This window comes from Streptomyces flavochromogenes (genome assembly GCF_000717595.1).
GTDB lineage: Bacteria > Actinomycetota > Actinomycetes > Streptomycetales > Streptomycetaceae > Streptomyces > Streptomyces flavochromogenes.
In genome coordinates this window covers 1-56,506 of sequence record NZ_JNZO01000018.1, presented here as the reverse complement: position 1 = coordinate 56,506, position 56,506 = coordinate 1, and the positions used below count along the sequence as shown (strand labels likewise).

52 protein-coding genes and 1 pseudogene (1 of these 53 cut by a window edge) are annotated in these 56,506 nt (G+C 71.5%); 22 read left to right on the top strand and 31 right to left on the bottom strand.

Annotated features, from left to right (window positions below):
- The 3 genes from IF00_RS0122000 to IF00_RS0121990 all read right to left on the bottom strand — a co-directional run.
- On the bottom strand, positions 1–1,052 hold the start of the coding sequence (locus IF00_RS0122000) for an AfsR/SARP family transcriptional regulator (protein WP_037638824.1). It extends 1,591 nt beyond the left edge of the window; only the first 1,052 of its 2,643 coding nucleotides appear in the window; its start codon is at positions 1,050–1,052; its stop codon lies beyond the left edge, outside the window.
- 291 nt (positions 1,053–1,343) lie between these two features.
- On the bottom strand, positions 1,344–1,814 hold the full coding sequence (locus tag IF00_RS0121995; protein ID WP_030320610.1) for a DIP1984 family protein: 471 nt from the start codon (positions 1,812–1,814) through the stop codon (positions 1,344–1,346).
- Positions 1,815–1,948: 134 nt separating this feature from the next.
- Entirely contained in the window at positions 1,949–2,440 is a 492-nt protein-coding gene (locus tag IF00_RS0121990; protein ID WP_030320608.1) for a cupin domain-containing protein, read from the bottom strand.
- 206 nt (positions 2,441–2,646) lie between these two features.
- Here IF00_RS0121990 and IF00_RS0121985 point away from each other — a divergent pair, with 206 nt between their 5' ends.
- Positions 2,647–6,165: an ATP-binding protein gene (locus tag IF00_RS0121985; RefSeq protein WP_106975858.1), complete on the top strand. Its 3,519-nt coding sequence runs from the start codon at positions 2,647–2,649 to the stop codon at positions 6,163–6,165.
- A gap of 126 nt (positions 6,166–6,291) precedes the next feature.
- On the opposite strand, the gene ychF is transcribed toward IF00_RS0121985, so the two are convergent.
- Positions 6,292–7,380, bottom strand: a complete 1,089-nt coding sequence (gene ychF / locus IF00_RS0121980) for a redox-regulated ATPase YchF (protein ID WP_030320605.1) — start codon at positions 7,378–7,380, stop codon at positions 6,292–6,294.
- Between the two features lie 365 nt (positions 7,381–7,745).
- Between ychF and IF00_RS0121975 the strand changes: the two genes are divergently transcribed.
- The gene (locus IF00_RS0121975) at positions 7,746–8,282 is read left to right on the top strand and encodes a DUF6542 domain-containing protein (RefSeq protein ID WP_051820570.1); all 537 of its coding nucleotides are present in this window, start codon (positions 7,746–7,748) and stop codon (positions 8,280–8,282) included.
- Positions 8,283–8,467: 185 nt separating this feature from the next.
- On the opposite strand, the gene ppgK is transcribed toward IF00_RS0121975, so the two are convergent.
- The gene (ppgK, locus tag IF00_RS0121970; RefSeq protein WP_030320601.1) at positions 8,468–9,211 is read right to left on the bottom strand and encodes a polyphosphate--glucose phosphotransferase; all 744 of its coding nucleotides are present in this window, start codon (positions 9,209–9,211) and stop codon (positions 8,468–8,470) included.
- Positions 9,212–9,241: 30 nt separating this feature from the next.
- Positions 9,242–10,294, bottom strand: coding sequence for a 4-hydroxy-3-methylbut-2-enyl diphosphate reductase (locus tag IF00_RS0121965; protein WP_030320600.1), 1,053 nt, complete (start codon positions 10,292–10,294; stop codon positions 9,242–9,244).
- Between the two features lie 54 nt (positions 10,295–10,348).
- Between IF00_RS0121965 and IF00_RS0121960 the strand changes: the two genes are divergently transcribed.
- The 4 genes from IF00_RS0121960 to IF00_RS0121945 all read left to right on the top strand — a co-directional run bounded on the left by IF00_RS0121960 (position 10,349) and on the right by IF00_RS0121945 (position 14,404).
- The gene (locus tag IF00_RS0121960; RefSeq protein WP_051820549.1) at positions 10,349–11,719 is read left to right on the top strand and encodes an APC family permease; all 1,371 of its coding nucleotides are present in this window, start codon (positions 10,349–10,351) and stop codon (positions 11,717–11,719) included.
- 321 nt (positions 11,720–12,040) lie between these two features.
- Positions 12,041–13,258, top strand: coding sequence for an exodeoxyribonuclease VII large subunit (xseA, locus tag IF00_RS0121955; protein WP_030320596.1), 1,218 nt, complete (start codon positions 12,041–12,043; stop codon positions 13,256–13,258).
- A gap of 71 nt (positions 13,259–13,329) precedes the next feature.
- Positions 13,330–13,605 (top strand): exodeoxyribonuclease VII small subunit, encoded by a 276-nt coding sequence (locus tag IF00_RS0121950; RefSeq protein ID WP_030320594.1) that lies wholly within the window; start codon positions 13,330–13,332, stop codon positions 13,603–13,605.
- A gap of 208 nt (positions 13,606–13,813) precedes the next feature.
- Entirely contained in the window at positions 13,814–14,404 is a 591-nt protein-coding gene (locus IF00_RS0121945) for a malonic semialdehyde reductase (protein WP_030320592.1), read from the top strand.
- Positions 14,405–14,479: 75 nt separating this feature from the next.
- Here the strand turns inward: IF00_RS0121945 and IF00_RS0121940 are convergent, their stop codons facing one another.
- Positions 14,480–15,013 carry a DUF4245 domain-containing protein gene (locus IF00_RS0121940; RefSeq protein WP_209439787.1) on the bottom strand — a complete coding sequence of 178 codons (534 nt, stop codon included), beginning with the start codon at positions 15,011–15,013 and terminating at the stop codon, positions 14,480–14,482.
- Between the two features lie 117 nt (positions 15,014–15,130).
- Between IF00_RS0121940 and glpX the strand changes: the two genes are divergently transcribed.
- Positions 15,131–16,165 (top strand): class II fructose-bisphosphatase, encoded by a 1,035-nt coding sequence (gene glpX, locus IF00_RS0121935; protein WP_030320583.1) that lies wholly within the window; start codon positions 15,131–15,133, stop codon positions 16,163–16,165.
- A gap of 143 nt (positions 16,166–16,308) precedes the next feature.
- On the opposite strand, the gene IF00_RS0121930 is transcribed toward glpX, so the two are convergent.
- Complete coding sequence (locus IF00_RS0121930; protein WP_030320581.1) at positions 16,309–16,680, bottom strand: WhiB family transcriptional regulator; 372 nt, start codon at positions 16,678–16,680, stop codon at positions 16,309–16,311.
- Positions 16,681–16,905: 225 nt separating this feature from the next.
- Entirely contained in the window at positions 16,906–17,625 is a 720-nt protein-coding gene (locus IF00_RS0121925) for a DUF1707 SHOCT-like domain-containing protein (protein WP_030320579.1), read from the bottom strand.
- A 424-nt stretch (positions 17,626–18,049) separates the two neighbouring features.
- On the opposite strand from IF00_RS0121925, the gene IF00_RS0121920 reads away from it, so the two are divergent.
- The 3 genes from IF00_RS0121920 (at position 18,050) to IF00_RS0121910 (ending at position 21,301) form a co-directional block, all read left to right on the top strand.
- A complete protein-coding gene (locus tag IF00_RS0121920) occupies positions 18,050–19,720 on the top strand; it encodes a fumarate hydratase (RefSeq protein ID WP_030320575.1) in 1,671 nt (556 codons plus the stop codon).
- A gap of 160 nt (positions 19,721–19,880) precedes the next feature.
- The gene (locus tag IF00_RS0121915; RefSeq protein ID WP_030320573.1) at positions 19,881–20,522 is read left to right on the top strand and encodes an HAD family acid phosphatase; all 642 of its coding nucleotides are present in this window, start codon (positions 19,881–19,883) and stop codon (positions 20,520–20,522) included.
- Positions 20,523–20,641: 119 nt separating this feature from the next.
- Entirely contained in the window at positions 20,642–21,301 is a 660-nt protein-coding gene (locus IF00_RS0121910; RefSeq protein WP_030320571.1) for a lipoprotein, read from the top strand.
- 91 nt (positions 21,302–21,392) lie between these two features.
- On the opposite strand, the gene IF00_RS0121905 is transcribed toward IF00_RS0121910, so the two are convergent.
- Positions 21,393–22,931, bottom strand: a complete 1,539-nt coding sequence (locus IF00_RS0121905) for a ricin-type beta-trefoil lectin domain protein (RefSeq protein ID WP_030320570.1) — start codon at positions 22,929–22,931, stop codon at positions 21,393–21,395.
- Between the two features lie 106 nt (positions 22,932–23,037).
- Here IF00_RS0121905 and IF00_RS0121900 point away from each other — a divergent pair, with 106 nt between their 5' ends.
- The 3 genes from IF00_RS0121900 (at position 23,038) to IF00_RS0121890 (ending at position 27,461) form a co-directional block, all read left to right on the top strand.
- On the top strand, positions 23,038–24,447 hold the full coding sequence (locus IF00_RS0121900; RefSeq protein ID WP_030320568.1) for a class II fumarate hydratase: 1,410 nt from the start codon (positions 23,038–23,040) through the stop codon (positions 24,445–24,447).
- Between the two features lie 72 nt (positions 24,448–24,519).
- A complete protein-coding gene (gene fomD, locus IF00_RS0121895) occupies positions 24,520–25,185 on the top strand; it encodes a cytidylyl-2-hydroxypropylphosphonate hydrolase (protein WP_030320566.1) in 666 nt (221 codons plus the stop codon).
- A 311-nt stretch (positions 25,186–25,496) separates the two neighbouring features.
- Positions 25,497–27,461, top strand: coding sequence for an ATP-binding SpoIIE family protein phosphatase (locus IF00_RS0121890; protein WP_030320564.1), 1,965 nt, complete (start codon positions 25,497–25,499; stop codon positions 27,459–27,461).
- Positions 27,462–27,626: 165 nt separating this feature from the next.
- Here the strand turns inward: IF00_RS0121890 and IF00_RS0121885 are convergent, their stop codons facing one another.
- Complete coding sequence (locus IF00_RS0121885) at positions 27,627–29,846, bottom strand: transglycosylase domain-containing protein (protein ID WP_030320562.1); 2,220 nt, start codon at positions 29,844–29,846, stop codon at positions 27,627–27,629.
- A gap of 280 nt (positions 29,847–30,126) precedes the next feature.
- Between IF00_RS0121885 and IF00_RS0121880 the strand changes: the two genes are divergently transcribed.
- The 3 genes from IF00_RS0121880 to IF00_RS0121870 are packed head-to-tail and all read left to right on the top strand — an operon-like array spanning position 30,127 to position 33,700.
- On the top strand, positions 30,127–30,651 hold the full coding sequence (locus IF00_RS0121880) for a PadR family transcriptional regulator (protein ID WP_030320560.1): 525 nt from the start codon (positions 30,127–30,129) through the stop codon (positions 30,649–30,651).
- Positions 30,648–31,331 carry an ABC transporter ATP-binding protein gene (locus IF00_RS0121875; protein WP_030320551.1) on the top strand — a complete coding sequence of 228 codons (684 nt, stop codon included), beginning with the start codon at positions 30,648–30,650 and terminating at the stop codon, positions 31,329–31,331. The genes IF00_RS0121880 and IF00_RS0121875 overlap by 4 nt, the downstream gene beginning before the upstream one ends.
- Positions 31,328–33,700: an FtsX-like permease family protein gene (locus IF00_RS0121870; RefSeq protein WP_030320549.1), complete on the top strand. Its 2,373-nt coding sequence runs from the start codon at positions 31,328–31,330 to the stop codon at positions 33,698–33,700. Before IF00_RS0121875 ends, IF00_RS0121870 begins: the two co-directional genes overlap by 4 nt.
- A 160-nt stretch (positions 33,701–33,860) precedes the next feature.
- On the opposite strand, the gene IF00_RS0121865 is transcribed toward IF00_RS0121870, so the two are convergent.
- Positions 33,861–34,796, bottom strand: a complete 936-nt coding sequence (locus IF00_RS0121865) for a LysR substrate-binding domain-containing protein (RefSeq protein WP_245234605.1) — start codon at positions 34,794–34,796, stop codon at positions 33,861–33,863.
- 150 nt (positions 34,797–34,946) lie between these two features.
- Here IF00_RS0121865 and IF00_RS0121860 point away from each other — a divergent pair, with 150 nt between their 5' ends.
- Together IF00_RS0121860 and IF00_RS0121855 are read left to right on the top strand one after the other, a co-directional pair.
- Positions 34,947–35,501, top strand: a complete 555-nt coding sequence (locus IF00_RS0121860) for a peroxiredoxin (RefSeq protein WP_024758658.1) — start codon at positions 34,947–34,949, stop codon at positions 35,499–35,501.
- A 6-nt stretch (positions 35,502–35,507) separates the two neighbouring features.
- Positions 35,508–36,041: an alkyl hydroperoxide reductase gene (locus IF00_RS0121855; protein WP_030320545.1), complete on the top strand. Its 534-nt coding sequence runs from the start codon at positions 35,508–35,510 to the stop codon at positions 36,039–36,041.
- Positions 36,042–36,095: 54 nt separating this feature from the next.
- Here the strand turns inward: IF00_RS0121855 and IF00_RS0121850 are convergent, their stop codons facing one another.
- The 5 genes from IF00_RS0121850 to IF00_RS0121830 form a co-directional block, all read right to left on the bottom strand.
- The gene (locus IF00_RS0121850) at positions 36,096–36,767 is read right to left on the bottom strand and encodes a hypothetical protein (protein WP_030320544.1); all 672 of its coding nucleotides are present in this window, start codon (positions 36,765–36,767) and stop codon (positions 36,096–36,098) included.
- A complete protein-coding gene (locus IF00_RS0121845; protein WP_030320541.1) occupies positions 36,764–38,266 on the bottom strand; it encodes an AI-2E family transporter in 1,503 nt (500 codons plus the stop codon). The genes IF00_RS0121850 and IF00_RS0121845 overlap by 4 nt, the downstream gene beginning before the upstream one ends.
- Positions 38,267–38,404: 138 nt before the next feature.
- Positions 38,405–39,115, bottom strand: coding sequence for an aggregation-promoting factor C-terminal-like domain-containing protein (locus IF00_RS0121840; RefSeq protein WP_030320539.1), 711 nt, complete (start codon positions 39,113–39,115; stop codon positions 38,405–38,407).
- A gap of 376 nt (positions 39,116–39,491) precedes the next feature.
- Positions 39,492–40,817: an RNA 5'-3' helicase PhoH2 gene (gene phoH2 / locus IF00_RS0121835; RefSeq protein WP_030320537.1), complete on the bottom strand. Its 1,326-nt coding sequence runs from the start codon at positions 40,815–40,817 to the stop codon at positions 39,492–39,494.
- 319 nt (positions 40,818–41,136) lie between these two features.
- Positions 41,137–41,898, bottom strand: a complete 762-nt coding sequence (locus tag IF00_RS0121830) for an isoprenyl transferase (RefSeq protein WP_030320536.1) — start codon at positions 41,896–41,898, stop codon at positions 41,137–41,139.
- Positions 41,899–42,026: 128 nt separating this feature from the next.
- On the opposite strand from IF00_RS0121830, the gene mgrA reads away from it, so the two are divergent.
- Positions 42,027–43,064, top strand: a complete 1,038-nt coding sequence (mgrA, locus tag IF00_RS0121825) for an L-glyceraldehyde 3-phosphate reductase (RefSeq protein WP_030320534.1) — start codon at positions 42,027–42,029, stop codon at positions 43,062–43,064.
- A gap of 408 nt (positions 43,065–43,472) precedes the next feature.
- On the opposite strand, the gene IF00_RS0121820 is transcribed toward mgrA, so the two are convergent.
- Positions 43,473–44,210, bottom strand: coding sequence for a prepilin peptidase (locus IF00_RS0121820; RefSeq protein ID WP_030320533.1), 738 nt, complete (start codon positions 44,208–44,210; stop codon positions 43,473–43,475).
- A 41-nt stretch (positions 44,211–44,251) separates the two neighbouring features.
- Between IF00_RS0121820 and IF00_RS0121815 the strand changes: the two genes are divergently transcribed.
- Positions 44,252–44,659, top strand: a complete 408-nt coding sequence (locus tag IF00_RS0121815) for a DUF192 domain-containing protein (protein WP_051820547.1) — start codon at positions 44,252–44,254, stop codon at positions 44,657–44,659.
- On the opposite strand, the gene IF00_RS0121810 is transcribed toward IF00_RS0121815, so the two are convergent.
- On the bottom strand, positions 44,631–45,785 hold the full coding sequence (locus tag IF00_RS0121810) for a glycosyltransferase family 39 protein (protein WP_030320530.1): 1,155 nt from the start codon (positions 45,783–45,785) through the stop codon (positions 44,631–44,633). The two genes, IF00_RS0121815 and IF00_RS0121810, sit on opposite strands and share 29 nt — an antisense overlap.
- Positions 45,786–45,815: 30 nt before the next feature.
- Complete coding sequence (locus tag IF00_RS0121805; RefSeq protein WP_030320528.1) at positions 45,816–46,217, bottom strand: hypothetical protein; 402 nt, start codon at positions 46,215–46,217, stop codon at positions 45,816–45,818.
- 122 nt (positions 46,218–46,339) lie between these two features.
- Here IF00_RS0121805 and IF00_RS0121800 point away from each other — a divergent pair, with 122 nt between their 5' ends.
- Positions 46,340–47,266 carry a hypothetical protein gene (locus IF00_RS0121800; RefSeq protein WP_030320527.1) on the top strand — a complete coding sequence of 309 codons (927 nt, stop codon included), beginning with the start codon at positions 46,340–46,342 and terminating at the stop codon, positions 47,264–47,266.
- Positions 47,267–47,328: 62 nt separating this feature from the next.
- Positions 47,329–47,634 (top strand): hypothetical protein, encoded by a 306-nt coding sequence (locus IF00_RS45745; RefSeq protein WP_158710512.1) that lies wholly within the window; start codon positions 47,329–47,331, stop codon positions 47,632–47,634.
- 148 nt (positions 47,635–47,782) lie between these two features.
- Here IF00_RS45745 and IF00_RS0121785 read toward each other — a convergent pair whose 3' ends face one another.
- The 11 genes and pseudogenes from IF00_RS0121785 to cpaB form a co-directional block, all read right to left on the bottom strand.
- Positions 47,783–48,403, bottom strand: a complete 621-nt coding sequence (locus IF00_RS0121785; protein WP_030320526.1) for an OmpA family protein — start codon at positions 48,401–48,403, stop codon at positions 47,783–47,785.
- 9 nt (positions 48,404–48,412) lie between these two features.
- A complete protein-coding gene (locus IF00_RS0121780; RefSeq protein ID WP_030320525.1) occupies positions 48,413–48,985 on the bottom strand; it encodes a hypothetical protein in 573 nt (190 codons plus the stop codon).
- 14 nt (positions 48,986–48,999) lie between these two features.
- Positions 49,000–49,617, bottom strand: a pseudogene (locus IF00_RS0121775) (pilus assembly protein TadG-related protein); the annotation flags it as partial.
- A 41-nt stretch (positions 49,618–49,658) separates the two neighbouring features.
- Positions 49,659–49,868: a hypothetical protein gene (locus IF00_RS0121770; protein WP_078944822.1), complete on the bottom strand. Its 210-nt coding sequence runs from the start codon at positions 49,866–49,868 to the stop codon at positions 49,659–49,661.
- A 343-nt stretch (positions 49,869–50,211) separates the two neighbouring features.
- A complete protein-coding gene (locus IF00_RS0121765; RefSeq protein ID WP_030320523.1) occupies positions 50,212–51,099 on the bottom strand; it encodes a DUF5936 domain-containing protein in 888 nt (295 codons plus the stop codon).
- 16 nt (positions 51,100–51,115) lie between these two features.
- Positions 51,116–52,057 (bottom strand): type II secretion system F family protein, encoded by a 942-nt coding sequence (locus tag IF00_RS0121760; protein WP_030320522.1) that lies wholly within the window; start codon positions 52,055–52,057, stop codon positions 51,116–51,118.
- Between the two features lie 31 nt (positions 52,058–52,088).
- Positions 52,089–53,435: a TadA family conjugal transfer-associated ATPase gene (locus IF00_RS0121755; RefSeq protein ID WP_030320521.1), complete on the bottom strand. Its 1,347-nt coding sequence runs from the start codon at positions 53,433–53,435 to the stop codon at positions 52,089–52,091.
- 16 nt (positions 53,436–53,451) lie between these two features.
- Positions 53,452–54,027, bottom strand: a complete 576-nt coding sequence (locus IF00_RS43945) for a TadE/TadG family type IV pilus assembly protein (RefSeq protein WP_078944801.1) — start codon at positions 54,025–54,027, stop codon at positions 53,452–53,454.
- On the bottom strand, positions 54,024–54,398 hold the full coding sequence (locus IF00_RS0121745; protein ID WP_030320517.1) for a TadE/TadG family type IV pilus assembly protein: 375 nt from the start codon (positions 54,396–54,398) through the stop codon (positions 54,024–54,026). Before IF00_RS0121745 ends, IF00_RS43945 begins: the two co-directional genes overlap by 4 nt.
- A 3-nt stretch (positions 54,399–54,401) precedes the next feature.
- On the bottom strand, positions 54,402–55,670 hold the full coding sequence (locus IF00_RS0121740) for a CpaE/TadZ family protein (RefSeq protein ID WP_030320516.1): 1,269 nt from the start codon (positions 55,668–55,670) through the stop codon (positions 54,402–54,404).
- Positions 55,671–55,677: 7 nt separating this feature from the next.
- Positions 55,678–56,385 carry a Flp pilus assembly protein CpaB gene (cpaB, locus tag IF00_RS0121735; RefSeq protein ID WP_030320514.1) on the bottom strand — a complete coding sequence of 236 codons (708 nt, stop codon included), beginning with the start codon at positions 56,383–56,385 and terminating at the stop codon, positions 55,678–55,680.
- Positions 56,386–56,506 lie beyond the last annotated feature (121 nt).

Sequence of the window (56,506 nt, the reverse complement as noted above, 5' to 3'; positions counted from 1 at the left end):
AGCGCGAGGAGGAACTCGCGGAGGACGCCGGCGGTCTCGGGCGCCGGGGTGCTGCTGAAGCCGCGCAGGTCGGCGAAGAGCCGCCCGTCGGGGAAGTCGGCGCGGCGCTCGTACGCCCAGTGCACGGCGAAAGCCGTCTTGCCGACGCCGGCGGGCCCGGTGACCAGGCAGACGGGTCCTTCGCCGCCCCGTACGGCCCGGTCGAGGGCGGCGAGTTCGGTGCCGCGCCCGGTGAATCCGCGCGGTGCGCGCGGCAGCCCCTCCGGCGCCGGGACCGTGACGGGAGCGACGGGCCGGGACACGGTCACGGGCTCGGCGGAGCGGAGCAGCGTCGCGTACGCCTCGCTGAGGGTCTCGCCGGGGTCGACGCCCAGCTCCTCGGCGAGCAGCCGCCGGGTGCGGTGGTACCAGTCGATCGCGTCCGACTGCCGGCCCGAACGGCCCAGGGCCAGCATCAGCGCGGCCGCGAGGGACTCCCGCAGCGGGTGCGCGACGGCCTCGGTACGCAGGACGGCGGCGGCCCTGGCATGCTCGCCGAGCGCCCCGTACGCCTCCGCGAGGGACTCGACGGAGGCGAGCCGCAGCTCCTCGAGACCCCCGGCGGCGGCCTCGAGCGGCCGGCTGTGCACGGTCCCGGTGAGCGCGGGCCCCTGCCAGTACGACAGGGCCTCCCGCAGCATCCGTACCGCGTCGGCGGGGCGCCGCTGCACCCCGGCGAGCGCCACGAGCTCCTCGAAGCGGTGCGCGTCCACCAGGGACTCCGGCATCCGCAGCACGTACGCCGAACCCTGCGTGGCCAGCTCGACCCCGTAGGCCTCCGCCCCGTGCTCGGCGAGCAGCGCCCGCAGCCGCGAGACGTGCCCCTGCAGCACGGTCTTGGCGTGGGTGGGCGGCTCCTCCTCCCAGAGCGCGTCGATCAGCTGACCGACGTTCACCGCGCTGTTGGGCCGCAGCAGCAGCATGACGAGAAGACTGGACCGTTTGGCGGGCCCCAGGGCTACGTCCCCGTCCTCCGTCACCAGCGCAACGGAGCCGAGCAGCCGGAACTCCACCAGTACACCTCCGCGATCCGTCTCCCCCATTTCCCCAGCAGTCGAGGATACGTGCAGTGGAGGAGTCGAAAACGACGTGGAGATCCCCGATCCCGCCCTCGTCGTCCGAATCTGCACATGGTGATGAACTGTGCGTTGTGCACCGTTACCTGTGCGCTGTGCTGAGCGGCTGTGTGAAAGGGGAATCGAACCCCGCGCTGCTCCCCACGCACCAAGATGACCGGATCGACCGCCGGTCACGGCTTGTGCACGCCTTCGGGACGACTACCTGCTCCACGTCGAGCGACTGACTCAGTCCAGCAGATCGACCTCCCAGTTCGACCGCTGGATCAGCACGTCGACCTCACGGATATCCCGCGCCAGCACATCGGCCTGCGCCCGCAGCGACGCCACGGGAAGCGCCGACACCATCTTCAGCTCGGACCGCAGCTTCCGCACCATGCCCTGCTGGTCCCGCCCGGCAGCGGCATCGGCGGCCGACGTGACGACGGCGTGCCGCAGCCGCAGCACATCGCGCCGCGCCAGCGCGTCGGTGAGCGTGCCCCCGCCCTCGACGACGGCCTGGGCGTTGGTGCGGTTGATCCGCCGGATCAGGCCCTCGAGCTCCGCCAGGACCTCGCCGGTCTCGGCCAGCAGGGCGGCGGCGTCCTCGGCGGGCTCCTCCCCCTCCTGATACCGAGCGCTGCCGACCACCCGCGCCCGCAACTGCTCGACCCGCCGCGCGGCATCCGCCCGCAACACCAGCGCCTCGGCAAGCTTCAAGACCCCGCACCTCCACCACGACGATTCCGGCTGAGATTATGCCCGTCGGCGGACACCCCGGCCGGCCGGTGCCGACGCGGCGGCTCCGCCCCCGCTCCACGAAAGAGGAGTCGTGGCCGACAGCGGCTCCGTATCTACTCCACGAAGTAGGAGTCGTGGCGGACGAAGAACTCCGCCCGCTCCTCGTCGGTCGCGTCCGCCATCGCCGCCAGGCCCTCGAAGTACTCCTCGCGCGGGGCGCCCGGGGCGAAGATCATCAGCATCTCGGCGGGTGCGTCCGAGTCGTTGCGGAAGGCGTGCAGCCCGCCCTGCGGCACGTACAGGAAATCGCCCTTCCTCGCGTCGACCCAGTCCTCGCCGTCGAACAGCCGCACCGTCCCGTCGAGCACGAAGAACGACTCCGAGATCGTCTTGTGGAAATGCGTCCTGGGCCCGCCCGCCCCGGCACTCATCTCCACCCGGTAGAGCCCGAACTCCCCTTGTGTGGAGGCCTTGGTGGCCAGGTAGTGAATCGCGTCCCCGCCCGCGACCCCGAACTCGGGCGGGGCGTCCACGGTCCGGAGGACCGCACTGACCTCGCCCTCCTCACGGTGGTAGACCTGCTCCGGATACTCCGGGTACGACATCGGATCCCCCTTGGTCGACGGCCTGCCTGGCGTGACAGTGCCCGTCTTGGTCAACCACGCCCCGACCGGCGTATTCCGGCCCCGGCCGCGAAGCCCTCGGCCGCTTCGAGCAACGGACGGGTGACTGTCAGTGGCATCCGGCATGCTGGAACAGCTCGGTCACGGAGGGGGTCAGGACATTGGGTGGAGTCGACACGGCGCGGGGTATGGGCTTCCAGACCGCGTGCGCCATTCTGCAGTTGATCCGTACCCCGGATCAGTACCCGGAGGCGGAGACCTTCCGCGTGGAGGGCGCCGACGAGGCCATCGACTTCGAGGTGCGAGACAGCCGGGGGCGGCCGCTCCTGCTCGCCCAGGCGAAGACCCGCGTCGAGCCCCGCTCGTGGTCGGGGCCGGAGCTGGTGCGGCTCGCCCGCCGGTGGGGCAAGGCCGACCCCGACGGTACGGCGGTGCTGCGGTTCCTCTCGGACGGCCCCGTGCACACCTCGGGGCAGGCCGTCCGCGACGCGGCGGAACGGGCCCGCGCCGTGACGGACCCGGAGCAGTGGCTCACCGAGTGCGAGGCCCTGGGGACCTCGATCACGCTGACGGCCGAGGACCACCCGCTCATGCGCCGGCTGGAGATCAACACCCGCACCGGCCCGTGGGAACAGATCCTGAACGAAGCCCGGTTGGAGCTGCTGCGGCTCTCTCCCACCGCCCTGGCCGCGGCCGAGATCGACGGCACCGTCGACGCGTTGTTCGTGAAGATGTTCCAGTGGTCCGGGGAGCGCCGACTCGATCGGCGGACGGTACGGCTCGACGAGCTCCCGGGGCTCCTGGGCGGGCACCGCACCGCACCCGGAACCGGAGCGGGCGTCCCGCCGGGGCCGAGGCGCGCCCTCTTCCGTGACGTCCCCTCGGCCACGGGTCTGCGCGGCCGGGAGAAGGAACTGGACGCGCTGCGGGAGCGGTTCGCCGGAGAACCCGACACGGGGACCGTCCGCGTGGTGGTGTCAGGACTCGGCGGCATCGGCAAGTCGAGCATCGCCAGGCTGTACGCCCACCGGAACCGGGGCGCGTACGAGTTCGCCTGGTGGATCCCCTCCGACACCCGGGAGAACGTGATCGCCGCGTACCGGCGGCTGGTCACCGAGGAGCGCCAGGAGGCGGCCGAGCCGGCCACCGAGGCGGAGATCATCGCCCAGGTCGGCCGCCGACTCGCGCCCCTGGGCACCCGCCTCCTGCTCGTCTTCGACAACGTCGCGGACCGGGAACAGCTGCAAGGCCTCCTCCCGGCCTGCGAAGGCGCCCATGTGCTGGTCACCACCCGCGACTCGGCCTGGGCGGCGGCGGACGGCGGACTGGTCGTGGACCGGATGACGGAGGACGAGGCCACCGCCTGGGCGGTGGAGAGACTGCCACGCGTCGCCGAGACCGAGGTGTCCGCCCTGGTCGAAGCGGTGGAGCGGATCCCGCTCGGCATCGCCCAGGCCATCGGCTACATCGCGGCGACCCAGTGCCCGGTCGACGTCTATCTGACGGAACTCGCCGACTGCCGGGCCCGGTTGCTCGACAACCCCGGCTTCGTACCGCTCGACTACGGGGAGGGTGTCACGCTGACGGCGGCGGTGACCCTCAGCGTGGGCAGGGTGATCGCGCAGGCGCTGGACTCGCCCGACGCCTCGGAACAGCAGCTCGCCGCCGAGTTGCTCGCTCGCTGCGCCCTGCTCGCACCCGACTTCATCCCGCTGCATCTCGTCGCCCTCGACCTCCCGGCCGGCTCCGCCGTCTACGGAGCCGTGGCGGAACTGCGCCGCTTCTCCCTGGTCGCTCCCCAGGACGGCATGCTGACGATCCACCGCCTCGTCCAGGAGGTCGTCCGAGCCCTGATGGACAGCGACGCCGCCACCCTGATGCGCGGGCGCTTCCAGTACGAGCTGGTGGAGCAGCTGGTCGACTGCCAGAAGCGGAGCCGGTGGGCCGAGGCGGCGACACTGATCGAGCACGCGGTGCACGTCGCGCACCACCTGCGCGACAGCGGTCACGCGGACGGCAACACCGTCGCCCTGCTCGCCAACGTCGCGGGAGCCATCTCGAACGTCCACGGTGACCTGGCGCGGAGCGAGGCCTTGCTGCGGGCGGCGTTGGCGGTCGTGGAGGAAGCCGACGGGGAATCCATGGACGATCCGGTGTACCGGCGGGCGGCGACGACGACCTCGCTCGCCCAGTGCCTGCAGAATCAGCTGCGGTTCGACGAGGCCGCGGAGGCGGCACGGACGGCCCGGACCCTGCTGGAAGGCATGGACGCGCTCGACGCGGAGGGCGTGGAGCATCTGCTGCTGGCGCACGCCGCCGAGATGAGGGCGGCCGTGGCGACGGACCGCTTCGCCGACATCGCCCGCGCCTCCATGAGGGTCGAGGCGGTGCTGCGGCGTGAGGAGGTGGCTCCGCCGGTCGCCCTGAAGATCCGGCTGGAGCAGGCGCAGACACTCGTGTGGATCAAGAACTGGGACGACGCGGCCCTGGTGATCGATCTGGCCAAGGGTCTCGTGGACACCGAGGAGGAGCCACACGCGGAGCTGCTTTTCCTGGACGCCATCGTGAAGGCGTCCACGGGCCTGCTGGAGGAGGCGCTCGCCGTCACCGCGAGCATCCCCGAGCCCGCCGCTCAGGCAGCCGTGACGATCATGCGCCACCACGCGGACCAGATGGTGGACGCGGCCCACGGCCTCATGGTCGGCAGCCTCCACAGGCTGGAGAAGGGGCTGCCCACCGACGCCTGGATCCTGCACGCCGCGGAGTCCTTGCTCGACCGGGCCGAGATCCTGCTGAAGGCACACACCGAAGCGGGGCCGGATGTCCTGGCCCACGTCCGGCAGCGGCAGGCGGTACTGGCCTGGACCCGGCATCGGCTGGGGCATCCGGGCGGGGACCCCGACCTGTGCCGCGCCCTCATGCGCGAGAGCCTGGACATGTTCGAGGCGGCGGGGCAGGGCCACGTTCCGCTCGCGTTCACCGCTCGCTCGTTCCTCGCGACGGAGGGGCAGGAGTCCGAGGACGACCCCACCGACCGGGCGGACGCGGACGGCCCTGCGCGCACTCCGACGGCGACGCCGAACGGCGGAGGAACGTATCCGATCTCCGCGTTCCCCTGGCAGACCACCGTCGCCTGGGCCCGCGCGGCGCCGCCGGACGCCCGCCCGCTGTACGCCCTGCTCGGCGCGACCGCCTACCACCTCGGTGGGCAGGAGGCGCCGTCACCCGCGTTCCTCGCACTGGCGGTCACCGCGGCGCTGCGCTCCATGGGCCTCACGAGCCGCATGATCCCGACGACGCTGGAGGTGAGCCGCGACGGCGTGCCCCTCGACCTGCCGGGCTGGCAGGTCCCGCCGACCGTCACACGGGCCGGCGAGGTGCAGGGCCATGTGACCCTCTGGTGCGAGGAGGCCGGTCGCCTGGTGGACCCGGCCCTGGTGCTCGGCCAGCGCGGCTTCCCCCTGGACGCCGAGGAGCGGAACGTCTTCCGCACCCCCGCGGTGTTCCCGGCCCCCGATGTGGACGCCCTGCTCGCCGTCAGACCGGGCACCCACCGGGAAGGCCACCTGCTCGCGTACGACTTCCGCCCCGACTGGGAGGAGCAACTCGTCGACGTGCTCGGCCACCTGGACAAGACGGCGGTCGCGGCCTTCGCCCAGCAGATCGCCTCCTCGGCACTCGCCGCCACCGACGCCACCGTTCGCTAGGCCCCGGGGGCACAGCGTCCCTGCCCGCACGAGACAGAAGGCCGGGGTCCGACCCCGAAGAGTCGGACCCCGGCCCGGCCGACCGGCATGCTCGCCGGATCAGCGCGGTGGCGTCATGCCACCCCGTCAGACGTTGAAGCGGAACTCCACCACGTCGCCGTCCTGCATGACGTACTCCTTGCCCTCCATGCGGGCCTTGCCGGCCGCGCGGGCGTCGGCCACCGAGCCGGTTTCCACGAGGTCGGCGAAGGAGATGACCTCGGCCTTGATGAAGCCCTTCTGGAAGTCGGTGTGGATCACACCGGCCGCCTCGGGGGCCGTCGCGCCCTGCTTGATCGTCCAGGCGCGGGATTCCTTGGGGCCGGCCGTCAGGTAGGTCTGGAGGCCCAGGGTCGCGAAGCCCACGCGGGCGAGGGTCGCCAGGCCCGGCTCCTCGGCGCCGACGGACTGGAGGAGCTCCATGGCGTCCTCCTCGTCCAGCTCCGCCAGGTCCTGCTCCAGCTTCGCGTTCAGGAAGATCGCCTCGGCCGGGGCGACCAGCGCGCTCTGCTCGGCCTTGAACGCGTCGTCCGTCAGCTCGTCCTCGTCCACGTTGAAGACGTAGAGGAACGGCTTGGTGGTGAGGAGGTGCAGGTCGTGGAGGAGCTCGGCCTTCTCCGAGCCCTGCACGATGCCCTGCGAGAAGAGGGTGTCGCCCTTCTCCAGGATCGCCTGCGCGGCCTCGACCGCGGCGACCTTAGGCGCCGTGTCCTTCTTGATCCGCATCTCCTTCTGGAGGCGCGGCAGGACCTTCTCGATCGTCTGGAGGTCCGCGAGGATCAGCTCCGTGTTGATCGTCTCGATGTCGTCCTTCGGCGAGACCTTGCCGTCGACGTGGACGACGTTCTCGTCCTTGAAGGCGCGGATGACCTGGCAGATCGCATCCGACTCGCGGATGTTGGCCAGGAACTTGTTGCCGAGGCCCTCGCCCTCGCTCGCGCCGCGCACGATGCCCGCGATGTCGACGAAGTCGACCGTCGCCGGGAGGATCCGCTGCGAGGAGAAGATCTCCGCGAGCTTGGTCAGGCGGGCGTCGGGGACACCGACGACTCCGACGTTGGGCTCGATCGTGGCGAACGGGTAGTTGGCCGCCAGCACGTCGTTCTTGGTCAGGGCGTTGAACAGGGTCGACTTGCCGACATTCGGCAGACCGACGATTCCGATCGTGAGCGACACGGTGGCGACTTCCTGAAGTGTGGACGGGGGGCCGATCCCCCAGTTTACGGGCGGGCCGAACCGGCCAGTGACGCCGACCTTCGGTCGTTCTCGGGGGCAAGGTCACCCAAAGGGCGTGTCCCGGACCCGGTTCCCGCCCCTTCCCGACCTACGTTGGTGGAGTGGAGCAGCACAGGACAAGTCAGCCGCAAGGCCGCCGACGGCCGCAGACCCCCGTCACGCCGCCCGTCACCCCGCCCCCCGCGCTCGTGGAGGGCGCGGCCGTGTACCGCGTGACCGGCCGGACCCGGCGTGGCCCCGGCGTCCCCCGCGTCCAGCGTGCCGGGGTTCCCGGAGCGGCGGCCGGGAAGCCGACGGGACGGCCCGTGCCGCCCCTCGTCCTGGCGCTGCGGCGCCTCCCCCAGCCCCGCCTCACCGGGCTCGGCGCCGGGCTCTTCGCCTCCGCCGTCATGCTGACGCTCGGCTTCCTCGACCGGCTGCTCCTCGACGGCTCCCCCGTCGTCTACGGACTGCTGTTCCTGCCGGTCAGCGCCCTGACCGCGCTCTGGGTCCGTGCGGCTGACCTCGTCACCGCCCCCATCGGCGTACCCATCGCCTTCGCCGTGGGCGTCGTCCCCATCGCGGGCGGCACGGGCGGCTTCGGCGGCCAGGCCATGGCCGTCGTGACCGCCCTCGCCGTGCACGCCGGCTGGCTGTACGGCGGGACCCTCGTCGCCGGACTGATCGCGAGCGTCCGGAAGGTGCGGGAGATGGGGCGGCGCCAGCACCTCGTCCGTACCGCCGCGGCGGCCGCGAGCGCCTCGGCCGGTGCGCCCGCCGGCGCCTCCTCCGGTGAGGCGCCCGGGGCCGGTGGGAGGGGTCCCGCGTCGGGCCGGACCCCTCGTCGCCGTCCGGTCGCCTAGGCCGCCCGGTCGCCTGGGCCGTCGCGTCTCCTGGGCCGAGGTGGACACGGTCGCGTCGCCTGGGGCCGACGTGGACACGGCCCGTGGGCAGGGCCCCGTGGGACACGTACACCTGAACACGGCCCGTGGACACCTGGACACGTACCCGTGGACGTGTAGGCCGGCCCGCCGGCGCGCGCAGGGGCCTACGCCGCCCCCGCAGCCATCCCCGCCCCCACGATCCCCGCGTTGTTCTGGAGTTCCGCCGGGACGATCTCCGCCCTGATGCCCTCGATGAGCGGCAGGAACTTGTCCGCTTTCCGGCTCACTCCGCCGCCGATGATGAACAGCTCCGGCGAGAACAGCATCTCCACGTGCGCGAGGTACTTCCGCACGCGACGCGTCGCCCAGTGTTCCCAGCTGAGGTCCTCGTCCTCCTTGGCCTTCGTCGACGCCCTGGTCTCCGCGTCGTGGCCCTTGAGCTCCAGGTGGCCCAGTTCCGTGTTCGGGACGAGGCGGCCGTCGACGAAGAGGGCCGAGCCGATGCCCGTGCCGAGGGTCAGCATGATCACGGTGCCTTTGCGGCCGCGGCCCGCGCCGAAGGTCATCTCGGCGACCCCGGCCGCGTCGGCGTCGTTCAGGACGGTCACCGGGAGGCCGCCCATGCGGTCGCTCAGCAGGGTGCCCGCGTCCACGCCCACCCATGATTTGTCGACGTTGGCCGCCGTACGGATGGTCGAGCCGGTCACCACTCCCGGGAAGGTCACCCCCACCGGTCCCGTCCAGCCGAAGTGCGCCACGACCTCCGCGACGCAGCCCGCCACACCGTCGGGTGTGGCGGGCTGCGGGGTCAGTACCTTGTGGCGCTCCTCGGTGAGCGCTCCGCGCTCCAGGTCCACGGGGGCGCCCTTGATGCCCGAGCCGCCGATGTCCACTCCGAAGACGTTCATGGAATCCACGGTACGGGCTGGGGTGCCGAGTTACTCCTTGGCGGACGGGGCGGGCTCGCCCGCGCCGAGCTTCTCGGCGACGGCCCGCAGGTCCTTGTTGCGGAGCTCCTTCGGCAGCGAGAAGGTGAGGGACTCGTCGGCCGTCTTGACGATCTCCACGTCGGCGTAACCGCGCTCGGAGAGCCACTCCAGGACCTCCTGCACGAGGATGTCCGGGACGGAGGCGCCGGAGGAGAGGCCTACGCTGGTGACGCCCTCCAGCCAGGCCTCGTCGATCTCGCTCGCGAAGTCGACCAGGTACGCGGCGGGGACGCCGGCCTGCTTGGCGACCTCGACCATGCGGATCGAGTTCGAGGAGTTCTTCGAGCCGACGACGATGACGAGCTCGGCCTGGCCGGCCAGCTCCTTGATCGCGATCTGGCGGTTCTGCGTGGCGTAGCAGATGTCGTCGGACGGCGGGGAGATCAGCTGCGGGAACTTCTCCTTCAGCGCGTCGACCGTCTCCATCGTCTCGTCGACCGAGAGCGTGGTCTGCGAGAGCCAGACGACGCGGGACGGGTCGCGGACCTCGATCTTGGGGACGTCGCCGGGACCGTCGACCAGCTGGATGTGATCGGGGGCCTCGCCGGAGGTGCCGATGACCTCCTCGTGGCCCTCGTGGCCGATGAGGAGGATGTCGAAGTCGTCGTTGGCGAAGCGGACGGCTTCCTTGTGGACCTTGGTGACCAGCGGGCAGGTGGCGTCGATGGTCGCGAGGCGGCCCTGGCGGGCCTCCTCGTGGACGGTCGGGGCGACGCCGTGCGCGGAGAACATCACGATGTTGCCCGGCGGCACCTCGGTCGCCTGATCGACGAAGATGGCGCCCTTCCGCTCCAGGGTCTGGACGACGTACTTGTTGTGGACGATCTCGTGCCGGACGTAGATCGGGGCCCCGTACTGCTCCAGGGCCTTCTCCACCGCGATCACGGCACGGTCCACGCCCGCGCAGTAGCCGCGGGGAGCGGCGAGCAGGACACGCTTCGGGCGGTTCGTCGCGGAGGCGGAATCGGGCGTCGACGCGGGCGTTGCAGTCATGCGTCCCATCGTAAGGCCGCGTCGGTGAGCGGTTTGATCGGTGCCGTGGCCGAAACTGTGGCCATGGCCGAGGAATCGCAGGTGGCGGCGCACGGGGAAGACGCGGAACACACGGGACTTCGCCGGAACCTCGGGTTCCGGGACCTGGTCGTCTACGGGCTCCTCTTCATCGCCCCCATGGCGCCCGTCGGCGTCTTCGGCACGCTCGACGCGAAGTCCGGCGGCGCGGTCGCACTCGTGTACGTCGTGGCCACGGTCGCCATGGCGTTCACGGCCTTCAGCTACGCGCAGATGGTGCGGGTCGCGCCGCAGGCCGGCTCCGTCTTCACGTACGCGCGCAAGGGCCTCGGCGACGGGCCGGGGTTCATCGCCGGCTGGATGGCGATGCTCGACTACCTGCTGATCCCCGCGGTCGCCTATCTCTTCGCGGGCATCGCCATGGAGGCGCTGGTCCCGGAGGTCGACCGATGGGTGTGGACCGGGATCGCCGTCGTCCTGACGACCCTGCTCAACCTCTGGGGCGTACGGGCGGCGGCCCGGGTCGGCTTCGCGGTGCTCGCGATGGAGATCGTCGTGCTGCTCGTCTTCGTCGTCTCCGCGATCGTGGCACTCGCACAGGACGGGGCACGGCGCGACTGGTGGTCGCCGCTCGCCGGGGACGGCTCGTTCTCGCTCGCCGCCGTCATCGGCGCGGTGTCCGTGGCCGTCCTGTCCTACCTGGGCTTCGACGCGATCGCCTCCTTCGCGGAGGAGGTCACGGGCGGCTCGGCGAAGGTGGCGCGGGCGCTGCTCTTCTGCCTCGCCCTCGCGGGTGTCCTGTTCATCGCGCAGACGTGGCTGGTCGCGCTGCTCGAACCGGTCTCCTCGGCCGAGCTCGCGGCCGACCCGGGGAGGCAGGGGTCGGCCTTCTACGACGCCGTCGAGAGCGCGGTCGGCGGCTGGCTGCACGACCTCGTGGCCGTCTCGAAGGCGATCGGCGCGGCCTTCGCCGCGCTCGCGGGGCAGGCGGCCGGTGGCCGTCTCCTCTTCGCGATGGGCCGCGACCGGCGCCTGCCGCACGTGCTCGCCCGGACGGACGGGGGCGTGCCGCGGGTGGCGCTCCTGGTGTCGGCGACGGTGACGATGATCGCGGCGGTGTGGGCGGCCCGGCGGGACGACGGCCTCGACCACCTGGTGTCGGTCGTGGACGTGGGCGCCCTGACGGCCTTCGTCCTGCTGCACGCGAGCGTGGTCGGCTGGTTCGCGGTACAGAGGGCGGAGGGGCCGCCGCACTGGCTGAAGCACGTCGTCCTGCCCGTGGTCGGCGCCGCGATCCTGATCGCGGTCATCGTGGAGGCCTCGGTGGCGGCGCAGGTGGTGGGCGTGGTGTGGCTGGGCGTGGGCCTGATCGTCCTGGCGGTGCAGGGCGCGACGAGAACACCGGCGCGACGCTGAGCGTGCGTGCACCTCGCGCGCGGGGGCGAGGGCGGGGGCCAGACCGGGGCGCCTCGGGGCGGGCGTACGCGCGCGGCCGGCGCCGGGGGGCGTACGCGTCCAGCCGACGCATGGGGGCCTACGCGCACCGCCGACGCTCGGGCGGGCCTGCGCGCGGCCGGCGCTGAGGGGCACGCACAGGCGTACGCGCGCGGCCGATGCCTGGGCGGGCGTACGCGCGCGCGGGGCGGTGGTCGCGGGGGCGGCGTGCCCGCGTCCGGCGCCGGGGCCGTGCGTGCGCGTGCCCCTGACGTTGTCGTACCGCGCGGTTACGCTCGGTCCATGGCTCTGACTACGTCCGCCGAAGCACCGCTTCCCGTCGGTGAGGTCTCCCGTCTGATCGGGGGGTGGATCGACCGGCTCGGGGCGATCTGGGTCGAGGGGCAGATCACACAGCTGTCCCGGCGCCCCGGCGCCGGGGTCGTCTTCCTGACGCTGCGGGATCCCTCGTACGACATCTCCATCGGCGTCACCTGCTACCGCCAGGTCTTCGACGCCGTCGCGGACGTCGTGTCGGAGGGTGCCCGGGTCGTCGTGCGCGCCAAGCCCGAGTGGTACGCGCCGCGCGGCCAGCTGTCCCTCCGGGCGGTGGAGATCAAGCCCGTCGGGATCGGCGAGCTGCTCGCCCGTCTCGAACAGCTGAAGCGGAGCCTGGCCTCCGAGGGGCTCTTCGCCCTCGACCGGAAGAAGCCGCTGCCCTTCCTGCCGCACCGCATCGGCCTGGTCTGCGGCCGCGCCTCCGCGGCGGAGCGGGACGTCCTGGAGAACGCGCGGCGCCGCTGGCCCGCCGTCGCCTTCGAGGTGCGGAACGTGGCGGTGCAGGGCGTGAAGGCCGTCCCCCAGGTCGTCCAGGCCGTCAAGGAGCTCGACTCCCACGAGGACGTCGACGTGATCATCGTCGCCCGGGGCGGCGGCAGCGTCGAGGACCTGCTGCCGTTCTCGGACGAGCAGCTCGTCCGGGCCGTCGCCGAGTGCCGTACGCCGGTGGTCTCGGCCATCGGCCACGAACCCGACTCGCCCCTCCTCGACCTCGTGGCCGATCTGCGCGCCTCGACCCCGACGGACGCGGCCAAGAAGGTCGTCCCGGACGTCGGCGAGGAGCTGGACCGGGTGCGCGGGCTGCGGGACCGGGCCCTGCGGACCGTACGCGGGCTGCTCGACCGGGAGGAGCGCGGTCTCGCCCACACGCTCGCCAGGCCCGTCATGGAGCATCCGCAGCGCATGGTCGAGGTCCGTGAGGACGAGCTCGTCGCGTTGCTCGCGCGCAGCCGTCGGGTCCTCGGGCACCTCCTGGACCGCGCGGACTCCGAGCTGTCGCACACCCAGGCGCGGGTCCGGGCGCTGTCGCCCGCCGCGACGATGGAGCGGGGGTACGCGGTGCTCCAGCGGGCCGACGGCTCGGTGGTCCGCTCCCCCGAGGAGGTCGCGGCGGACGAGGAGCTGCGGGCCCGGGTCGCGGAGGGCGAGTTCGCGGTGCGGCGCGTGGCCGACCCGGCCTGAGCAGGACCGCGCAGAACGACGCAGGACCACGCAGGACGCAAGGGAACCGGTTACGGAGGGTGGAGCGGCACATGGCAGCGGGAACGGGTACGGCGGGATCGGGCACGGACGAGGCGGCGCTCGGGTACGAGCAGGCGCGGGACGAGCTCATCGAGGTCGTACGGCGGCTCGAAGCGGGCGGAACGTCCCTGGAGGAGTCCCTGGCGCTCTGGGAGCGCGGTGAGGAGCTGGCGAAGGTCTGCCGGCGCCGCCTCGAAGGGGCGAGGGCCCGGCTGGACGCCTCCCTCGCGGCCGAACGTGCGGCGGAGGAGGCCGAGCGCGCCTCGGGCGGCGACGGGGACGAGTAGCCGCCCCGACACGGGCCGGCCGCGCCCCCGCACGGGCCGCCGTCGCCGCCGGCCTGTGGCGGCTCATCGGCACGGCGTAGACTGCGAGTGAAGCGGATCACTATCCGGATGGATTAGTTGAACTTTCACCAATCATGGGCGTACTGTCGAGGACATCGCTTGAACCCCCTACGAGCGATCCCCTTGTGCAGTCCGGAAGGTACGCAGCATGTCTCTCGCCCTTGACGCCGCCGCTCAGGATCTCCTTTTCCGCGAGGCCCGCACCGCCAACACGTTCACCGACGAGCCGGTGACCGACGAGCAGGTCCAGGCGATCTACGACCTGGTGAAGTACGGCCCGACCGCCTTCAACCAGACCCCGCTGCGCATCACCCTGGTCCGCTCCCCCGAGGCCCGCGAGCGCCTGGTCAAGCACATGGCCGAGGGCAACCGGCCCAAGACCGCCGCCGCCCCGCTCGTCGCGATCCTCTCGGCCGACAACGAGTTCCACGAGGAGCTCCCGGCCCTGCTTCCGCACTTCCCCCAGGCCAAGGACATGTTCTTCGCCGAGCGTCCGGTCCGCGAGCAGTCCGCCGTCCTGAACGCCGCCCTCCAGGCCGCGTACTTCATCGTGGGCGTCCGCGCCGCCGGCCTGGCCGCCGGCCCGATGACCGGCCTGGACTTCGCCGGCGTCCAGAAGGAGTTCCTGGACGACGACCACACCCCGCTGATGGTCGTCAACATCGGCAAGCCGGGCGAGGACGCCTGGTTCCCGCGCTCCCCGCGCCTCTCCTTCGACGAGGTCGTCACCACCGTCTGAGTCCGGTGACGCGGCGATGACACGGGAAGGCCCCGCACTCCACGAGTGCGGGGCCTTCTTCGCGTTCTCTCCGGCTCAGGCCTTCTTCGACTGAAGCGAGCCCGCCATCTCGGTGAGCCGCTCGAAGGACGCCGTGCCGGTCACCACCGTCGTCGCCCCGCCGTCCACCCGGACGAGCGCGTCGTACTTCGGGCCCTCCCAGCGCTGCCAGACCCGGCCCGCCACCGTCTCGGTCCTCCCGGTGTTCTTCGCCCGCTGGGTGACGTCCGGAACGAAGGACTTCGGCGCCGCCGTCGACTGGTGGATCGCCACGTACTGGGTGTCCGGCGAGAGGAAACCGAGCTGCCAGGCGTCGGCGTTCTCGCGCTTGTACGAGACGACCGTCGCCTTCCAGCCCTCGCCGAGGCCCTCGGGGGCCAGCACCGGATACGGTGCCGCCCGCTGAGCCGTCAGGAGCTCGACCCGGTAGTCCTTAGCCTTGACCGGTTCGGCGCTCTCATCATGCGGAATGAAGAGATACATCACTCCCGCGGCGACCAAGATCACCCCGAGGGACTGGAACATCCCGCGTACCGTCTGCCTGCCTCGCATACCTGCCACGCGCACCATGGTCGCATCCAGGGTCCGTGCTCATACGTGGGCCCCTCTGCTCATTTTGTCGACGTACCGATAGAGTCACAGCACCCTCCCTTAACCGGCCGTCGCCGTACAGAAAGGTGCGTTCCGATGACCGAGCAGCAGAATCTGCCGCCCGAGCTCGTGGTTTCCCCCGAGGCTCCCGACCGCAACCTCGCCCTTGAGCTGGTCCGCGTCACCGAGGCCGCCGCCATGGCCGCCGGCCGCTGGGTCGGCCGCGGCGACAAGATCGGCGCGGACGGCGCGGCGGTCAACGCCATGCGCACCCTGATCTCGACCGTCTCGATGAACGGCGTGGTCGTCATCGGCGAGGGCGAGAAGGACGAAGCGCCCATGCTCTTCAACGGCGAGCGGGTCGGCGACGGCACCGGCGCCGAGGTCGACATCGCCGTCGACCCGATCGACGGCACCACGCTGAACGCCAAGGGCATGCCGAACGCGATCGCCGTCCTGGCCGCCGCCGACCGCGGCACCATGTTCGACCCGTCCGCGGTCTTCTACATGGACAAGCTGGTCACCGGCCCCGAGGCCGCCGACTTCGTCGACATCAACGCCCCCGTCTCGGTCAACATCCGCCGGGTCGCCAAGGCGAAGAACTCCTCCCCCGAGGACATCACGGTCGTCATCCTGGACCGCCCCCGTCACGAGGGCATCGTCAAGGAGATCCGCGAGACCGGCGCCCGCATCAAGTTCATCTCGGACGGCGACGTCGCCGGTTCGATCATGGCCGTCCGCGAGGGCACCGGCGTCGACATGCTCATGGGCGTCGGCGGCACCCCCGAGGGCATCATCTCCGCCTGCGCCATCAAGTGCCTCGGCGGCGTGATCCAGGGCAAGCTGTGGCCGAAGGACGAGGCCGAGCGCCAGAAGGCCCTCGACGCGGGCCACGACCTGGACCGGGTGCTCTCCACGAACGACCTGGTCGGCGGCGACAACGTGTTCTTCGTCGCGACCGGCATCACCGACGGCGAGCTGCTCCGCGGGGTGCGCTACCGCGCCGAGACGGCGACCACGCAGTCGCTCGTCATGCGCTCGAAGTCCGGCACGATCCGCCAGATCGACTCCACGCACCGGCTCTCGAAGCTGCGCGCGTACAGCAAGATCGACTTCGACCGCGCGAAGTAGTCGCGACGGCCGGAGAGGCATCGACGCTTCACCTCGAAGCGGTACGAAGAGGGGCGCCCCCATGTGCGGTGGGGGCGCCCCTTCCCGTACGGAACGACGACGGTGGCCGCGCTCCCGTCAGCCGCGAAGGCTGTGCGTCTCCGTCAGCCCGCCTGGGCGATACGGTCGGTCGCGGCCGCCTTCCGCAGCTCCACCTCGCGCCGCCGGCGGCGGGCCAGGGCGACACGGCGCTCCGCCGCGGTGAGCCCGCCCCACACCCCGTACGGCTCGGGCTGCAGGAGCGCGTGCTCCCGGCACTCGACCATCACGGGACAGCGGCCGCAGACCCGCTTGGCCGCCGCCTCACGCGCGAGCCGCGCGGCGGTCGGCTCCTTGGAGGGGGCGAAGAACAGTCCGGCCTCGTCCCGGCGGCACACCGCCTCCGCGTGCCAAGGACCGGCCTCGTCCTCCCGTGCAGGGGCGCGCTGAGGGGGCACGGCGGCGACCTGGAGGGGCTGATGCGGCAGTTGCAGCACGGTCTACTCCTGACGACGGCTTCGCGAGGGCGGCGATGCACCAGCCCTACCCGCTGTGCGCGCGCCTATGCACTGCGTGCCGCGTCGTTCCGCACTGCGGATACCCGAGGGCGAATTCCGGTCACCCCCGAGCCGCCGGTCAGAGCGGCGAGTCGGAGCCGGCCGTCGGACCCGGCCTTCGGAGCGCCGTGCCCCTCACGTCACGCCGTCTCGCGCATCGCCGTGTCAATGGCCGAGATGCTTGCGCATCCGGTCCTGGAGGTCGGTGATCCACTTGCCGCGCTTGGGTCTCGCCTCGACGTTCCCGAAGACCGAGTAGCCGTTGATGACGACGACCGGGGCCTGCGGGTCGACGCCCTCAAGGGTCACGACCTCGAAGTTTCCGAAGATCCCGCTGCCGTTGCCCCGCAGGCTGATGTTCTCCGGGACCCGGACCTCCACGTTGCCGAAGATCGACGTGGCGTTGATGGTGGTCAGCCGCTGCGCGAAGATCGCCTCGGTCAGGTCGATCTCGATGTTCCCGAAGAGCGCGAACGCGTTCGTCCGGCGGCTCACCCGCCACCGCCCCTTGCGGGTGGTGCTGGAGAAGATCGCGACGAGATTGGCCGGGGGCCCGTCGGCGTCCTCCGGGCCGTACCCGTAGTCCGGCGCGGGCTCCTGGCGCGTCCGGGCGCCCGGCAGGTCGCGGACGATCGGCTCCAGCTCGCCGACGGTCTTCGCCCGGTACACCGAGTCGATCCGGTCCGAGTGCTCCTCGGCGTCGATCCGCCCCTCGGCCAGGGCGTCCCTGAGGATGTCCGCGATCCGGTCCCGGTCCGCGTCCGAGGCCCGCAACGAGCCCTGCGGGTCGGCGAAGACGGCCTCCGCGGGTGCGGGCTCGGCGGGTGCGGCCTGCCGCTGCGGCTCCGGCTGCTTTTCGGGTTCGGGCTTCTTTTCGAGGTCCACGTCGCCAGCCTAGCGAAACGCGATAGATCGCGACCAGGGGGCGGGGCCGTGGCCTGTGGACAACGTCTCGAACCGGGAGGCTGAAACGGCGGGCCGGAGCCACGCCCCGACCGGGGCCGCCCGCGCCGCCGCCGTCGACCGCGCCGCCGGGCCGCCCGCCCGGCCGGGGTCGCCCCGCCCCCGTGGCGGCCACGCCCGGAGGCCGACCTGATCCCGGCACCGGCCGCCCCCGGAGACCGACCGGACCCCGGCACCGGCCACCCCCCGGGACCGAGCCGGCCCCGCGGAAACACGCCACTCCGGCACGGTCCCGGCCCCAAGTGAGCCTTACCTCACAGGACCACGCCCCGGCCCGCGTTCTACGCTGGAGGGCGCACTGCCAACGGAGGCGGTGCGCCGTCTTGCCGAGTGAGGAATGGCCCCCATGCCAGAGTTTGCGTACTCCGATCTGCTCCCCCTGGGAGAGGACACCACGCCCTACCGCCTGGTGACCTCCGAAGGTGTCTCCACCTTCGAGGCCGACGGCCGTACGTTCCTCAAGGTCGAGCCGGAGGCGCTGCGCACGCTGGCCGCCGAGGCGATCCACGACATCCAGCACTTCCTGCGTCCGGCCCACCTGGCCCAGCTGCGCCGGATCATCGACGACCCCGAGGCCTCGTCGAACGACAAGTTCGTCGCGCTCGACCTCCTCAAGAACGCGAACATCGCCGCCGCCGGCGTCCTGCCGATGTGCCAGGACACGGGCACCGCGATCGTCATGGGCAAGCGCGGCCAGAACGTGCTGACCTCCGGCCGCGACGAGGAGGCCCTGTCCAAGGGCGTCTACGACGCCTACACCAAGCTCAACCTGCGGTACTCGCAGATGGCCCCGGTGACCATGTGGGAGGAGAAGAACACCGGCTCGAACCTGCCCGCGCAGATCGAGCTGTACGCGACCGACGGCGGCGCGTACAAGTTCCTCTTCATGGCCAAGGGCGGCGGCTCCGCCAACAAGTCCTTCCTCTACCAGGAGACGAAGGCCGTCCTCAACGAGGCGAGCATGATGAAGTTCCTGGAGGAGAAGATCCGCTCGCTCGGCACGGCCGCCTGCCCGCCGTACCACCTGGCGATCGTCGTCGGCGGCACGTCCGCCGAGTTCGCGCTCAAGACCGCGAAGTACGCCTCCGCGCACTACCTGGACGAGCTGCCCACCGAGGGCTCGGCCGAGACCGGCCACGGCTTCCGCGACAAGGAGCTGGAGGAGAAGGTCTTCGAGCTGACGCAGAAGATCGGCATCGGCGCGCAGTTCGGCGGCAAGTACTTCTGCCACGACGTCCGCGTCGTCCGCCTCCCCCGCCACGGCGCCTCGCTGCCCGTCGCGATCGCCGTCTCCTGCTCGGCCGACCGTCAGGCCGTCGCGAAGATCACCGCCGAGGGCGTCTTCCTGGAGCAGCTGGAGACGGACCCGGCGCGCTTCCTGCCGGACACGACGGACGAGCACCTCTCCGAGGAGAGCGACGTCGTCACCATCGACCTGAACCAGCCGATGGACGACATCCTCGCCGAGCTGACCAGGTACCCGGTCAAGACCCGCCTCTCCCTCAACGGCCCGCTCGTCGTGGCGCGCGACATCGCGCACGCCAAGATCAAGGAGCGCCTGGACGCGGGCGAGGAGATGCCGCAGTACCTGAAGGACCACCCGGTCTACTACGCGGGCCCGGCGAAGACCCCCGAGGGGTACGCCTCCGGTTCCTTCGGTCCGACGACGGCCGGCCGCATGGACTCGTACGTGGAGCAGTTCCAGGCGGCGGGCGGCTCGAAGGTCATGCTGGCCAAGGGCAACCGCTCGCAGCAGGTCACGAACGCCTGTGGCAGCCACGGCGGCTTCTACCTCGGCTCGATCGGCGGCCCGGCGGCGCGGCTCGCGCAGGACTGCATCAAGAAGGTCGAGGTCGTCGAGTACGAGGAGCTCGGCATGGAGGCGGTCTGGAAGATCGAGGTCGAGGACTTCCCGGCGTTCATCGTGGTGGACGACAAGGGCAACGACTTCTTCCAGAACCCGGCCCCGGAGCCGACGTTCACGCACATCCCGGTGCGGGGTCCCGGTCTCGGCTGATCACCCGACGCTCGGCGTCCGCCCCTCGGTCCTCCGGGACCGGGGGGCTTCGTCGTCCGCTCAGAAAGTCGCTACCGACCGGTAGCCATCTCGTTGCCTACTGTCCAGTATTGAGCGCGAGCATGCCAAAGTCCTGAGCTGGTCGACCAAGGAGCCCCCCATGCCCGTCACGCCCTTCCGCAGGCGCGCCGCCGCCGGAACCACCGCCACGCTCGCGCTGACCGCCTTCCTCGTCGTCGGTCCCGCGCCCACCGCCTCGGCCTCCGACCCGGACAGCCACAGCACGTCGACCGCCGCCTTCAAGGACGTCGACTACACGACCTGGCGCCGTGACGTGGCCGCCGTGGTCGCGCAGGCCCGCCCGTACATCGAGGAGCGTTCCGAGAACGCCGGCGACGAGAAGCAGGCGATCGTCCTCGACATCGACAACAGCTCGCTGGAGACGGACTTCCACCCGTTCTGGGAGCTGCCGACCCCGGCCATCGCCGAGGTGCGCACCCTCGTCCGCGAGGCCCATGACCGCGGGGTCGACGTCTTCTTCGTCACCGCCCGCCCGGGGATCATCCACTCGCTCACGGACTGGAACCTGAAGCAGGCCGGCTACCCGGTCGACGGGCTGTACGTGCGCTCGCTTCCCGACCTGTTCGCCGAGGTCGGCGCGTACAAGACGGCGCAGCGCGCCAAGATCGAGGGCAAGGGCTACACGATCATCGCGAACATCGGCAACAACACGACCGACCTGGTCGGCGGTCACGCCGAGCGCACGTTCAAGCTCCCGGACTACGGCGGCAAGCTGTCCTGAACACCATGGGCGGGCAGGCCCGGACTCCGTCCGGGCGGCTCACCCGGCGATCCGGAACTCCAGCTTCGAACAGTCCCCGTCCGGGGTCGGGTCCGCGGCCCGGCACTACGCTGACGCGCATGAGATCCCCGATACGGACCCTGGCCCCGGTCGCCGCCACCCTGGCGGCGGGGCTGCTGCTCGCCGGCTGCGGCGACGTCGAGCCTCTGCCCGGGGTCACGCAGGGCGCACGGCCCACGGCGGCGCCCCCGACGGAGGCGCCCGCGGCCGCCACGAAGGCGCCGGCCGCCGCGTCCCGTCAGACCGTCGGCGGTCCGGGGACGGCCTGCGTGCTGCCCGTCTCCTTCGGGGTGGCGGAGAAGTGGACGCCGAAGGCGATCGAGGACCCCGAGAACCCGGAGTTCGCGGCGCTCACCCGGCAGGGGCCGGCCACCGTTCGCTGCGAGGTCGACGCCAAGCCGGCCGGGCACGTGGGCTTCCTGCGGGTGTGGACGGCCCGGAAGGGCTCGGCCAGGACGGCCCTCGAAGGGTTCGTGAAGGCCGAGCGGAACACCTCCGAGGTCACCTACAAGGAGAGCGGGTCCGGCTCGGGGCCCGTCACCGAGGTGACGTACACCGTCTTCGACAAGCTGACGGAGGAGTCGAAGGAGGAGCGCGCCTTCGCCGTCTCGACGCCGGAGGGGGCGGTGATCGTGCACCTCGGCGGGCTCGACACCGCGGAGCACCGGGCGATGATCCCGGCCTACGAGCTGGCCAGGACCACGCTCAGGACACTCTGAGCCCGCGCGCACCCGTCTCCACACCCGGGCACGGCCGTGGCCCCCGTCCGATCACGGACGGGGGCCACGGTCGTGCGGGAACGGACGCCGGCTACGCGAACCTCTGGTTCGCCGAGCCGTCGCAGGTCTGGAGCCTGATCGGCTGCTTCGCCGCGCTCTGGGTGAGGCAGAGACCGGTCGCGTCGGCCGGGCGGATCGTGGCGCCGTCGCGGACGAACCTCTGGTTGGCACCGCCGTGGCAGTTCCACAGGACGAGCGCCTTGCCCGTCTGATAGCCGGACGCGGGCACGTCCAGGCAGCGGTCCTGGGTCAGCTGGGTGTGGACGGTGCGCCGGGTGGAGTCGTACCACCAGCCCTGGTTGCGGCCGCCGTGGCAGTCCCAGCCGAGGACGGCGGTGCCGTTGGCCGAGGCGGCCGCGTCGACGTCCAGACAGTCGCCGGTGGCCTGGTTCTTCAGCGGCTTGTAGGCGTCGTCCCAGGCGAGCGGGAAGAGGGTCGGCGTGCCCGAGGAGTTCACGTCGGCGCAACCGGCCTCACGCGCGCCCGAGTTGTAGATCTGGGTGAGGCAGGACGCGAAGGCGGCGTGCCCGCGCGCGTTGGGGTGGAAGGACTGCCGTACGGAGTTCTCGTCCGGGGTCCCGGGCTTGGAGAGGTCGATGTAGAGACCGCGGGCCCAGGCGTCCTCCATGCAGACCTCGTGGCCGTGGAAGAGACGCGAGTTGTCGAGGTAGACGGCTCCGGTGGAGGCGGCCGCCGCGCGCATGCCGCGCTCGAAGGCGGGGACGGCGGTGTTGCGGCCCCAGACGGTGTCGGAGTCGTAGCCGAGTCCGCCGCAGACCAGTTTCCCGGGGAAGCCGGGGTTGTCGCGGAAGTCGGGGCCGATCGGGCTGGGGTAGCCCATGACGACGAGCTTGTAGTCGCCGTCGGCGTAACCGGCGTCGCGCATCACGGTCTTGAGGTCGCGGACGGTCTGCTCGACCTTGGGGACAAGCGCGTCGACGCGGGCCTGCCAGCCTCCCGCGTACGTGGGCTCGCAGGCTCCCTGGAGGAGCAGATAGCGCTGGACGCAGTCGGTCATGACGGGCCCGAACTGCAGGTCGTCGTTGGCCCCGGCGACCAGTGTGATCATCTTGATCCGGGTGTTGCGCGCCTTGACGGCCAGGTTGTCGCTCTGGACGAGTTCGTCGGCGTACTGCTTCGAGCCGCCGATCCGGATGTTGCCGGTGTACGCGCCGGAGCAGGACACGTTGAACGTGAGGTCCGCGGGGATTCCGGTGCGGTGGATGGCGGCGTCGGGCGAGCGGTGGCACCAGTTGGTGGGACCGTTGGTGGGGGGCTCGTAGGTGCCGACCCCCTCGCCGGAGATCTCGCTGTCGCCGAGCGAGATCAGGCCGGTCCTGCGCTGGGCGAGCGGGCGCTCCTCGGGGCTGCCGTAGATCTTGGTGGCCTCGGCGGCGCGGATCGCCTCGAGGGCGGGCGGGAGCGGTACGGCGGCGGTCACCGCCGTGGCGCCGGTGGTACCCGTGCCGGCCGCTCCGGCGGGGGCGGCCGCGGTCATCGTGCCGAGCGCGGCGGCGGCCGCGGCGACGACGGCGATGGGCCAGCGGTGTCTGTACCTGGTGCGCGTCATTGCGCCTCCTGGAAGTGGGGTTACCCACGGTTTTTACTGGCCGGTACGCCCGATGGGAATACATCGAACAAGACAAGTGCTCATCTTTCATAGGAGGTTGAGGAACATGAACGACACGGACCAGGCCGACGGTTACCGGATCGAGCACGACTCCATGGGTGAGGTGCGGGTCCCCGCACACGCCAAGTGGCGGGCCCAGACACAGCGCGCCGTGGAGAACTTCCCGGTCTCCGGGCAGCGTCTCGAGCGCGCCCACATCGAGGCCCTCGCCCGGATCAAGGCCGCCGCCGCCCAGGTCAACGCGGAGCTCGGCGTCATCGACCGGGACCGCGCCGAGGCCATCGCCTCGGCGGCGGCGGAGGTCGCCGAGGGGCGCTGGGACGAGCACTTCCCGGTGGACGTCTTCCAGACCGGCTCCGGCACCTCGTCCAACATGAACACCAACGAGGTGATCGCCACCCTCGCCACCGAGCGACTCCCCGAGGGCCGCGAGGTCCACCCCAACGACCATGTGAACGCCTCGCAGTCCTCCAACGACGTCTTCCCGTCCTCGATCCACATCGCGGCCACCGGCGCCGTCACCCGCGACCTGATCCCCGCCCTCGACCATCTGGCCGCTTCCCTTGAGCGAAAATCGGCCGAATTCGCGTCGGTGGTGAAGTCCGGCCGTACGCACCTCATGGACGCCACCCCGGTCACCCTCGGCCAGGAGTTCGGCGGCTACGCGGCGCAGATCAGGTACGGCGTCGAGCGGCTGCGCTCCGCTCTCCCCCGGCTCGCCGAACTCCCCCTCGGCGGTACGGCGGTGGGCACCGGCATCAACACCCCGGCCGGCTTCTCCGCGGCCGTCATCACGGAGGTCGCCCGCGCGACCGGCCTGCCCCTGACCGAGGCCCGCGACCACTTCGAGGCGCAGGGCGCCCGGGACGCCCTGGTGGAGACGTCCGGGCAGCTCCGTACCGTCGCGGTCTCCCTCACCAAGATCTCCAACGATCTGCGCTGGATGGCCAGCGGACCCCGCACGGGCCTCGCCGAGATCAACCTCCCCGACCTCCAGCCCGGCTCGTCGATCATGCCCGGCAAGGTGAACCCGGTGATCCCCGAGGCGGTCCTCATGGTCGCCGCGCAGGTGACCGGAAACGACACCACGGTGGCGGTGGCCGGAGCGGCCGGGAACTTCGAGCTCAACGTGATGCTGCCGGTGATGGCCAAGAACCTCCTGGAGTCCGTACGACTCCTGTCCCACGCATCCCGGCTGCTCGCCGACCGCACGGTCGACGGGATCACGGCCAACGTCGAGCGGGCCCGCGAGTACGCCGAGTCCTCGCCGTCCGTGGTCACCCCGCTGAACAAGTACATCGGCTACGAGGAGGCCGCCAAGGTCGCGAAGAAGTCGCTGGCCGAACGGAAGACCATCCGCGAGGTGGTACTGGAGTCCGGGTACGTGGAGCGCGGCGACCTGACGGTCGAGCAGCTGGACGAGGCCCTGGACGTGCTGCGGATGACGCGCCCGTGACGGACATGCTCGTATGACTCATCCGTGATCCATGCCGCTGCGGTCGTGGGAGCGCGCCCCTAAGATCTGCGCATGACAGGATCGGGCGGCTCTCAGCATTGGGCGCCGGGGGAGCACATCCTCTGGCGCTACCGCGGCAACGGCACCGGAGACGTGCACATCTGTCGGCCGGTGACGGTCGTCCAGGACACACCGGACCTCCTCGCGGTCTGGATGGCGCCCGGCACGGAATGCGTCCGCCCGGTGCTCGCCGACGGCACACCCGTGCACGAGGAGCCCCTCGCCACCCGCTACACCGCGCCGCGCACCACGGAACTTGCGCGGTGGTCCGGCAGCGGCGTCCTGAAGTTGGCGAGGCCCGGCGAGCCGTGGTCGGTGTGGCTGTTCTGGGAGCGCGGCTGGCGCTTCCGCAGCTGGTACGTGAACCTGGAGGAGCCGCGGGTCCGCTGGTCCGGCGGCTTCGACTCCGAGGACCACTTCCTCGACATCTCCGTCTACCCCGACCACAGCTGGCTGTGGCGGGACGAGGACGAGTTCGCGCAGGCGCAGCGGTCCGGCCTGATGGGTCCGGAACAGGCCGCACGCGTGCGTGGCGCCGGGCAGCGGGCGGTGGACCGCATCAAGGCGTGGGGGGCACCGTTCTCGGACGGCTGGGAGAACTGGCGGCCCGATCCGGCATGGCGGGTTCCGGAGCTGCCGGCCGACTGGGACCGCACTCCGGCCCACACGGCACCGTGAGACCCTTGATGCGCCCCCGGGGTTCAAACGTAGGATCGTCCTCCGCACGGCAGAGGCGGTCCGAACGGCACGTCAGACCGACCGAGCAGCACGTCAACGACCGAACGCAGCGCAGGACCTGACCAGAAGTCATCCACGAGGGGGAGAGCAGTGCCGGACGTCTGCCCGGGTGTTCCGACCCCCGCTGGTGCCGCCGCTCGCGGAGCCTTCACATCCACCGCACACAAGGGGTTTAGCCCCGCCGAAGGCGCGGCATCGGCGAGAAGAGCGAGTGCATCGCACCACCGGCCCGGACGGACGGAATCCCACGCGTGACGGAGCATCCCACCTCCCACGAAGGCCGGCAGCCCCTGGCTGCCCGGTCGCAGGAACGCGCGCGCCCTCGCCAGGAGGCAGCGGCCGGCCTGCCCTCCGACGTGCCCGCACAGCCGGGCGGGCCGGCGGGCCCGGCGGCCGCCGCCTCCCCGGGCGCGGACGCGCCCCCGCCCACGCCGCCCACGGCCCCCGGCGGCCCGGGAACCATGGCCGTCGCCGTGTCGGCGCAGCTCCAGGGCGGCGGACGCGGCGGGGACACCGTCGCGCGGCGCGAGGGCGAGAAGCTTCGCTTCGTCGGGGCGGCGACGCGGCGCATCGCCCGCGGCATCGACCTGGACGAGATCGTGCTCGGGCTGTGCCGGGCGACGGTGCCGACCTTCTCCGACGAGATCCTGGTCTACCTCCGCGACCCGCTGCCGGTGGGCGACGAGCGGCCGGTCGCGCCGTTCGTGTTGCGGCTGCGCCGCACGGACCGGCTCCGGTTAAGCGATCTGGAGGGCGAGGAGCTCGTCCTCGTACCCGATCCGGATCCGACCCCCGCGGCCGAACTCTGCGAGGTGCGGTCCGGTGGGGCGCTGGCCGAGGTCCTGCGCGGGGTGCGGCCGGTGTTCGGCGACTCCGCCGCCGCCAAGACCGCGCTGGCCGAACTCCTCGGCCCCGAGCATCCGCTGCCCGGCGGGCTGCGGGCCGTCCTCGCGCCGCTGCGCGGCCGGCGCCGGGTGATCGGCGCCGCCGTGTTCCTGCGCCGCCCCGAGCGGGCCGGCTTCGAGCCGAACGACCTGCTCGTCGCGGCGCAGCTGGCCACGCACACCGCGCTCGGCATCGACAAGGCCGTGCTGTACGGCCGTGAGGCGTACATCGCGGACGAGCTGCAGCGGACGATGCTGCCGGACTCGCTGCCGCAGCCGACCGGCGTCAAGCTGGCCTCGCGCTATCTGCCGGCGGCCGAGACGGCCCGGGTGGGCGGCGACTGGTACGACGCGATCCCGCTGCCCGGCAGCCGGGTCGCGCTGGTCGTCGGCGACGTGATGGGCCACTCGATGACCTCGGCGGCGATCATGGGCCAGCTGCGCACGACCGCGCAGACCCTGGCCGGGCTCGACCTGCCGCCGCAGGAGGTCCTGCACCACCTGGACGAGCAGGCGCAGCGGCTCGGCGAGAACCGGATGGCGACCTGCATGTACGCGGTGTACGACCCGGTCTCGCACCGGATCACCGTGGCCAACGCCGGCCATCCCCCACCGATACTCCTCCACCTGGGCGGCCGCGCCGAGGTGCTGCGGGTGCCCCCGGGTGCCCCGATCGGCGTCGGCGGCGTGGACTTCGAGGCGGTCGAGCTGGACGCCCCGGCCGGTGCCACGCTGCTGCTCTACACGGACGGTCTGGTCGAGTCCCGGCTGCGGGACGTGTGGACCGGCATCGAGCAGCTGCGGGAGCGCCTCGCGGCGACGGCGCAGCTGACCGGGCCGGACCACTCGCCGCCCCTGGAGGCGCTCTGCGACGACGTGCTGGACATGCTGGGTCCCGGTGACCGGGACGACGACATCGCGCTGCTCGCGGCGCGGTTCGACGGCATCGCGCCGAGCGACGTGGCGTACTGGTTCCTGGAGCCGGAGGACGCGGCCCCGGGGCGGGCCCGGCGGCTCGCCCGGCGGGCGCTCGCCCGCTGGGACCTGGAGGAGCTGACGGACTCGGTCGAGCTGCTGATCAGCGAGGTCGTGACCAACGCCGTGCGGTACGCGGAACGGCCGGTGACGCTGCGGCTGCTGCGGACGGACGTGCTGCGCTGCGAGGTCGGCGACGACTCGCCGCAGCTGCCCCGGCAGCGGCGGGCGCGCGACACCGACGAGGGCGGGCGCGGTCTGTTCCTGGTGAACCGGCTGGCACGGCGGTGGGGGGCGACCAGGCTCTCGGGCGGCAAGGTGGTCTGGTTCGAGCTGGCGACTCCGAGTCAGTCGTAGCCGGGTCACGCTCGGCCAGGTCGGTCGTGGCCGCGCTGGGAGGTCGTGGACACGGTGCCGTCGCGGACGCGGCGCAGTCGTGGACCCAGCACCGCGTGGACGCAGCACCGTCGTGGACGCGGCGAGAAGGGCCGGACCCCCCGGGGGTCCGGCCCTTTCGTGTCGCTACCGCGGCGTCCGCTCGCTGCCGCCCTGGCTGGTGTCCGGGTCCGGCGGCTCGATCGACGGCGGCGGTGACGGCTCGTCGGTGACCGGCGGGTCGATCGTGGGCTCCGGCGGTGTGGTGGCCGGGTCGCGCGTCGGTTCCGGCGGTGTGGTGGCCGTGGAGGTCGGCGGCGGCGTCGGGCCCGGGGACCGCGTGGTCGGCTCCTGCGTCGGCTCCTCGGTCGTCGGCTCCTCCGTCGGCTCGGTGCTGCCGGTGGGCGTCGGGTCCGGGTCGACGGTGGCCGAGCCGTCGGTCTCCAGGTCGAAGGAGGCGTCGGAGCCGCCGTCGAGGGCGCCGGTGGTGTAGTCGCCCCAGATCTGGGCCGGCGTACGGCCGCCGTTGGCGCGGCCCCGGTTGATGGTGTCGGTGAGGGTGACCTGGTTGCCCTTGGTGTCCTCGCCGAAGAGGGCGACGGCGGTGACGAGTTCGGGGGTGTAGCCCACGAACCAGGCGGAGCGGTTGTTCTCGGAGGTGCCGGTCTTGCCCGCGGCCTCGTAGTCTCCGGCGGCGCGCGTGCCGGAACCGTTCCGCACGACGCCCGTCATGGCCTGGGTGACGGTGTCGGCGGCCTCGCGGCTGATGACCTGTCCGCCGATCCCCTTGGCGGGGGAGAGCGTGCGGTCCTTGTGCACGGCGGCCTTCACGAGGGTCGGGGTGACCTTCTTGCCGTGGTTGTCGAGCGTGGCGTAGACGCCGGCCATGTCCATCGTGGAGGCGCCCATGGTGCCGAGGGACATGGCGGGGGTCGTGCCGAAGTCCGCGCCGTCCTTCATGCCGAGGGCGAGGGCGGTCTCCTTGGTCCTGGCGGGGCCGACGTCCACGATCATCTGCGCGTAGACGGAGTTGATGGAGCTGTTGGTGGCCTTCTGAACGGTGACGGGGCCGTAGTCGTCGTCGTCCTCGTTCTCCGGCGCGAAGGGGATGTCGCTGCCGACGACCTTGCGCTTGCTGGTGCCGTCGTAGATCGTGCCGAGGCCGATCTCCCGCCCGTCCTGGGTGACCGAGCGGTTCTCGAGCGCGGAGGCGAGGACGATCGGCTTGAAGGTGGAGGCGGGCTGGTAGTCGCGGCGCGTCGCGTTGGACGTCCAGTGCTCGGTGGCGCCGACGCCGCCGTACATCGCGACGACCTCGCCGGTCTTCGGGTCGACGGAGGTGGCGCCGGCCTGGACGGTGGCGTCCTTCTTGTCGCCCTTGCGGTCGAGCTTGGCCTCCAGCTGCCGGTCGACGGCCTTGACGAGGTCCTTCTGCCGCTTCGCGTCGATGGAGAGGGTGATCGTCCAGCCGCCGGCCTTGATGTCCTCCTCGCTGACGCCCTGGCGCACCAGCTCCTGGTTGGCGGCCTCGACGATGTAGCCGGTCTGGCCCTCCATGCCGGGGAGGGGCTTGGGCTTCTGCGGGACGGGGAACTTCATGGCGGCGCGCTCGGACTCGGGGAGCCAGCCCTCGCCGACCATGTTGTCGAGGACGTAGTTCCACCGTTCCTCGACGAGCTTGCGGCCGGTGGCGCTCGCGGAGGTCCAGTCGTACTGGTTGGGCGCCTGGAGCAGCGAGGCGAGGTAGGCGCCCTGGGCGGTGGTGAGCTGGGTGGCGTCGACTCCGTAGTACGAGCGGGCGGCGGCCTGTATGCCGTAGGCGCTGCGGCCGTAGAAGCTGGTGTTCATGTACCCGGCGAGGATCTCGCTCTTGCTCGACTGCTGGTCGACCTTGATGGCGATGACCATTTCCTTGAGCTTGCGCGTCGCGGTCTGGTCCTGGCTCAGGTAGTAGTTCTTGACGTACTGCTGGGTGATGGTCGAACCACCCTGCTTGCCCTTGCCGGTGATGGTGGACCAGGCGGCACGGGTGGTGCCCTTGATGTCGACGCCGTTGTCCCTGTAGAAGGTCTTGTTCTCCGCGGCGACGAACGCCTTCTGGACCTTCAGGGGGATCTTGTCGAGGCCGACGATCTCGCGGTTGATCTTGCCGGTGCGGGCGAGGACCTTGCCGTCGGCGTACTTGTAGATGTTGCTCTGCATCGTCGCCTCGGCGTTGGCCGTCGGCACCGGGACCAAGAGGTAGACGACGTACAGGGCGCCCATGGCGAGCAGGCAGACCACGAAGAAGGTGCCCAGGAGCTTCTTCCAGGAGAAGAAGCGGCGCAGGCCGCGTTTCTTCACCTTGCTCTTGTCCGGTCGGCCCATGTGTCCTGTCGCTCCGCTCGTCGTGTGTCCCGGCGTGCCTCGGCCCGTGTCCCCGCGCCGGATCGGCTCAGCTAGCCAGCTAACACCGACGATGCGGACAAAGGACAACCGATCACGCCTTTTCAGGACGTGAGAATCAGCACCCCTACCCAGAGGAACCGACGCCCGGACGGGGCCGATGGTTGCGTGAGGGGGCGGTTCCGCTTTGTGACGGGATCTCCCCCGCCCCACGCCCGAACGCTATACATCGCATGTATACACACCGTGTACAGTGACCGGCATGTCCATCGGTCACACCCTCCTGGGACTCCTGGAGTCCGGCCCGCGCCACGGTTACGACCTCAAGCGCGCCTTCGACGAGAAGTTCGGCCACGACCGGCCGCTGCACTACGGCCAGGTCTACTCGACCATGTCCCGGCTCCTGAAGAACGGCCTCGTCGTCGTCGACGGCATCGAGGCGGGCGGCGGCCCGGAGCGGAAGCGGTACGCCATCACCGAGGCGGGCATCACCGATGTCGCCCAGTGGCTCACCACCCCCGAGAAGCCCGAGCCGTACCTCCAGTCGACGCTCTACACCAAGGTCGTCCTGGCCCTTCTCACCGGCCGCGGCGCCGCCGAGCTCCTCGACACCCAGCGCGCCGAGCACCTGCGCCTGATGCGCGAGCTCACCCGCCGCAAGAAGAACGGCGACCTCGCCGACCAGCTCATCTGCGACCACGCCCTCTTCCACCTGGAAGCGGACCTGCGCTGGCTGGAACTGACCGCCGCCCGCCTCGACCGGCTCGCCGAGGAGATCCGCCGATGAGCTCCACCCCGCTCCTGACCGCCACCGGCCTCGACAAGGCCTACGGCGCGACCACGGCGCTCGCCCGCGCCTCCTTCGCGCTCCGGGCCGGCGAGGTCGTCGCCATCATGGGACCCTCCGGCTCCGGCAAGTCGACCCTGCTGCACTGCCTGGCCGGAATCGTGCGCCCCGACGCCGGCACGATCACCTACGACGGACGCGAACTGACCACGATGTCCGACACCGCGCGCAGCGCCCTGCGCCGGACCGACTTCGGCTTCGTCTTCCAGTTCGGCCAGCTCGTCCCCGAGCTGACCTGCGTCGAGAACGTGGCCCTCCCGCTCCGCCTCAACGGCGAGAAGCGGAAGGCAGCCGAGGCCCGGGCCGCCGAGTGGATGGCCCGCCTGGAGGTGGACGACACCGCGCACAAGCGGCCCGGAGAGATATCCGGCGGCCAGGGCCAGCGCGTCGCCGTCGCCCGCGCGCTCGTCACCGCCCCGCGGGTGATCTTCGCCGACGAGCCGACCGGCGCACTCGACTCCCTCAACGGCGAGCGGGTCATGCAGCTGCTCACCGACGCCTCCCGGGACACCGGCGCCGCCGTCGTCCTCGTCACCCACGAGGCCCGTGTCGCCGCCTACTCGGACCGCGAGATCGTCGTACGCGACGGAGCCGTACGCGACGCGGAGTGGGCCGCATGACCCTCCGCACCTGGACCCGCGACCTGGCGCTCGGCGCCCGGTTCGCGGTCACCGGAGGCCGGTCGGGCCTTCTGCGCACCCTGCTGACCGCGACCGGCGTCGGCTTCGGCGTGGCCCTGCTGCTGCTCGCCTCCTCCCTGCCGAACATGCTCTTCCAGCGGGAGGTGCGCGAGTCCGCCCGCGCCGTCGACGCCAGCGAGACGGTCGCCGCGCCCCGGGCCGACTCCTTCCTCCACCTCGGCAGGGTCACCGGCTACCGGGACGACGTCATCAGTGGCCTGCTGCTCACACCGGAGGGCGAAAGCCCGGCGGTCCCGCCGGGCGCGGCGGCGTTCCCCGCGCGCGGCGAGATGCTGGTCTCCCCCGCACTCCGGGATCTGCTCGACTCCCCCGACGGCGCGCTCCTCAAGGATCGCCTCCCCTACAAGGTCGCCGGGACGATCGGGCCGGAGGGCCTCATCGGCCCCGCCGACCTGCGCTACGTCGCCCACGTCGGCTTCCTCACCACCGACAACTTCGACGGGCGCGGCGTGCGCTACGGCTGGTCGGTGCCGGAGGAGCCGATGAACGCCTTCCTGATCCTCCTCGTCGTCGTCGCCTGTGTCGTCCTGCTCCTGCCCGTGCTCGTCTTCATCGCCACCGCCGTCCGCTTCGGCGGCGAACAGCGCGACCGGCGTCTCGCGGCGCTCCGCCTCGTCGGCGCCGACACCGCCACGACCCGGCGGATCGCGGCCGGCGAGTCCCTAGCGGGCGCGCTGCTCGGCCTGCTCGTGGGTCTCGGACTCTTCGCGGTGGCCCGGCAGTTCGCCGGGGCGTTCACCATCTGGGACGTCAACGCCTACCCGTCCGACGTCGTGCCGATGCCCGCACTCGCCGCACTCGCCCTCCTCGCCGTCCCGGTCTCCTCGGTCGTGGTCACCCTGTTCGCGCTGCGCGGTGTGGTGATCGAGCCGCTCGGGGTCGTCCGGACCTCCACCCCCCGCCGCCGGCGCCTGTGGTGGCGCCTGCTCCTCCTCGCGGCCGGGGCGGCCCTGCTCGTCCCGCTCATGGGCGAGGTCCAGGTGTCCGAGACGAGCATCGACACCGTGGGCGTGGTGACCGGCATCACCCTCGCCCTGATCGGCCTGACCACGCTGCTGCCGTGGCTCGTCGAGGCCGGGGTGAAGCGGCTGCACGCCGGCCCGGTGGCCTGGCAGCTCGCCGTCCGCCGGCTCCAGCTGAGCAGCGGCACGGCGGCCCGCGCGGTCAGCGGCATCGTGGTCGCGGCGACGGGCGCGATCGCCCTCCAGATGCTCTTCCAGGCGATGGAGAGCGACTTCACCGAGGTCACGGGCCAGGACGTGTCCCGGGCCCAGATCGCCGTCGGCGTCGACGCCGGGACCGCAGACGAGGCCCGTGCGATGATCGCCCGCTTCGAGCACACGAAGGGCGTCACCGGCGTCACCGGCATCGTCGAATCGCATGTGTGGCGCCCCGGACCCCTGAAGGAGGGCGAGGAGTTCGCCCCGATGACCTCCCTCCGGATCGGCGACTGCGCCTCCCTCGCGGAGTTCGCCACGCTGCCCTCCTGCACGGACGGCGACGTGTTCGTCTTCCTCTCGCACGGCGCGCAGGGCAACCCGGACGACTCCTACGTCACGAGGGCGGCGCGGCCCGGCGCCATGGTCGCCCTGCGCGACCCGCATCCGCACCCGAGCGAGCCGAAGCGTGCCGAGGGCGGCCCGCTGCCGCAGTGGCGCATCCCGGCCACCGCCCGGGTCGTGGACTCCCGCCCCGACCCGACCGGCATGTACCAGTACGGCGTCCTCGCCACCCCGTCGGCGATCGGCGCCGCCCGGCTCGACGAACCCGACGCGCAGGCCTTGGTCCGGCTCGACCCGGCCGTGCCGGACGCCGCCGACCTCGTACGGAACACGGCGGAGGCCGTCTCTCCGACGTCCTGGGTCCGCACGCTCGCCGACACCCAGCGGGACGCCGCGTTCGGCAGCGTCCGCACCGGCATCCTGGTCGGCTCCACGCTGACGATGCTGCTGGTGGCGGCCTCACTGCTGGTCACGACCCTGGAGCAGCTCAGGGACCGCAAGCGGCTGCTCTCCTCGCTGGTCGCCTTCGGCACCCGGCGCTCCACCCTGAGCTGGTCGGTGCTGTGGCAGACGGCGGTGCCGATCGTCCTCGGTCTGGTCCTCGCCGTCGCGGGCGGGACCGGCCTGGGGGTCGTCCTGCTGAAGATGGGCGGGCAACAGGTCCAGGACTGGTGGGTCTCCCTGCCCGTCGTCGGGATCGGCCTCGGCCTGATCGCGGCCGTGACGCTGCTGAGCATGCCCGTCCTCTGGCGCCTGATGCGGGCGGACGGGCTGCGCACGGAGTAACCCTCCGGGCGGATGTACGAGGAGAGGGGCGGCGGCTCCTGATACCGGGGGGTCTCGGGAACCGCCGCCCCTCACCCGTACCGGCGGATCCGGAGCCGACGCCCGGCCCCCGTACCGGCGGATCCCGGGAGCCGGCGCCCGCCGCCCGTACCGGCGGGCCTCAGGAGGCCCCGTCGAGCACCCTCACCGGAAGGCCCCGCATCGCCCCCCGCAACTCCGCCGCCAGTTCCTCGAATTCGGCGTGCCGGGCCGCGCCCGTCCGCATCGCGAGAGCGATCCGCCGGGCGGGGGCCGGTTCGGTGAACAGCCCGGTCCACAGGGCGTTGTTCCGGGCGGTCTCGACCGTGACGGCGGTACGCGGCAGCAGGGTCACCCCGAGACCGCCGGCCACCAGCTGCACCAGGGTGGAGAGCCCCGCCGCGGTGGTGGTGACCTCGGCTCCGTCCGTGCGCCCGGCCTCGCGGCAGATGTCGAGGGCCTGGTCGCGCAGGCAGTGCCCCTCGTCGAGGAGGAGCAGCCGCAGCTCCTTGAGGGCCTCGCGCGGGATGTCGTCCCGGCCGGCCAGCGGATGTCCCTGCGGGGTGACCAGGACGAAGTCCTCGTCGAAGAGGGGCAGTTCGGTGACCCCGGGCACCCCGAGCGGCACGGCGAGCAGCAGCAGGTCGAGCCGCCCGGCGGCGAGCCCCTCCAGGAGTGAGGAGGTCTGCTCCTCGTGGACCTGGAGGTCGAGGTCCGGGTAGCGCCGGTGGACGAGCCGCAGCACCGTCGGCAGCAGATACGGCGCGACCGTCGGGATCACCCCGAGCCGCAGCACCCCGGTGAACGGGGCCTGGGCCGCCTCCGCCTCCTCCATCAGCTCCGACACCGCGTCGAGGACCGCCCGGGCGCGGCCCGCGAGCCGCTCGCCCGCGGGCGAGAGCAGCACCTTTCTCGTCGTACGCTCGAGGAGCTGGACGCCGAGCGCCTCTTCGAGTGCCGACACCGCGCCCGAAAGCGCGGGCTGGCTCATGCCGATGGCGGCCGCCGCGTCGCGGAAGTGCAGATGCTCCGCCACCGCCGCGAAGGCTCTGAGCTGGGACAGGCTGGGCTGTTTCACACGTCGTGCCGGGATCACTGATAACCACCTTCGATCAACACGACCCACTCTAGCTATTTCACTGATCAATGCACTCCGTGCCATGCTGTGAGCCGTCCAACCCCCACGGAAGACCCCAAAAGGGACCCTTCCTGTTTGCAAGGAGAGCGCGTGCTCACTGTCGGTGACAAGTTCCCCACCTACGACCTGACCGCCTGCGTGTCGCTGGAGAGCGGCAAGGAGTTCGAGCAGATCGACCACAAGGCCTACGAGGGCAAGTGGCGCGTGGTGTTCTTCTGGCCGAAGGACTTCACCTTCGTCTGCCCCACCGAGATCGCCGCGTTCGGCAAGCTGAACGACGAGTTCGCGGACCGCGACGCCCAGATCCTCGGCGTCTCCGGCGACTCCGAGTTCGTGCACCACGCCTGGCGCAAGGACCACGCCGACCTGCGTGACCTGCCCTTCCCGATGCTGGCCGACTCCAAGCACGAGCTCATGAGCGACTGCGGCGTGCGCGGCGAGGACGGCTTCGCCCAGCGTGCCGTCTTCATCGTGGACCCGAACAACGAGATCCAGTTCACCATGGTGACCGCCGGCTCCGTCGGCCGTAACCCCAAGGAGGTCCTGCGGGTCCTCGACGCCCTGCAGACCGACGAGCTGTGCCCCTGCAACTGGAACAAGGGCGAGGGCACCCTCGACGCCGCCGCGCTCCTGTCGGGCGAGTGATCTGACATGGCTCTCGACGAACTGAAGTCCGCCATACCGGACTTCGCCAAGGACCTGAAGCTGAACCTCGGTTCGGTCATCGGCAACAGCGAGCTGCCCCAGCAGCAGCTCTGGGGCACCGTCCTCGCCTGCGCGATCGCCTCGCGCTCGCCGAAGGTCCTCAAGGAGCTGGAGCCCGAGGCCCAGGCCAACCTGAAGCCCGAGGCGTACCAGGCGGCCAAGTCCGCCGCCGCGATCATGGCGATGAACAACGTCTTCTACCGGACCCGGCACCTGCTGTCGGACCCCGAGTACGGGACGATGCGCGCCGGTCTGCGGATGAACGTCATCGGCAACCCGGGCGTCGAGAAGGTCGACTTCGAGCTCTGGTCGCTGGCGGTGTCCGCGATCAACGGCTGCGGCCAGTGCCTCGACTCGCACGAGCAGGTCCTGCGCCAGGCCGGTGTCGACCGCGCCACCATCCAGGAGGCCGTCAAGATCGCCGCGGTGATCCAGGCGGTCGGCGTCACCCTCGACGCGGAAGCGGTCCTCGCCGCATAGGGCGCCACACCGTACGACGAAGGGCCCCGGGGTTTCGACCCCGGGGCCCTTCCGTCACTTCTTGAGCGCCTGCATGAGGGCGAGCGCGTCCTGGGTCATCGGCACGTCGATGCCGGAGAGATCGACCGGCGGCGGCTCGATGAGCTTCCCGTCCACCTCGTAGCCGCCCTGGGCGTAGACCTGGAAATCGAACTCGGCCTGGCCGTCGAGGACCCTGAGCCGGCCGCCCTGACCGCTCTCGTCGTCGAAGAACGCCTGCTCGCCGACCCCTTCGACCTTCTGCAGGACACCGTGCTGCTGCGTCCGGGCCGCGAACTCCGGCCCCGGGTCGGTCACCTTGTGGAGGGTGTACGTGACCGAGACGCTCGGCCCGGCCTCCGCCGAGCCGAAGGTGATCTGGCACGACGACTCGCTGATCGCCGGTTCGTCCAGTGAGGGGCCGAATCCGGCGTCGATCCGCTTGCCGAGGGCACCGGCGAGCCCCTTGAGCTCCGCCACTTTGCAGAACTCCTCCACCGGCTTGTACCCGCCCAGATCGGGCCCCGGGTCCTTCTTCTGTCCGTACGCGTAGAGCCCGCCGCCCCACACCGCCGACGCCAGCACCGCGCCGCCGAGCGCCCACAGCCAGGGTCGCCGCGAGCGGGGCGGACGGGGCGGCGGGGTCTCGGTGAGCACCTCGGGGTCGTCGAACTCCACCGTGCCCACGAACTCGGGTTCCGATATCACTTGCTCTCCCCCGTAGCGGTGAGCGAGCCCGGCGCCGGCGTCGGAGCCACCTCGAAGGCGGTCGCCCCGTGGGGTTCCGGCGCGCTGCGCAGCGCCTGCTCCGTGCTGTACGCGCGCAGGTAACCGACCACGGTGTTGACGACGGCGACCAGCGGGACGGCGACCACGGCGCCGCCGATGCCGGCGGTCAGGCCGCCGGCCGCGACCGCGAGGACGACGGCCAGCGGGTGGACGCGTACCGCGCGTCCCAGGATGAAGGGCTGGAGCACATGGCCCTCGATCTGCTGCACGGCGAGGACGACGACCAGCACCATGAGCGCGGTGAACGGTCCGTTGGTGACAAGGGCGACGACGACCGCGAGGGCGCCGGAGACGACCGCTCCGACCAGCGGGATGAAGGCGAAGAGGAAGATGAAGACGGCGAGCGGTACGGCCATCGGCACGTCGAGGAACCACAGTCCGAGGCCGATGAAGACCGCGTCGATGAGGGCGACGAGCACCGTGCCCCGCACATAGGCGGTGAGGGTGCGCCAGGCGCGCGGGCCCGCGCCCGCGACACCGGGCCGGGCCTGGGCGGGGACCAGCTTGAGCGTCCACTCCCAGACCTTCTTCCCGTCGTAGAGCAGGAAGAGCGTGGAGAACATGGCGAGCAGGATGCCGGTCATCGCCTCGACGAAGACGGCGACGCCCTGCAGTCCGACGGAGGTGATCTGCTCGGCGTTGGCGCCGATGGTGTCGCTGAGGTTCTTCGCGATGTCGTTGATCTGGCGCTCGGTCACATGGAACGGGCTGTCGAGGGCCCAGCGCTTGAGCTCCTCGATGCCGTCCTTGACGCGGTCGGTCAGGTTGTCGATGTTGTCCATCACCTGCCAGACCACGAACCAGCCGACCAGGCCCATCACGACGAAGCCGGAGACGGCGGTGACGGCGGTGGCGAGCCCGCGCGGCAGGCCCTTCCTGCGCAGCATGGCCACGGTGGGCTGGAGCAGGGCGGTGATGAGGAGCGCGGCGACGAACGCGAGGACGACCAGCTGAACGGAGCTGATGACCTTCATCAGGACCCAGACGGTGCCGGCGAAGACGAGCAGGCGCCAACTCGCCTCGGCGGCCACCCGCATGCCCCACGGGATCGCGGCGGCGGGGTCGGGCCGGGCGGCGACGGCCGGTGCGTACGAGGGGGGTGCGGGGACGGAGCGGCCGGGTTCGCCGGCCGGGCCGGCGGCCGGCTCCGGGAGGGGCTCGGCGGTGTCCGGGTCCATGGCGGGGCGGGCGGGCACGGCGACGGCGACCGCCCCGGCCGCGACTCCGTCTCCGGCTCCGTTTCCGTTCACGCCCTCGGCGGCGGGGGCCGCGTCGGCCGGACGCCGCTCCTGCGGGTCCTCGTACGACGGGTCGAGCGGATCCGCACGCTCCGCCTCGGCCCGGCGCTCGTCGAGACGCTCACCCATGCGGCTCAGGCTCGCGCCCAGCCGTCCCAGCCACCCTGGCACTCTCGACATCGCTTTCCTCATCCCCCGCTCGCTCTTTCCCACCGTTCCCCCACCGTTGCCCCCGGAGACCGCGGGCATTCGAAACTACACGCAAGAAGCCCCTCACCGTAGGACGGTGAGGGGCTCCCCGAGGTTGAGCACGCCGTACTAGTACCAGCGGTGGGACAGCCAGAACGACCAGGCGCCGCACGGGCTGCCGTAGCGGTCGTTCATGTAGTTGAGGCCCCACTTGATCTGGGTGGCCGGGTTGGTCTGCCAGTCGGCGCCCGCGCTGGCCATCTTGTTGCCCGGGAGCGCCTGGACGAGACCGTAGGCGCCCGAACCCGGGTTGACGGCCTTGTAGTTCCAGGTGGACTCGTGGTCCACGATGTTGCTGAAGCACTGGAACTGGGAGGCCGGGACCATCTGGCGGGCGATCGCCTTGACCTCGGCGACGGAGTACGAGCCCTGCGCGCTGAAGGACGAGGCGTCGCGGACCGCGGAACGACTGGCGCGCTCTTCGGCCTCCTTGCGCTCCTTCTCGGCCTTCTCCTCGGCGGCGGCCTTGTCGGCCGCCTCCTTCTTCGCCTCGGCGTCCTGGGCGGCGCGGAGACGAGCCGTCTCCTCCGCGGACTTCTTGGCGACGGAGTCGGCAGCGGCGGCCTGGACGTCGGCCTGCTCCGAGAGGGACGAGACCTGTACCTGGGCCTGTTCGCCCACGGGGATGTCCGCGAGCAGCGTGGTGTCGGCCGCGGTGGCCTCGAAGTTGTCGTCCGAGGACTGAGCGGCGTTACCCGACGCAACGCCCATGACGGCGCCGACGGTGGTGACCGCAGTGGCCGAAGCCACCGCGAATCCCCGGACCGAGATCCGGCTCACACGGTTTCCTTCCAGCACGCCCGCACAGGTGACCACGCGGGCGAAATCGTGCCCCTGGCGCTGGTCTCCGACGTACTCGGTCACAGAAGACACGGGCCCGTGGTGCTGTGGGCGGCATACGGCGAACGGCTGTGGAGTTATGTGGTGCTTGTGCGCCTGAAGGTGCACGGGTGCCGTATGCGGGGCCTGACGGAAGCAAGACTTTGCCGGACGGCGATACCGCAAGGCAATTCTGAGTTGCGTGTGAAAGCTCACACCTGGGTCGGGGCAGGTGTTTTCGAAGATAAGGCGGACATGGGGGCGCCGCCCGGCTAAGCTCCTGCGCTCTGCCGGGCGGCGCCAACTTCCGTACGGGTACGGACGCGTACGAATCGGGTCAGATCTGACCGTCCTCCAGCATCTCCGTCACGAGCGCCGCGATCTGGGAGCGCTCGGAGCGGGTGAGGGTGACATGGGCGAAGAGCGGATGCCCCTTCAGTTTCTCGACCACGGCGACGACTCCGTCGTACCGGCCGACCCTGAGGTTGTCCCGCTGGGCGACATCATGGGTCAGAACGACCCGCGAATTCGCCCCGATTCGGGACAGAACGGTCAGCAGGACGTTCCGCTCCAGGGACTGGGCCTCGTCCACGATGACGAACGCGTCGTGGAGCGAACGGCCACGGATGTGGGTGAGCGGCAGGACCTCCAGCATCCCGCGGCCGAGGACCTCCTCCACCACCTCACGGCTCGCGACCGAGGACAGCGTGTCGAAGACGGCCTGAGCCCACGGGCTCATCTTCTCCGCCTCGCTGCCCGGCAGGTAGCCGAGCTCCTGGCCGCCGACCGCGTACAGCGGACGGAAGACCATCACCTTCTGGTGCTGACGGCGCTCCAGGACCGCCTCCAGGCCCGCGCAGAGCGCGAGCGCGGACTTGCCGGTGCCGGCCCGGCCGCCCATGGAGATGATGCCGACGTCCGGGTCGAGAAGCAGATCCAGCGCGATCCGCTGCTCGGCGCTGCGGCCGCGGAGCCCGAAGGCCTCCCGGTCGCCGCGGACCAGCCGTACGTTCCCCTCGGCGGTGATCCGGCCGAGCGCCTTGCCCCGCTCGGACTGGAGCACCAGGCCCGTGTGGACCGGAAGCTCGGCGGCCTCCGGCACGTACAGCGACTCCTGGTCGTAGAGCAGGTCCACCTGCTCACCGGAGAGCGCCAGCTCCGACATCCCGGTCCAGCCGTTGGCGTCCGTGATGGCCAGCTCGGCGCGGTACTCCTCGGCGAGGAGTCCGACCGACGAGGCCTTGATGCGCAGCGGCAGGTCCTTGGAGACGACCGTGACGTCGTACCCCTCCGCCTGGAGGTTCCGCGCGACCGCGAGGATCCGTGAGTCGTTGTCCCCCAACCTGTAGCCGGCGGGCAGTACGCCGGGGTCGGAATGGTTGAGTTCGACACGCAGGGTGCCGCCCAGCTCCCCGATGGGGAGCGGGGCGTCCAGGCGCCCGTACCGGACCCGGAAGTCGTCCAGGAGGCGCAGGGCCTGCCGGGCGAAGTACCCGAGCTCGGGATGGTGCCGCTTGGCTTCGAGCTCCGTCACCACGACGATCGGGAGCACTACCTCGTGCTCCTCGAAGCGCGACATGGCGTTGGGGTCGGCCAGCAGGACGCTGGTGTCGAGAACATAGGTGCGCCGGTCGGAAAGGCGGCGCTTCGTGCTGGTCACCACGGAAGGACAGACCCCCTCGGAAGACCCCTGTGAGGTCGGGGTGCGACGGAACCGGTGTCGCTGCGGAATGGGACCGGGTTCGGGCCTCCGTGCACGGGCCGAACCACGGCCCTCCGCTTCTCCCGTACGTGTCCCGCACGGTCGTCCTGGTGCAAGGGGCCTCCCGGGTGGCGGTCTCCGTGCCGCTCACTTCACCAGGGATATGCCCTCGAACAGGCTCTGCCATGCCATGGCATATGACGACGTGTTCGTGAACACGAGGTGATCGGTTCCGATCGGCTCCCCGGGGCGCTCCGGGGACCCGGGGGGACGCCGGGGATCAGGTTCCGTAACGCCGGTGCCGGGCGGCGTAGTCGCGCAGCGCACGCAGGAAGTCGACCTTGCGGAAGGCCGGCCAGTGCACTTCACAGAAGTAGTACTCGGAATGGGCGCTCTGCCACAGCATGAATCCGGACAGCCGCTGCTCGCCGCTGGTGCGGATCACCAGGTCCGGGTCGGGCTGACCGCGCGTGTAGAGGTGCTCCGAGATGTGCTCGACGTCCACGATCTCGGCGAGCTCCTCGAAGCTCGTGCCGCGTTCGGCGTGCTCCAGGAGCAGCGAGCGGACCGCGTCCGCGATCTCCTGCCGGCCGCCGTAGCCCACGGCCACGTTCACGAGTATCCCCGTGTTGTCGTGGGTGGCCTGCTCGGCCTCCTTGAGCACCGACTGCGTACGGGCGGGCAGCAGGTCCATCGTGCCGACGTGGTTGACGCGCCAGCGGCCGTCGGCGGCGAGCGCCCGCACGGCGTTCTCGATGATGCCGAGCAGCGGGACGAGCTGTTCCTCGGGCCGGTTCAGGTTGTCCGTGGAGAGCATCCAGAGCGTGACGACCTCGACGTCGGTCTCGGCACACCAGCCGAGCAGCTCCTGGATCTTGTCCGCGCCCGCCTTGTGGCCCTGCTCGGGCGTCCCGCCCGAGGCCTTGGCCCAGCGGCGGTTCCCGTCGAGGATGACCCCGATGTGCTTGGGCACCTGGGCATGGTCGAGGCGGCCTTCCACCCGGCGTGCGTAGAGCCCGTACACCAGGTCGCGCAGGTTCACTGTTCTTTACCTCTCCATGCAACGGCAGGCCCGCCATGCCGCGGCGGTCCGCAAGCGGCCACACTACTGCGGACGGGCGACAGGCTCCCAGCCCGGGACTGTCACAAGTCCGTGATAAGCAGAGATACGTGACTGATTCCCCCCTGTACCGCGCCGCCGCGGACCGTTACGACTCCATGGAGTACCGCCGCTCGGGCCGCAGCGGCCTCAAACTTCCCGCGATCTCCCTCGGCCTCTGGCACAACTTCGGCGACGACCGCGCGCTCGACACCCAGCGCGCGATCCTGCGCCGCGCCTTCGACCTCGGCGTCACCCACTTCGACCTGGCGAACAACTACGGGCCGCCGCCCGGCTCCGCCGAGCTGAACTTCGGCAAGCTCTTCGCCCAGGACTTCGCGCCCTACCGCGACGAGCTGATCATCTCCACCAAGGCCGGGTACGAGATGCACCCCGGCCCGTACGGCGAGTGGGGCTCCCGCAAGTACCTGCTGTCCTCGCTCGACGCCTCCCTGAACCGGATGGGCCTCGACTACGTCGACATCTTCTACTCGCACCGCTTCGACCCGCACACCCCGCTGGAGGAGACGATGGGGGCCCTGGCCTCCGCCGTCCAGCAGGGGAAGGCGCTGTACGTGGGTGTCTCCTCGTACAACAGCGAGCAGACCGCCGAGGCCGCGCGGATCCTGCGTGAGATGGGTGTCCCGGCCCTCATCCACCAGCCCTCGTACTCGATGATCAACCGCTGGACCGAGGACGACGGTCTCCTCGACACGCTGGAGGCGGCCGGCATGGGCTGCATCTCCTTCGTGCCGCTGGCGCAGGGGCTGCTCACCAACAAGTACCTGAAGGGCATCCCGGAGGGCTCGCGGGCCACCCAGGGCAAGTCCCTCGACCCGAACCTGCTCTCCGACGAGGTGCTGCGGCGGCTGCGCGGTCTCGCGGACATCGCGGGCCGGCGCGGGCAGTCGCTGGCGCAGCTGGCGCTCTCGTGGGTGCTGCGCGACGAGCGGATGACCTCTGCGCTGATCGGCGCGTCCAGCGTCGCCCAGCTGGAGGAGAACGTGGCGGCTCTCGCGGCCGCGCCACTGACCTCCGACGAGCTGACGGAGATCGACTCGTTCGCCGTCGACACCCAGGGCACGAACATCTGGGCCGGCCGGGGCTGACGCTTCCGGAGTGACCGGGGGCAGGCCCTGAGGGGATCCGGGGCAGGCCCCGGCGGGATCCGGGAAAGAAAAAACGGGCCGGTCCGTGGGGGGGATACGGACCGGCCCGAGGGGGGGTTTCCACCATAACCCTTCGATAGTCGTGTTGCGCGCCAGGTACGGCGAACGAACCGCGGCGAATTCGCCGGATCCCAGTCGGGACAAGGGATGGCGGGGGCTGTGGCGGGTTTGCGCCCCGGCGCGGCGGCGGAGTTCCGTCCCTCCGAAGAGGGACCGCCCGGGCCGGGCGCCGCGTTGACGGGGGCAACCGTCCGGGACGGTTCTCCGGCAGGTCAGGACCCGTACGCGCGGGCGGGCGAGCCGATGCCGCCACGGCGGGCGACGGAACGGTGACCGGCGGGCACGGGGTCACGGAAGCGCGGTGAACGCGCCGAGGAGGAGCCCCAGCAACCCGCCCGCGAGCATGAACGGGCCGAAGGGGATCGCCGAGGAGCGGTCGGCGCGTCGGAGGAGAACGAGACCGAGGCCGTACAGCGCGCCGAGCAGGAACCCCGCGAAGGCCCCGGCGAAGAGCACGCCCCAGCCGTACCAGCCGAGGGCGGCACCGAGAGGCAGTGCCAGCTTGACGTCACCGAAGCCGAGGCCGCTCGGGTTGACCAGGAAGAGCACCAGATAGGCCCCGCCCAGCGCGAGCGCGCCGAGCAGCGCGTGGAACCAGGAGCCCGCGTCGTACGGCAGGAGCTCGGCGACCCCGAGGAGCAGTGGCACCGCGGCGGCGAGCGGGAGGGTGAGACCGTCCGGAAGCCGGTGCACGCGCGCGTCGACACTGGCGAGGAGAACGGCGAAGGGCGCGCCGAGCAGCCAGACCGCCAGCTCGGGCCGGGGCCCGCCGGTGGCGGCGGCGAGCGCGGTGCACGCGAGCGCGGTGAGCAGGGGCGCGGCGAGCGGCCCGGGGGCCGTCGCGCACTCCTGCCGCCCCGGCCCGCCGAGCCAGCCGCGCGCGGGCCCCACGAGCACGTGCCCGGCGGGGCAGCGGTCCCGCCACGGCTCCTCGGGTGCCACGGAGAGCCGGTACGCGGCACGCGGCACGAGCAGCCCGACGGCGGCGCCCCAGAGAGCGGCGAGGGCGATCATGGTGACGTACACGGAGCCGACCCTAGGGTCGGCGGGCCGCTACGGTCTGGCGCATGGGGAAATGGGCGGACGGAACGGGGACGCTGGCGACCGACACGGTCGGGGAGGTGCCACTGGAGGTGGCGGCCTCGTACCGCGCGCGGCGGCGGGGGCTGCTCGGGCGGGACGGAATCGCGGGGGCGATGCTCATCGTCCGGACGAACAGCGTGCACACCTTCGGGATGCGCTTCGCGATCGACGTGGCCTACCTGGACCGCTCGTTCACGGTCCGCTCCGTCGTCACGATGCGGCCGGGGCGGCTCGGCATGATCCGGCCGCGCGGCCGGCACGTCCTGGAGGCGGAGGCGGGCGCGATGGCGGGCTGGGGGCTGCGGCCGGGGGTACGCGTGCGCGTGGAGACGGGGACCGGGCCCGGGAACCCGGACGGGGACCTCACGGCGGGCCCGACCCCAGCAGGGTGAGGGCCCCGTACCCGGCGGAGGCCAGCGCGAGCCCGGCGAGGACCGGCACGGCGGTACGGACACGGAGCCGCGCGAGGGCCACCGCCGGCGGGAGCAGCAGCCCGAACGCGGGCATCATCAGCCGCGGCCGGGAGCCGAAGTACGCGGCGCCGACGAGCGAGACGAACACGACGCCGATGGTGTGGACGAGCAGGGGCAGCGGCTGCCGCTGCCGTACGCAGAGGGCGACCAGCCATCCGAGCAGCCCGAGCGCCACGCAGAGGCCGAGGGCGGCGGGCCGCGGCAGGCCGGCGATGAACCGGGCGAGGGCGACACCGCCGTCGATGGAGTTGCCCCAGGCGGCCTGGACGTCGAAGTAGGCGGTCGCGCTGTCCTGGCGGACACCGACGTACGCGATGTACGCGAGCCAGCCGAGCGGCGCGATCAGGACCCCGGCCACCGTCCGCGGGGGCAGCCGCCGGTCGCGTACCAGCGCGACGAGTGCGGTGATCCCGAGGGCGGCGATCAGGGCGACGGCCGTCGGCCGGGTGAGCCCGGCGGCGACGCACAGGGCGCCGGCCAGGATCCAGCGCCCGCGCAGGACCGCGTAGAGCGACCAGGCGGCGAAGGCGGTGAACAGCGTCTCCGTGTACGCCATCGACTGGACGAACGCGGTCGGGTACACGCCCCAGAGGACGGCGAGGAGAACGCCTGCGCGGGTTCCGAAGGCGTGCTCTCCGCACCGGTACATGCCCCAGGCCGCGGCGAGCCCGGCCGTCCAGGAGACGAGCAGCCCGGCGGTGGTCGCGTCCAGCGGGAGGACGGTGGACAGGCCGCGCTCCAGGGCCGGGAGGAGCGGGAAGAAGGCCAGGTCGGGGTGGACGTCGCCGTTCGGCAGGGTCGCCTGGTACCCGTAACCGTTCTCGGCGATCCGCACGTACCAGACGGAGTCCCAGCGCCCCTTGAGCCGGTGCAGCCCGTCCTCGCCGGTGACGGCGGAGGCGATCGCGAGGACCGCGAGGCCGATGAGACGGGTCACGGCATACCCGCCGACGGCGAGGACGGCGGGGTCGAGGGTACGGAGGGGACGAAGGGGATGAGTGGTGCGGGTGCGACTGCCGAGTGCGGGCGGGGACGGCGGGGACATGCGCCCGATTATCCCGGCGGGGCGCGTGGCTCAGCCCAGCGGCCTTATGCGGACGAACTTCGCGGCCATGACGGGACCGAGCTGCTGGACGATGGCGTGCCCCGGCTCGTGCGGGGAGGGCAGGTCGCCGAGGAAGGAGGTGACGATGACCTCGTCGACGCCGAGGACACCACGGCAGCTCTGCTCCTCCAGGAAGGCGAGGGTGCGGCGCCAGTCGGCCGCGCACGGGGACTCGCCGAGGAAGGAGCGGACGGTGTCCTGGACCACGTCCCAGAAGAAGACGTGCGGCTGCACACCGCCCTGATGGAAGACATGGTTCTCGTACACGTCCCGGAACTCGGGGATCCGGGTGACGAGGTCGCTGACCAACTGCGCGCTCTGCGCGCTCTGCACACTCGGGGCCGCGCCCGGAGTCTCGCCCGTCGTCGTCATCTGTCCAGAATGCTCCTGCCCGACGAGCTTGTCCCCCCACCTTTGCGCTTTCCTGACGACGGCTTTCGGCAGGTTTTCCACAGGGGGTGCGAAGTGTCCCTCTTCCGTGGATCGTTGGGCGTATGTACGAGTTGGCGATCCTCGCCAGGGGCGGGGTCCTCCTGACGGTCTGGGCGGTCGCGGCGGGCTGGCCGCCGGGCCGCCTGGCCGGCCGTCTGCGCGGGGACGGCTGGCAGCGGATCTGCCGGGGCGCGTGGGCGGCCCCCGGGAAGGAGGTGGACTGGCGGGTGCGGGCGACGGCCCTCCAGCTCCTGCGCCCCGAGTGGGTGTGCAGCCACGGGACCGCGGCGCGGCTGCACCGCATCGAGCGACTGGGGGCGCCGGGACCGGTCGACCGTCTGGACTTCACCGCCCCGGCACCCTCCCGTTCGACGGACGGCGAGGGGACACGGGTGCGCGTCCACGGCACGAGATTCCTGACGGCCGGCGACGGGTCGATACGACGGGGCCTGCGGACGACGACCCCGGCGCGGACGGTCGGCGACCTGATACGGGCGGCCGGCAGCCGGGAGGAGGCCGTGGTCGTCGCCGACTCGGCACTCGCGCGGCGGGCGGTCGAGGGGGTGCGGCGCGAGGCACTCGTCCGGCACGAGGACCTCACCGCCGAACTCGCGGCGCCCCGGCGGGGAGCGCCCCGCGCCCGGGCCTGGCTGCGGCTCGCCGAGCCGGCGTCGGGCTCACCGGCGGAGACGGTGGCGAGGCTGCGGATGAGGGACGCGGGCCTGTTCCCGGAGTGCCAGCCGCTCCTGCGGACGGCGACGGGGCCTCCACTGCGCCCGGACTTCCTGTTCCGCGCGCAGGGCCTGGCGGTGGAGATCGAGGGCTTCGCCTTCCACGGCACCCGCCGGGCCCACGAGCGGGACGTGGCCCGCTTCAACGCGCTGCAGTCCTGCCCGGAGATCCGCCGGGTGCTGCGGTTCACAGCGGGCGAGGTCTTCCGGCATCCGGACCGGATGACGGCCACGATCAGGGCGGCGCTCGCTCTCTGACGAGGAGGACCAACAAGACGCACGATAAAGTCCGTTGGCTGCGACGAGATCACCACGGCAGCATGTCTCCCCGTACACCGCCGCCACCCACGGCCCGCCGTCGGAAGAAGGACGGCCGGAGGTCGACCGGAGGGCGGACGGAGGCGATCTCCGGCGACTGTGCCCGGGCGGCCAGGGTCGGCGGCTTCACCGAGGCCGAGATGTCCAAGTGGGACCTCCCCGCCAAGACGGTCCTGTGCGTCCTGACCGACAAGGGGAACATCGCCCGGGTCGTGATCACCGGCTTCATCGGCGGCAACCCCCAGTCCACGGTCGCACCGCCGACGCAGATCACCCTGGAGGTCACCCTCTGGAAGCCGGGCACCTGACCGTCCGACCCTCTGGCCACGACCCCGCCGATACCGGTACGCCCGGCCGGCGGGGCCGGCGCGCAGGGCGCGGCCGTCGCGGAGGATCCCGCTACGGCGGCGCCTCAGGCTGCCCGCGGACCTGAACTCCCGGTGTCGAGGCCCTCCCTCAGGGCGCGACGGGTGGCGTGGTGCGGGGGAACGAGATCTCGACGCGACGGTTCTTCTTGCGGCCCTCCTCGGAGCCGTTGTCGGCGATCGGGTAGTCCTCGCTGTAACCACGGATGTCGAAGGTCGTGCCCGGGTCGAGGCTCCGCGCGAGGACCTGCTGCACGGCGACGGCCCGCTCCTTGGACAGCTTGAGCCCGTGCTCGTACGTACCGAGGTTGTCGGTGAACCCGAAGACGCGGACGCGGCCGGAGCCGAGCTTGTTGATCTCGGCGGCGATGGCGGCGATACGGGCGTTGGAGGCGGCCCCGAGCTTGGCACTGTTCTTGGGGAACAGGACCTCGGCCTGCAGCGCGAACGTCACGTCCACGTTGGTGTCCTGACGGCGCTGCTCACCGCCCTCGTCCTCGACGATCTGCTTGATGTCGAGCACCTTGGCGGGCGCGAGGGTGGCGCCGTCGGGGAGCATCAGCTCCGGGGAGTCGGGGTCGATGACCGGGGGCGGGGAAGCACTGGCGGCGGACCCGGGCGGATCGTCGGCATACGCGACGGGCACGACGAGGGGCCCCAGGGCGACGGAGGCGACCAGAAGGGCGGCGAGGCGGCGGGATGTCGTCGTCATGGCGTCGCCTCAGGAGAGTTTGAGGGTGGCGGGTTCGAAGGTGGGGAGCTGGAAGGAGACGTCGGTGGTGGTGGCGGGGGGTGCGGGGAATTGCAGAAACACCGGGATCGACAGGTCGGCGCCAACACTGGACAGTCCGGAAGTGGTCAGCGGGCGCCCGTCCGTGTCCCGCAGCACGTAGTACCGCTTCTTACCGACAGAGTCGACGAGCGTGGCTCCGCCCAAGGAATTCCCGTGCTTCACCACCTCGGTCTCGTCACCGCTCAAGCGAGAGGGAACGATCGTCGCAGTACTGGACGTGTTCTTCAATTGACCCTTGATGGTGAGGAATCCGCCCGCATCTCGCTCAACGGAGTTGATGGCCAACTCAAGCCCCTTCTGTCCCTTGGTGACAGCAACGACTTCAGTGGGCGCCTCCGTGCTCCGCGGCTCTTGACCCGCCTGGGTCTGCTGGGATGAGGAAGTGGCCACGGCCGGCTTGTCCGCCTTCGGCTTCTCCTCCGCTCCGCAGCCGACCGCGAGGAGAGCCACCGACGTGATCGCCAGAGAGGCCAACCCCTTTCGCGCGTACCGAACATTCATGATGCGTGCTTCCTTTACTCGTCGTCGCCGGCCAGTCGGACAGTGAAGAGATCCTCATTGCTGGGCAGCTCCGGATCGTCGGGATCGATCGTCCAGGCTTCGCCGTCACAGGCAAGCCCGATGATCGGCTCGGGCTCCTCGCCCGGTTCCGTAGGTTCCGGGTCCGGTTCGGTCTCTTCCGGTTCAGGCTCTTCCGGCGGCACAATGAAGCATTTCGGCTCGATCACGGCCTTCGCGGAGGCGGTGGCGTGCCGCGTCTCTGTTCCCGGGACGATGGAGCGGCCGACGCTTTCGCGCGTTTGCACCGTGATCCTGAAGCCCTGTTGTCCTGACAGAGGCAGACACTTGTCTCCCGACAGGTCCGCACCGTTCCTTGCAGCGAAGTCGGCCGCCGCCTGGCACGCCAAAGGCCCGTCGTAGGCCCTCCCCTGGAGGAACTCGTCCCACTGCCCTGGGTCGAGAATGACGGCGAGCCACCCGTCACGGAGCTGGTCCCGGGCATCCTGCGCGGCGGCAAGCGCTGCCGCGTCCGCGGCAGTCTGGGCGCTGTTGCGCGTAGCACCAGCTTGCCCCACCACAAAGTAGACGAACCCCAGAAACAACAGCCCCGCTACGGCCGCGATGTAGACCGGAAAGGCCTGGCCCGCGTCGCCCTTGCCTCGACGCGCGACTACTAGCCGCCCGTGAGCTCGGTGATCTTCGTAGCAATCGCATCCTTGATCGACTGCCCGATATCCGTGCCGGTGATCGCGACAACGATCGCCACCACCACCACGATGATCCCCAGATACTCCACCGCCGTCTGCCCGCGATCCCCTCGCAGCAGTCGCGCGGTCACTCCCACCTTGGCCCTCGTCAGGGCCTTCAGCATCGCGTCGTTCATCGTGGTCCCCTCCGCGTTCAGACGCCTGCGCACGGTCACGGTACGCCGGCCCTCCGGTCGGCGCACAGGGCCCGTGGGCCCCTCTGTGGGCCCTGGTCATCGGGTGGGCCTGGAGCCCAGCAATGAGGCTATGGCCTCGGTACCGGTGTGGGTGCGGAGTTTGGCGAAGATTCGGTCGGCGCCTCTGACCGGCCTCTTCGGGATCGCGCAAGTCGCCGCACCCGTCCGGGCGTTCACGCCCATCACTGCCACCCCCTCACACTCCGTCCCCACTCTTCCACACTCCGTTGCACGCGCGAAGAGCCCGTCTCACAGTGCGGCCACATTCGGACAGGCGCGCCCCTCACTCGCCCGTCACCGACCCGAAGTCCGTTCCCGTGCCCAGGAACAGACCCGCGCCCAGCAGGATCATCGTCGCCGGGACCATCAGCGTCGTGATGACCATCGTCGCCTTCGGGACCGCCTTCGCCGCCTTCCTGCGCGCGTTCTGCGCGTCCGTGCGGCGCATGTCGTTCGCGATCTGTATCAGCGTGTCCACGATCGGCGCGCCCAGCTCCTCGCCCTGCTGCAGCGCCGTCACAAACTGCGCCACCTGCTCCGAGTCGTTCCGGCGGCGCAGCTCGTCGAAGGCCTGGCGGCGACTCACGCCCATGTCCATCTGCCGGAGCGTGATGCGGAGTTCGTCCGCCCAGGGGCCCTCGTACTTCTCCGCCACCCGTTCCAGCGCCTGCCGGAAGCCCAGGCCGGCCGAGACCACGACCGCCAGTACGTCCAGGAAGTCCGGCAGCGTGCGTTCGATCTGGTCCTTGCGGATGCGGACCGCCGACCAGATGCCGACCTCCGTCCAGAACGCGCCGAACGCGAAGAGGAGGACCGCGACCAGGAAGGATCCCCTGCTCAGCATCAGCAGGCCGCCCAGGACCCCCAGGAAGCCGTAGACCGCCCGCCTCGCCCCGTACCGGTCGATCGTCAGGCCGCCGGGGTTTCCGGCCAGGTCGATCCGGCGCCGGACGGCGTTGACCCTCTTGGGGCCCATCAGGCGGAGCACGGCCGGCGACCAGCGCATGCCGAGGCGGTCGACGGCCGAGTCGACGGCCCCGGTGCGGGTGGCGCCGACCTCCAGGGCGAGCCGGAGGTCGTCGGGGAGCTTGGCGTCCGCACGGTAGAGGCGGATGCCGTACGCGGCCCCGGCTACGGCGAGGCCCGCGAGGAGGGCGAGGAGGAGGTCCACGGCGGCAGTCCCGTCCCTACACGTCGATCTTCGAGAAGCGGCGGATGGCGATGAAGCCCACCACGTACAGGGCGAACGCGGCGACGACGGCGAACTGCCCCAGGCCCGAACCGGTCATCCGGTCCAGCGCGCCGGGCTGCATGTTGTCGATGAGCAGAAGCGAACCGACGCCGATGACGGGGACGGAGTACGCGGTCATGCTCACCTGCGAGAGCTGGGTACGGACCTCGCGCCGGGTCTCCTTGCGTTCCTCCAGCGTCTCGGTGAGGTTCCGCAGGGAGGACACGACGGTGCCGCCGGCCCGGTTGGCGAGGACCAAGGTGGTGACGAGGACGACGAGTTCGCGGGACGGAAGGCGTTCGGCGAGTTCTCCCAGGGCGTCGTCGAGCGACGTTCCGACGGCCAACTGCTGCGCCACTTTCTCCAGTTCGTCTCCGGCCGGCGCCTCCATCTCGTCGGCGGCCAGACTGAGGGCCATCCGGAGCGCGAGGCCGGCCTGCGTGGCGTTGGCCAGGATGCGGGAGAGTTCCGGGAGCTGGTTGATGAACTTCTCGATGCGTTTCTGACGCTGCCAGCCGAGATAGCCCATGGCCACCCAGACGCCGAGGAGGCCGCAGATCGGGCCGAAGAACGGCGACAGCGCGGACTGGCCGACGACCCACAGGACCGCCACCGTCGCCGCCAGGGCCACCGTGAACTCGCCCGGGGTGATGTCGAGACCGGTCGCCGCGATCCGCAGCTCCAGCTTCCGGCCGAGGGCCGTCCGGCGGACGCGCCGGTCGACGCCCTGGAAGCGGCGTCTGCGACGGCCGGTCGCCTCGGGCGCGCCCGACTCGTCGAGCCGCGCGACGAGCGCCGCGTGCCGGCGGGCCCCGCTCGCGTACAGCTGGATGCCGATGATGCCGAGGACGCAGCAGAGCAGCGCGACGCCGATCGTCAGCCAGAAGGGGTCGATCATGTGCCTTGCTCCTCGTCGGCTCTCGTCGGCATCAGTCGGCTTCTCGGGTGGTGAGGTGGGCTTCCGTCACGGCCACGCCGAAGGCCTGCGGAATGGGCTGGCCCGCCAGATAGAGCCGTTCGGCGACCCGCCTCGGCAGCGGGTGGTAGGTGAACTGCCCGTACACCCGACCGTCCGCGGCCACCGGCTGCGCCTGGAAGCGGCACACCGTGGCGAGCAGGAAGCGCTCGCGCCCGTGGGAGGCGAGGACGGAGATCTCGGTGATCCGACGGGTGCCGTCGGGGTGCCGGGTGAGCTGGACGAGGACGTCCACGGCGCTGTTGATCTGGTCCCGGAGCGCCTCGAACGGCACCTTGACCTCCGACATCGACGCCAGCGTCTGGAGCCGCATCAGGGCGTCCTCGGCCGAGTTGGCGTGGACGGTGGCGAGCGAGCCGTCGTGGCCGGTGGACATCGCCTGGAGCATGTCGAGGGTCTCGCCGCCGCGGACCTCGCCGACGATGATCCGGTCGGGCCGCATGCGGAGCGAGTTGCGGACGAGATCGCGGATGGAGATGGCTCCGCGGCCCTCGATGTTCGGCGGGCGGGCCTCAAGACGGATCACATGGGACTGCTGGAGCTGGAGTTCGGCCGAGTCCTCGATGGTGATGATCCGCTCGCCGTCGGGGACGAGACCGGAGAGGGCGTTGAGAAGGGTGGTCTTGCCGGTGCCGGTGGCGCCCGAGACGATCAGATTGAACTTGGCCTGAACCAGTCCCGACAACAGGAGCAGCATCTGCTCGTCGAGCGAGCCGAGGCCGATCATCTCGTGGAGGGTGTACGCCCGGGGGAAGCGGCGGATGGTGAGGGTGGCCCCGGTGAGCGAGAGCGGCGGGATGATGACGTTGACGCGCTCGCCGGACGGCAGCCGGGCGTCGACCATCGGGTTCGACTCGTCGACCCGGCGGTTGACGGTGGAGACGATCCGCTCGATGGTCTGCATCAGCTGGTCGTGGGAGGCGAAGCGGAGCGGCAGCAGTTCGACGCGGCCGGCCCGCTCGATGAAGATCTGGTCGGGGCCGTTGACCATGATCTCGGTGATCGAGGCGTCTTCGAGGAGCGGTTCGAGTACGCCGAGACCGAGGGCCTCGTCGACGACACGACGGATCAGCTGGGCCCGCTCGGCGGTGGAGAGGACGGGCCCCTCGCGGCTGATGATGTGCCCGAGGACGCGCTCCAGACGGGCGCGCCGCTCGGCGGCCGCGAGCGCGGACATCTCGGTGAGGTCGATCTCCTCCAGCAGTTTGGCGCGGAAGGAGGCGACCAGATGGCCGTCCTCCCTGGCCGCCGCGCCGCCTCCGTGATCCTCGGGGGCGTTGATCCGGGCCCGCAGACTCATGATTCGTGGTCCCTTCTCACTCGTCCTCCTCGTCGGGCAGGGGCATGGTGGCGGTCTTTGTCACTTCGCCGAAGTTCTTCACGAAGGGCACGACGGACGGGATCGTCACGGTCACGGTGACGGTGACCTCGTCGCCCCCCAGGGAGCTTTCGACGGAAGGGTCGACCCAGCCGCTCACGGCGGCGGTGGCGGCCGTCCGGGCGTCGGGCCCGTCTTCCGCGTCGCTGCTCTCCGCCCGCGCGGCCGCGCGCGCCGCCGTGCCCGCCTGCTGCGCGGCGTACGCGGCGATGCCGAGCTGAAGCCCGGCGAGGCCGACGATCAGCAGGATGGGCAGGAAGCCGAGGTACTCGATGGCGGCCTGGCCGCGGTCGCGGCGGGGGCGCCTCGTACGGACGCCAAGGGCAGCCCGGTGCGGGACGTTCGGAGCCGTCCCCGCACCGCCGCACGCGGCGGCCCGGCCTCGCCACCGGAACGCCCTCCCCGCACCGACACCCGTGGCAGCCCGGCCTCGCCACCGGAACGCCCTCCCCGCACCGACACCCGTGGCAGCCCGGCCTCGCCACCGCAGCGGCCTTCCCGCGCCGACGCTCATGGAACCCTCTCCTCGGATACCGCGCCCGCCTTGCCCCGTACCGTGAAGAGCCCGCCGACGCCCGGGACCAGGACGGGCACCTGGATCTCGACGACGGCCGTCACCATCCCCGCGCTCGTGGAGCAGCTGGGCCGCGCGCCACCGGCCCAGGCACCGTCCAGGTGCCGCAGCGCCGCCTCGCCGCAGTCGTCGCCGACGGCGGCCGCCCGCGCCGCCTCGTCCGCCGCGTTCCCCGCGAGCGTGTACGTGTACCCGACCAGGACGATCTGCCAGAGCAGCGCGAGGGTGAGGAGGATCAGCGGCACCATGCCGAGGAACTCGACCGCCACCTGCCCCCTGTCGTCCCTGCCCGCGCTCTGGTGGATACGCATGGTTCAGCGTCCTCCGGCGCGGCGCCGCAGCCCCAGCGAGCCCCGGTCGCCCGCCCGCGCGAGCTGCTTGCCGGGCTGGCCGGCCGCCGGCGCGGCGGCCGGCGCCTGGACCAGGCCCAGCTCGCCGGCGAGGGCCCACAGCGCCTGCTTGACCGTCGACTTGGCGTCGAGTTCGTGCAGCCGGCCCGCGTCGACGACCGCCTGGAGCTCCTTGAAGTGGGCGGGGACGGCGACGCCCGCGACCCGGGTGCCGGTGATCTTCTGGACGAGGGGCGGCTGGATCTCGGTGGAGCGGTGGTGCCGGTTGACCAGGGTCACCGTCTCCTCGGCCTTGCGGACCTGGAGCCGTTCCCACATGCGTACGGTCCGCTTGGCCGCCCGGACGGCGACCACGTCCGGGGTGGCGACGAGGACGGCGGTGTCGGCCATCTCGATCGCGGCGGCGTTGGCACTGTTGAGCTGGGAGCCGCAGTCGACGACGACGACCTCGTGCCGGCCGCGCAGGGCACTGACGATCTGGCGGGCGGCCCGGTCGGTGACCTCCTCGCCGCGTTCGCCCTCCGCCGGGGCGAGGAGCAGGGAGAGGCCGGTCTCGTGGACGTACACGGCGTCCTGGAGGACGCGCGGCGAGATGTCGGCGATGGAGGCGAGGTCGGCCACGGAGCGCCGGAACTGGACGTCCAGGTACGAGGCGATGTCCCCGCTCTGGAGGTCCATGTCGACGAGGGCGACGGTACGCCCGGAGGCGCGGGCCGCGAGGGCGAGGTGGACGGCGGTGACGGTGGCGCCGACCCCGCCCTTGGCGCCGCTGACGGTGACGACGGTGCCGCCGGGGCCGGTGACCTGGTCGGCCCCCGCGCCGAGGTGGCGGCGGACGCCGACGGACCACTGGGCGGCGGCCTGGACGCGGCTGGCGAGTTCCTCGTAGCCGAGGGGCAGGGTGACGAGTCCCCGCGCGCCGGAGTCCATCGCGGCGGAGAAGAGGACGGGGCTCGCGTCGGCGGTGATGAGGACGACGCCGACGGCGGGGAAGCGGAGGGCGACCTCGCGGACGAGATCGAGCGCCGGGACGGGTCCGATCCGCTCGTGCACCAGGACGACCTCGGGGAGTTCGTCGAGCGAGGCGGCGGCGAGCCGCGCGAGGGTGTCGACGAGCTGGGTGGAGTCGGTGACCGGGAGGGCGGGCTCGGCGTCGGGAAGCTGCCCGATGAGCGTGGTGACGGACCGGGCCGCGTCGGGGTCGCCGACGGCCGGCAGGATCCTCGTGGTCATACCGGCCTCACTTGTCCTTTTCGAGCGTGTAGGTGCGGTCGCGCTGGTCGGCGGGGGCGCCGCCGGTGGTGGGGGCGACCAGGGCGAGGCGTACGTGCTCGGCGAAGGACTCGGCGTACGCGACGCGCTGGGCGTCGAGGGTGGAGAGGGCGAAGGAGATCGGCACGGCCTCGTTGGCGCGTGCGGAGCTCTGGGAGCTGTCCCTGATCGGGGTGAGCTTGCCGACGTCGAGGACGCGGGCGCCGGCGACGATCATGCGGGACTGGGCGGCCTCGCCCTTCTTGTCGCCCGCGAAGGTGGCGTAGATGTTGACGGTGGCTCCCGCGGTGATCTTCCCGGCGACACCGGTGGCGGCGTCGATCATGATCGCGATCTCCTGCTGGCCCGGCTGGAGTTCGGGCTGCTCGACGATCATGTCGGACTGGAGGAGCGATCCGGCCTTGAGCCGGGTGACCGCGATCCGGCCCTGGATCTGACGGAGGTCGGTGACGGCGGTCTCCGAGAGCCAGCGCTTCGGCATGGTGATCTTCTCGAACTGGCTCGCCTTCAGGGGGGTGTACGGCTCCACGTCGCCCTTGATGCGGTACGCGGTGGTCTCCGGGCCGACCTTGGAGTTCACGTCGCTGATGACGGCGAGCACACCGGCGAAGGCGCCGAGCGCGCACAGGACGGACAGCAGCAGCAGGATCACGCCGCGGCGCTGGCGGGAGTTCATGGCCGTACTACCTCGATCGGAGACGTGGGTCCGGGGCGGACGGGAGTGGACGGTCGGGGGCGGGAGGAGGGGGGCCGGAGGGGGGCGAGGGGCTGCTGAGGGCAGGGCCTGTCTCTTATAC

Bases quoted from the DNA above. Each gene is read 5' to 3' on its own strand.
- IF00_RS0121990 (WP_030320608.1), bottom strand. From the start codon at position 2,440: ATGTCGTACCCGGAGTATCCGGAGCAGGTCTACCACCGTGAGGAGGGC.
- IF00_RS0121985 (WP_106975858.1), top strand. From the start codon at position 2,647: ATGGGCTTCCAGACCGCGTGCGCCATTCTGCAGTTGATCCGTACCCCG.
- ppgK (WP_030320601.1), bottom strand. From the start codon at position 9,211: ATGAACGTCTTCGGAGTGGACATCGGCGGCTCGGGCATCAAGGGCGCC.
- IF00_RS0121965 (WP_030320600.1), bottom strand. From the start codon at position 10,294: ATGGGACGCATGACTGCAACGCCCGCGTCGACGCCCGATTCCGCCTCC.
- IF00_RS0121960 (WP_051820549.1), top strand. From the start codon at position 10,349: ATGGCCGAGGAATCGCAGGTGGCGGCGCACGGGGAAGACGCGGAACAC.
- xseA (WP_030320596.1), top strand. From the start codon at position 12,041: ATGGCTCTGACTACGTCCGCCGAAGCACCGCTTCCCGTCGGTGAGGTC.
- IF00_RS0121950 (WP_030320594.1), top strand. From the start codon at position 13,330: ATGGCAGCGGGAACGGGTACGGCGGGATCGGGCACGGACGAGGCGGCG.
- IF00_RS0121945 (WP_030320592.1), top strand. From the start codon at position 13,814: ATGTCTCTCGCCCTTGACGCCGCCGCTCAGGATCTCCTTTTCCGCGAG.
- IF00_RS0121940 (WP_209439787.1), bottom strand. From the start codon at position 15,013: ATGGTGCGCGTGGCAGGTATGCGAGGCAGGCAGACGGTACGCGGGATG.
- glpX (WP_030320583.1), top strand. From the start codon at position 15,131: ATGACCGAGCAGCAGAATCTGCCGCCCGAGCTCGTGGTTTCCCCCGAG.
- IF00_RS0121920 (WP_030320575.1), top strand. From the start codon at position 18,050: ATGCCAGAGTTTGCGTACTCCGATCTGCTCCCCCTGGGAGAGGACACC.
- IF00_RS0121915 (WP_030320573.1), top strand. From the start codon at position 19,881: ATGCCCGTCACGCCCTTCCGCAGGCGCGCCGCCGCCGGAACCACCGCC.
- IF00_RS0121910 (WP_030320571.1), top strand. From the start codon at position 20,642: ATGAGATCCCCGATACGGACCCTGGCCCCGGTCGCCGCCACCCTGGCG.
- IF00_RS0121905 (WP_030320570.1), bottom strand. From the start codon at position 22,931: ATGACGCGCACCAGGTACAGACACCGCTGGCCCATCGCCGTCGTCGCC.
- IF00_RS0121900 (WP_030320568.1), top strand. From the start codon at position 23,038: ATGAACGACACGGACCAGGCCGACGGTTACCGGATCGAGCACGACTCC.
- fomD (WP_030320566.1), top strand. From the start codon at position 24,520: ATGACAGGATCGGGCGGCTCTCAGCATTGGGCGCCGGGGGAGCACATC.
- IF00_RS0121885 (WP_030320562.1), bottom strand. From the start codon at position 29,846: ATGGGCCGACCGGACAAGAGCAAGGTGAAGAAACGCGGCCTGCGCCGC.
- IF00_RS0121880 (WP_030320560.1), top strand. From the start codon at position 30,127: ATGTCCATCGGTCACACCCTCCTGGGACTCCTGGAGTCCGGCCCGCGC.
- IF00_RS0121875 (WP_030320551.1), top strand. From the start codon at position 30,648: ATGAGCTCCACCCCGCTCCTGACCGCCACCGGCCTCGACAAGGCCTAC.
- IF00_RS0121870 (WP_030320549.1), top strand. From the start codon at position 31,328: ATGACCCTCCGCACCTGGACCCGCGACCTGGCGCTCGGCGCCCGGTTC.
- IF00_RS0121855 (WP_030320545.1), top strand. From the start codon at position 35,508: ATGGCTCTCGACGAACTGAAGTCCGCCATACCGGACTTCGCCAAGGAC.
- IF00_RS0121845 (WP_030320541.1), bottom strand. From the start codon at position 38,266: ATGTCGAGAGTGCCAGGGTGGCTGGGACGGCTGGGCGCGAGCCTGAGC.
- IF00_RS0121815 (WP_051820547.1), top strand. From the start codon at position 44,252: ATGGGGAAATGGGCGGACGGAACGGGGACGCTGGCGACCGACACGGTC.
- IF00_RS0121810 (WP_030320530.1), bottom strand. From the start codon at position 45,785: ATGTCCCCGCCGTCCCCGCCCGCACTCGGCAGTCGCACCCGCACCACT.
- IF00_RS0121805 (WP_030320528.1), bottom strand. From the start codon at position 46,217: ATGACGACGACGGGCGAGACTCCGGGCGCGGCCCCGAGTGTGCAGAGC.
- IF00_RS0121800 (WP_030320527.1), top strand. From the start codon at position 46,340: ATGTACGAGTTGGCGATCCTCGCCAGGGGCGGGGTCCTCCTGACGGTC.
- IF00_RS45745 (WP_158710512.1), top strand. From the start codon at position 47,329: ATGTCTCCCCGTACACCGCCGCCACCCACGGCCCGCCGTCGGAAGAAG.
- IF00_RS0121785 (WP_030320526.1), bottom strand. From the start codon at position 48,403: ATGACGACGACATCCCGCCGCCTCGCCGCCCTTCTGGTCGCCTCCGTC.
- IF00_RS0121780 (WP_030320525.1), bottom strand. From the start codon at position 48,985: ATGAATGTTCGGTACGCGCGAAAGGGGTTGGCCTCTCTGGCGATCACG.
- IF00_RS0121770 (WP_078944822.1), bottom strand. From the start codon at position 49,868: ATGAACGACGCGATGCTGAAGGCCCTGACGAGGGCCAAGGTGGGAGTG.
- IF00_RS0121760 (WP_030320522.1), bottom strand. From the start codon at position 52,057: ATGATCGACCCCTTCTGGCTGACGATCGGCGTCGCGCTGCTCTGCTGC.
- IF00_RS0121755 (WP_030320521.1), bottom strand. From the start codon at position 53,435: ATGAGTCTGCGGGCCCGGATCAACGCCCCCGAGGATCACGGAGGCGGC.
- IF00_RS43945 (WP_078944801.1), bottom strand. From the start codon at position 54,027: ATGAGCGTCGGCGCGGGAAGGCCGCTGCGGTGGCGAGGCCGGGCTGCC.
- IF00_RS0121745 (WP_030320517.1), bottom strand. From the start codon at position 54,398: ATGCGTATCCACCAGAGCGCGGGCAGGGACGACAGGGGGCAGGTGGCG.
- IF00_RS0121740 (WP_030320516.1), bottom strand. From the start codon at position 55,670: ATGACCACGAGGATCCTGCCGGCCGTCGGCGACCCCGACGCGGCCCGG.
- cpaB (WP_030320514.1), bottom strand. From the start codon at position 56,385: ATGAACTCCCGCCAGCGCCGCGGCGTGATCCTGCTGCTGCTGTCCGTC.